Origin of the sequence: Flavobacterium sp. GSA192, assembly GCF_006386525.1 — a bacterium.
Classification (GTDB): domain Bacteria; phylum Bacteroidota; class Bacteroidia; order Flavobacteriales; family Flavobacteriaceae; genus Flavobacterium; species Flavobacterium commune.
The window spans coordinates 634,387-692,057 of the sequence record NZ_VAHC01000001.1 but is presented as its reverse complement, the minus strand read 5'-3'; the positions used below and the strand labels follow the sequence as shown (position 1 = coordinate 692,057).

General features: G+C 34.3%; 48 protein-coding genes (2 of these 48 only partly in view). 26 read left to right on the top strand and 22 right to left on the bottom strand.

What is annotated here, in order from left to right:
• The 4 genes from FDM27_RS02970 to argS form a co-directional block, all read right to left on the bottom strand.
• On the bottom strand, positions 1-25 hold the start of the coding sequence (locus FDM27_RS02970) for a magnesium transporter CorA family protein (RefSeq protein ID WP_140485119.1). Its footprint begins 902 nt before the window's first position; 25 of the gene's 927 nt are visible here — the first part of the coding sequence; the start codon lies at positions 23-25; its stop codon lies off the left edge, out of view.
• A gap of 233 nt (positions 26-258) precedes the next feature.
• Positions 259-1,140 (bottom strand): bifunctional 5,10-methylenetetrahydrofolate dehydrogenase/5,10-methenyltetrahydrofolate cyclohydrolase, encoded by an 882-nt coding sequence (locus FDM27_RS02965; RefSeq protein ID WP_140485118.1) that lies wholly within the window; start codon positions 1,138-1,140, stop codon positions 259-261.
• Positions 1,141-1,265: 125 nt separating this feature from the next.
• A complete protein-coding gene (gene ffh, locus FDM27_RS02960; protein ID WP_140485117.1) occupies positions 1,266-2,624 on the bottom strand; it encodes a signal recognition particle protein in 1,359 nt (452 codons plus the stop codon).
• 721 nt (positions 2,625-3,345) lie between these two features.
• The gene (argS, locus tag FDM27_RS02955) at positions 3,346-5,124 is read right to left on the bottom strand and encodes an arginine--tRNA ligase (protein WP_140485116.1); all 1,779 of its coding nucleotides are present in this window, start codon (positions 5,122-5,124) and stop codon (positions 3,346-3,348) included.
• A gap of 208 nt (positions 5,125-5,332) precedes the next feature.
• Between argS and FDM27_RS02950 the strand changes: the two genes are divergently transcribed.
• Complete coding sequence (locus FDM27_RS02950) at positions 5,333-5,671, top strand: hypothetical protein (RefSeq protein ID WP_140485115.1); 339 nt, start codon at positions 5,333-5,335, stop codon at positions 5,669-5,671.
• Positions 5,672-5,811: 140 nt separating this feature from the next.
• Positions 5,812-6,624 (top strand): HAEPLYID family protein, encoded by an 813-nt coding sequence (locus FDM27_RS02945; protein ID WP_140485299.1) that lies wholly within the window; start codon positions 5,812-5,814, stop codon positions 6,622-6,624.
• Between the two features lie 147 nt (positions 6,625-6,771).
• Here FDM27_RS02945 and FDM27_RS02940 read toward each other — a convergent pair whose 3' ends face one another.
• The 5 genes from FDM27_RS02940 to FDM27_RS02920 all read right to left on the bottom strand — a co-directional run bounded on the left by FDM27_RS02940 (position 6,772) and on the right by FDM27_RS02920 (position 10,765).
• On the bottom strand, positions 6,772-7,779 hold the full coding sequence (locus tag FDM27_RS02940; protein WP_140485114.1) for a 3-oxoacyl-ACP synthase III family protein: 1,008 nt from the start codon (positions 7,777-7,779) through the stop codon (positions 6,772-6,774).
• Between the two features lie 88 nt (positions 7,780-7,867).
• Complete coding sequence (locus tag FDM27_RS02935; RefSeq protein WP_140485113.1) at positions 7,868-8,200, bottom strand: YegP family protein; 333 nt, start codon at positions 8,198-8,200, stop codon at positions 7,868-7,870.
• A gap of 107 nt (positions 8,201-8,307) precedes the next feature.
• A complete protein-coding gene (locus FDM27_RS02930; protein WP_140485112.1) occupies positions 8,308-9,255 on the bottom strand; it encodes an ABC transporter ATP-binding protein in 948 nt (315 codons plus the stop codon).
• A 298-nt stretch (positions 9,256-9,553) separates the two neighbouring features.
• Positions 9,554-10,249: an OmpA family protein gene (locus FDM27_RS02925; RefSeq protein ID WP_071185252.1), complete on the bottom strand. Its 696-nt coding sequence runs from the start codon at positions 10,247-10,249 to the stop codon at positions 9,554-9,556.
• A gap of 39 nt (positions 10,250-10,288) precedes the next feature.
• The gene (locus FDM27_RS02920) at positions 10,289-10,765 is read right to left on the bottom strand and encodes a lipocalin family protein (protein ID WP_071185251.1); all 477 of its coding nucleotides are present in this window, start codon (positions 10,763-10,765) and stop codon (positions 10,289-10,291) included.
• A 182-nt stretch (positions 10,766-10,947) separates the two neighbouring features.
• On the opposite strand from FDM27_RS02920, the gene htpG reads away from it, so the two are divergent.
• The 6 genes from htpG (at position 10,948) to FDM27_RS02890 (ending at position 16,391) form a co-directional block, all read left to right on the top strand.
• Positions 10,948-12,831, top strand: a complete 1,884-nt coding sequence (htpG, locus tag FDM27_RS02915) for a molecular chaperone HtpG (protein ID WP_140485111.1) — start codon at positions 10,948-10,950, stop codon at positions 12,829-12,831.
• A gap of 176 nt (positions 12,832-13,007) precedes the next feature.
• On the top strand, positions 13,008-13,787 hold the full coding sequence (locus tag FDM27_RS02910) for a hypothetical protein (protein WP_140485110.1): 780 nt from the start codon (positions 13,008-13,010) through the stop codon (positions 13,785-13,787).
• 209 nt (positions 13,788-13,996) lie between these two features.
• Positions 13,997-14,302 (top strand): GIY-YIG nuclease family protein, encoded by a 306-nt coding sequence (locus FDM27_RS02905; protein ID WP_140485109.1) that lies wholly within the window; start codon positions 13,997-13,999, stop codon positions 14,300-14,302.
• A 94-nt stretch (positions 14,303-14,396) separates the two neighbouring features.
• Positions 14,397-14,987 (top strand): YdeI/OmpD-associated family protein, encoded by a 591-nt coding sequence (locus FDM27_RS02900; protein ID WP_317133607.1) that lies wholly within the window; start codon positions 14,397-14,399, stop codon positions 14,985-14,987.
• A 98-nt stretch (positions 14,988-15,085) separates the two neighbouring features.
• Entirely contained in the window at positions 15,086-15,643 is a 558-nt protein-coding gene (locus FDM27_RS02895) for a DUF4256 domain-containing protein (RefSeq protein WP_140485108.1), read from the top strand.
• A 37-nt stretch (positions 15,644-15,680) separates the two neighbouring features.
• A complete protein-coding gene (locus tag FDM27_RS02890) occupies positions 15,681-16,391 on the top strand; it encodes a DUF3784 domain-containing protein (protein ID WP_140485107.1) in 711 nt (236 codons plus the stop codon).
• A 55-nt stretch (positions 16,392-16,446) separates the two neighbouring features.
• On the opposite strand, the gene FDM27_RS02885 is transcribed toward FDM27_RS02890, so the two are convergent.
• The gene (locus tag FDM27_RS02885; protein WP_140485106.1) at positions 16,447-16,917 is read right to left on the bottom strand and encodes a hypothetical protein; all 471 of its coding nucleotides are present in this window, start codon (positions 16,915-16,917) and stop codon (positions 16,447-16,449) included.
• Positions 16,918-17,114: 197 nt separating this feature from the next.
• On the opposite strand from FDM27_RS02885, the gene FDM27_RS02880 reads away from it, so the two are divergent.
• The 10 genes from FDM27_RS02880 to FDM27_RS02835 all read left to right on the top strand — a co-directional run bounded on the left by FDM27_RS02880 (position 17,115) and on the right by FDM27_RS02835 (position 30,605).
• A complete protein-coding gene (locus FDM27_RS02880; RefSeq protein ID WP_140485105.1) occupies positions 17,115-18,515 on the top strand; it encodes a DUF1800 domain-containing protein in 1,401 nt (466 codons plus the stop codon).
• A 25-nt stretch (positions 18,516-18,540) separates the two neighbouring features.
• Positions 18,541-19,704, top strand: a complete 1,164-nt coding sequence (locus FDM27_RS02875; protein WP_071185242.1) for a DUF1501 domain-containing protein — start codon at positions 18,541-18,543, stop codon at positions 19,702-19,704.
• 73 nt (positions 19,705-19,777) lie between these two features.
• Positions 19,778-20,668 carry an EamA family transporter gene (locus FDM27_RS02870; protein WP_140485104.1) on the top strand — a complete coding sequence of 297 codons (891 nt, stop codon included), beginning with the start codon at positions 19,778-19,780 and terminating at the stop codon, positions 20,666-20,668.
• A 222-nt stretch (positions 20,669-20,890) separates the two neighbouring features.
• Positions 20,891-21,169 carry a DUF2805 domain-containing protein gene (locus FDM27_RS02865; RefSeq protein WP_071185240.1) on the top strand — a complete coding sequence of 93 codons (279 nt, stop codon included), beginning with the start codon at positions 20,891-20,893 and terminating at the stop codon, positions 21,167-21,169.
• Positions 21,170-21,273: 104 nt separating this feature from the next.
• Positions 21,274-23,130, top strand: coding sequence for a peptidase M61 (locus tag FDM27_RS02860; protein WP_140485103.1), 1,857 nt, complete (start codon positions 21,274-21,276; stop codon positions 23,128-23,130).
• A gap of 82 nt (positions 23,131-23,212) precedes the next feature.
• Positions 23,213-23,923, top strand: coding sequence for a DUF4369 domain-containing protein (locus tag FDM27_RS02855; RefSeq protein WP_071185238.1), 711 nt, complete (start codon positions 23,213-23,215; stop codon positions 23,921-23,923).
• Positions 23,924-24,084: 161 nt separating this feature from the next.
• The gene (locus FDM27_RS02850; RefSeq protein ID WP_140485102.1) at positions 24,085-28,155 is read left to right on the top strand and encodes a response regulator; all 4,071 of its coding nucleotides are present in this window, start codon (positions 24,085-24,087) and stop codon (positions 28,153-28,155) included.
• A complete protein-coding gene (locus FDM27_RS02845) occupies positions 28,152-28,964 on the top strand; it encodes a CheR family methyltransferase (protein ID WP_140485101.1) in 813 nt (270 codons plus the stop codon). Before FDM27_RS02850 ends, FDM27_RS02845 begins: the two co-directional genes overlap by 4 nt.
• Positions 28,961-29,524, top strand: coding sequence for a chemotaxis protein CheB (locus tag FDM27_RS02840; RefSeq protein ID WP_140485100.1), 564 nt, complete (start codon positions 28,961-28,963; stop codon positions 29,522-29,524). Before FDM27_RS02845 ends, FDM27_RS02840 begins: the two co-directional genes overlap by 4 nt.
• Positions 29,511-30,605 carry a hybrid sensor histidine kinase/response regulator gene (locus FDM27_RS02835; protein WP_140485099.1) on the top strand — a complete coding sequence of 365 codons (1,095 nt, stop codon included), beginning with the start codon at positions 29,511-29,513 and terminating at the stop codon, positions 30,603-30,605. Before FDM27_RS02840 ends, FDM27_RS02835 begins: the two co-directional genes overlap by 14 nt.
• A 43-nt stretch (positions 30,606-30,648) precedes the next feature.
• Here the strand turns inward: FDM27_RS02835 and FDM27_RS02830 are convergent, their stop codons facing one another.
• The 4 genes from FDM27_RS02830 to gyrB all read right to left on the bottom strand — a co-directional run bounded on the left by FDM27_RS02830 (position 30,649) and on the right by gyrB (position 39,128).
• A complete protein-coding gene (locus tag FDM27_RS02830; protein ID WP_140485098.1) occupies positions 30,649-32,781 on the bottom strand; it encodes a T9SS type B sorting domain-containing protein in 2,133 nt (710 codons plus the stop codon).
• 184 nt (positions 32,782-32,965) lie between these two features.
• Positions 32,966-35,935 carry a protein translocase subunit SecDF gene (gene secDF / locus FDM27_RS02825; protein WP_140485097.1) on the bottom strand — a complete coding sequence of 990 codons (2,970 nt, stop codon included), beginning with the start codon at positions 35,933-35,935 and terminating at the stop codon, positions 32,966-32,968.
• A gap of 224 nt (positions 35,936-36,159) precedes the next feature.
• Entirely contained in the window at positions 36,160-37,095 is a 936-nt protein-coding gene (mdh, locus tag FDM27_RS02820) for a malate dehydrogenase (protein ID WP_071185231.1), read from the bottom strand.
• Positions 37,096-37,187: 92 nt separating this feature from the next.
• A complete protein-coding gene (gene gyrB / locus FDM27_RS02815; RefSeq protein ID WP_071185230.1) occupies positions 37,188-39,128 on the bottom strand; it encodes a DNA topoisomerase (ATP-hydrolyzing) subunit B in 1,941 nt (646 codons plus the stop codon).
• A 191-nt stretch (positions 39,129-39,319) separates the two neighbouring features.
• Between gyrB and FDM27_RS02810 the strand changes: the two genes are divergently transcribed.
• Complete coding sequence (locus FDM27_RS02810; protein WP_140485096.1) at positions 39,320-39,778, top strand: RNA methyltransferase; 459 nt, start codon at positions 39,320-39,322, stop codon at positions 39,776-39,778.
• A gap of 142 nt (positions 39,779-39,920) precedes the next feature.
• On the opposite strand, the gene FDM27_RS02805 is transcribed toward FDM27_RS02810, so the two are convergent.
• The 6 genes from FDM27_RS02805 to FDM27_RS02780 form a co-directional block, all read right to left on the bottom strand.
• Complete coding sequence (locus FDM27_RS02805) at positions 39,921-40,289, bottom strand: type II toxin-antitoxin system HigA family antitoxin (protein ID WP_071186354.1); 369 nt, start codon at positions 40,287-40,289, stop codon at positions 39,921-39,923.
• A 10-nt stretch (positions 40,290-40,299) separates the two neighbouring features.
• Complete coding sequence (locus FDM27_RS02800) at positions 40,300-40,596, bottom strand: type II toxin-antitoxin system HigB family toxin (RefSeq protein WP_071186352.1); 297 nt, start codon at positions 40,594-40,596, stop codon at positions 40,300-40,302.
• Positions 40,597-40,797: 201 nt separating this feature from the next.
• Positions 40,798-44,127 (bottom strand): bifunctional amidotransferase subunit GatB/aspartate--tRNA ligase AspS, encoded by a 3,330-nt coding sequence (gatB/aspS, locus tag FDM27_RS02795; RefSeq protein ID WP_140485095.1) that lies wholly within the window; start codon positions 44,125-44,127, stop codon positions 40,798-40,800.
• Positions 44,127-45,524, bottom strand: coding sequence for an amidase family protein (locus tag FDM27_RS02790; RefSeq protein ID WP_140485094.1), 1,398 nt, complete (start codon positions 45,522-45,524; stop codon positions 44,127-44,129). The genes gatB/aspS and FDM27_RS02790 overlap by 1 nt, the downstream gene beginning before the upstream one ends.
• A 1-nt stretch (position 45,525) precedes the next feature.
• Positions 45,526-45,795 carry a hypothetical protein gene (locus FDM27_RS02785; protein ID WP_071185226.1) on the bottom strand — a complete coding sequence of 90 codons (270 nt, stop codon included), beginning with the start codon at positions 45,793-45,795 and terminating at the stop codon, positions 45,526-45,528.
• 264 nt (positions 45,796-46,059) lie between these two features.
• Positions 46,060-46,509 carry a hypothetical protein gene (locus FDM27_RS02780; protein WP_140485093.1) on the bottom strand — a complete coding sequence of 150 codons (450 nt, stop codon included), beginning with the start codon at positions 46,507-46,509 and terminating at the stop codon, positions 46,060-46,062.
• Between the two features lie 119 nt (positions 46,510-46,628).
• On the opposite strand from FDM27_RS02780, the gene FDM27_RS02775 reads away from it, so the two are divergent.
• Positions 46,629-47,174: a DUF2911 domain-containing protein gene (locus tag FDM27_RS02775; RefSeq protein WP_140485092.1), complete on the top strand. Its 546-nt coding sequence runs from the start codon at positions 46,629-46,631 to the stop codon at positions 47,172-47,174.
• 176 nt (positions 47,175-47,350) lie between these two features.
• Here FDM27_RS02775 and FDM27_RS02770 read toward each other — a convergent pair whose 3' ends face one another.
• On the bottom strand, positions 47,351-49,105 hold the full coding sequence (locus FDM27_RS02770; protein WP_140485091.1) for a TonB-dependent receptor: 1,755 nt from the start codon (positions 49,103-49,105) through the stop codon (positions 47,351-47,353).
• A gap of 68 nt (positions 49,106-49,173) precedes the next feature.
• The gene (locus FDM27_RS02765) at positions 49,174-52,188 is read right to left on the bottom strand and encodes a tetratricopeptide repeat protein (RefSeq protein ID WP_140485090.1); all 3,015 of its coding nucleotides are present in this window, start codon (positions 52,186-52,188) and stop codon (positions 49,174-49,176) included.
• Between the two features lie 166 nt (positions 52,189-52,354).
• Here FDM27_RS02765 and FDM27_RS02760 point away from each other — a divergent pair, with 166 nt between their 5' ends.
• From FDM27_RS02760 to FDM27_RS02735, 6 genes are all read left to right on the top strand, one after another.
• A complete protein-coding gene (locus tag FDM27_RS02760; RefSeq protein ID WP_071185221.1) occupies positions 52,355-53,038 on the top strand; it encodes a cell division ATP-binding protein FtsE in 684 nt (227 codons plus the stop codon).
• A gap of 28 nt (positions 53,039-53,066) precedes the next feature.
• On the top strand, positions 53,067-53,852 hold the full coding sequence (locus FDM27_RS02755) for a TrmH family RNA methyltransferase (protein ID WP_071185220.1): 786 nt from the start codon (positions 53,067-53,069) through the stop codon (positions 53,850-53,852).
• A 76-nt stretch (positions 53,853-53,928) separates the two neighbouring features.
• A complete protein-coding gene (locus tag FDM27_RS02750) occupies positions 53,929-54,459 on the top strand; it encodes a hypothetical protein (RefSeq protein ID WP_140485089.1) in 531 nt (176 codons plus the stop codon).
• Between the two features lie 89 nt (positions 54,460-54,548).
• Positions 54,549-56,768: a RelA/SpoT family protein gene (locus tag FDM27_RS02745; RefSeq protein ID WP_071185219.1), complete on the top strand. Its 2,220-nt coding sequence runs from the start codon at positions 54,549-54,551 to the stop codon at positions 56,766-56,768.
• Positions 56,769-56,936: 168 nt separating this feature from the next.
• Positions 56,937-57,434, top strand: a complete 498-nt coding sequence (locus FDM27_RS02740) for a Fur family transcriptional regulator (protein ID WP_140485088.1) — start codon at positions 56,937-56,939, stop codon at positions 57,432-57,434.
• A 61-nt stretch (positions 57,435-57,495) separates the two neighbouring features.
• Positions 57,496-57,671, top strand: partial view of an adenylosuccinate synthase gene (locus FDM27_RS02735; protein WP_140485087.1) — the beginning only. It continues 1,096 nt past the right edge of the window; 176 of the gene's 1,272 nt are visible here — the first part of the coding sequence; it begins with the start codon at positions 57,496-57,498; its stop codon lies beyond the right edge, outside the window.

Genomic DNA, 57,671 nt, shown 5'->3' with positions numbered 1-57,671 from the left:
CATTATTTTTATAAAATGCTCTCATTATAAAATGCTATAAAAGGGTGAATAGCATTTTGAATAATGTTTCAAATGCTATATTAAAATACTATTTCCGAATAATAATCGTCCATCGCTAAGGATTGTTTTTAAAAGTGCTGCAAAAGTATTCTTTAAATTCAGTTTCGATACGAATTCTAAAAAACTTTAAGCAATTTTTAAGACATAAAAAAAGCCCTAAACTTTCGTTCAAGGCTTTCATATAAAAACTAATTTTATTTATTTACGACTTCTGATTTTTCGGGCCAAAAGCGTATTTTTCAGTAACATTGCAATCGTCATTGGTCCTACACCACCCGGAACCGGAGTGATAAAAGATGATTTTTTACTTACACCATCAAAATCTACATCTCCTTTAATCACATATCCTTTTGAATTAGAAGCATCTTCCACACGGGTAATTCCCACATCAATAATAACTACACCGTCTTTTACCATATCAGCCTTTAAAAACTCAGGCACACCTAAAGCCGTGATAATGATATCAGCATTTTTAGTGTATTCTTCTAAATTTTTAGTTCTACTGTGCGTCAAAGTAACGGTTGAATCACCTGGATTTCCTTTACGGCTCATCAAAATACTCATTGGACGACCTACAATATGACTACGACCAATTACTACTGTATGTTTTCCTGAAGTTTCCACTTTGTAACGCTCTAACAATTCCATAATTCCAAATGGAGTAGCCGGCAAAAATGTTTCCATTTCTAAAGCCATACGCCCAAAATTTGTTGGATGAAAACCATCAACATCTTTTTGAGGGTCAATAGCTAAAAGGATTTTTTCCTCATCGATATGTTTTGGCAAAGGCAACTGAACGATATAACCATCTAAATTATCATCTTCGTTCAATTCTTTGATTTTTGCTAATAATTCTGCCTCAGTAGTTTCTTCAGGCAAAGCAACTAATGTAGAATCGAAACCTATTTGCTCGCAAGAGCGAACTTTACTCCCTACATAAGTTAAACTCGCTCCATTGCTTCCAACAATTACAGCAGCTAAGTGAGGTACTTTTTCCCCATTGGCTTTCATTTGTTGTACTTCGGCAGCGATTTCGTTTTTAATGTCTTCCGAAGTTTTTTTTCCGTCTAGTATTTGCATAAAACTGTTTATTGTTTTAGTTTATTGTTTTAGTTTATTGTTTTTAGTTTGCTTCGCCAGTTCGCTGACGCTCGTGTGTGGTTCGTAACGCTATCGCAAATCTGCCACCTGAAATCTAAAGTCTTTTATTTCATTCCAGGCATACCACCTGGCATTCCTTTCATTCCGCCCATCATTTTCATCAGGTTTTTTCCGCCTGGTCCCTGCATCATTTTCATCATTTTGCTCATTTGATCAAACTGTTTCATCAACTGATTTACCTGCTCCACTTTTGTTCCGGAACCTTTAGCAATTCTTGCTTTTCTTTTTACATCAATCAAAGCTGGTTTTTTTCTTTCTAATGGCGTCATTGAATAAATGATAGCTTCAATGTGTTTAAAAGCGTCGTCTTCAATTTCTACATCTTTCATCGCTTTTGAAGCACCTGGTATCATTCCTACCAAATCCTTCATATTACCCATTTTCTTTACTTGTTGAATTTGAGTCAGGAAATCATCAAAACCAAATTCATTCTTAGCAATTTTCTTTTGTAATTTTCTGGCTTCTTCCTCATTGAATTGCTCTTGCGCTCTTTCAACCAAAGAAACAACGTCTCCCATTCCAAGAATACGCTCCGCCATACGATCCGGATAGAAAACATCAATGGCTTCCATTTTTTCACCAGTTCCAACAAATTTAATTGGCTTATTTACTACTGATTTAATAGATAATGCAGCTCCACCACGGGTATCTCCATCTAATTTAGTCAGGATAACACCATCAAAATTTAAAATATCATTGAAAGCTTTGGCCGTATTTACCGCATCTTGTCCTGTCATCGAATCCACAACAAATAAAGTTTCCTGTGGTTTGATAGCATCGTGAACACGGGCAATTTCGTCCATCATTTCCTGATCTACAGCCAAACGTCCGGCAGTATCGACAATAACTACATTGAAACCATTAGCCTTAGCGTGTTTGATTGCATTTTGAGCAATTTCAACAGGATTTTTATTCTCCGATTCTGAATACACTTCAACACCAATCGAGTCTCCTACCACATGCAGCTGATTAATCGCCGCTGGACGGTAAATATCACAGGCTACTAAAAGTGGTTTTTTATTCTTTTTTGTTTGAAGATAATTAGCCAATTTTCCGGAAAAGGTAGTCTTTCCAGAACCTTGTAAACCGGACATCAAAATCACTGAAGGTGTTCCCTGCAAATTAACTCCGGCAACATCACCTCCCATTAATTCAGTCAACTCGTCTTTAACCAACTTCACCAACAATTGTCCTGGCTGTAAAGTAGTTAATACGTCCTGACCTATTGCTTTATCTTTTACACGAGCGGTAAAATCTTTGGCAATTTTAAAATTCACATCGGCATCAAGTAATGCTCTACGAACTTCTTTTAAGGTATCAGCAACGTTTACTTCGGTAATTTTACCGTGACCTTTTAGTATATGAAAAGCTTTATCTAATTTTTCGCTTAAATTATCGAACATAGTATTGATTTTTTTGAAGTTGCAAATATAAGATAAACGGTTAAAGTTAAAAAGTTTAAAGTTTAAAGTTTTGCTGACTAAGCTTATTTTTTTCGCTTTAGCATAAAACTAAAAAGAGGCTGGAAAAACCCAACCTCTTTCAACAAAAAAAAAATAAAAAAAACCAAGTAATTAAAGTTAATGAGTATCGGCCATTAATTTAATATATCGTATAAAATGTCAAATCAATCCCTTTTGCTATTACTAAAACCCAGCTATTAAATGACTTTATTTACAAAAATCAATTTTATTATCCGGACATCTGGATTTTTTTTACTGCTTCAGTGCAGAAAGTCCAGAATCGGAAAAAATCACTCGGACTGAAATTTTTAACAATTTCACCTTATGAGCTAAAACTACAATAAAGAACAACGATGCAAATATAAAATTATTTTTATTTATTCTAAATAAAAACATATATTTGTCGAAAATAAAAAAGAAAAAAATATTTTACATATATGCGATTAGTCGAAAGCAATTAATTATAAAACAAAAAGCCATCCGATTGGATAGCTTTTGAATAAAATTTGTGTGTTAGTTTGTTTGAAAAGAGTTGATAATCCTAGATTATCGGCTCTTTTCTTTTTATAAGTATCTTAAAAAAAGTACGCAGATAAAAATCAGACGGATCTGTAAAATCTGCGTGCTATAATTTTATTTAATCTGCCAAACAGATTATCAATTACATTCTCTCAGGAACATTAATACCTAATAAACTAAATGCAGCAGCAATAGTATCGGCTACTTTTTTAGACAATTGTACTCTGAATATTTTGGTATCCAAATCGGCTTCACCCAAAATTGGCACTGCCTGATAAAATGAATTGTATTCTTTTACCAAGTCATAAGTGTAATTCGCAACTAAAGCCGGACTGTGATTTTGTGCTGCATTCTGAATTACTTCGGGGAATAATTCCAATTGTTTTATCAATTCTTTTTCTTTTTCGTGCATTTCAACTACTGTCGATGTAACAGCAAAATCAAAATCAGCCTTTCTTATAATCGATTGGATTCGGGCATAAGTATATTGAATAAACGGCCCTGTATTTCCGGCAAAATCAACTGATTCTTCAGGGTTAAACAAAATACGTTTTTTAGGATCTACTTTTAAAATATAATATTTCAAAGCACCAAGACCAATAGTCTTGAACAATTTTGCTTTTTCTTCTTCTGAATAACCGTCTAATTTCCCTAATTCTTCAGAGATTTTTTGCGCTGTATCGGTCATTTCCTGCATCAAATCATCGGCATCCACTACAGTTCCTTCACGGGATTTCATTTTTCCCGAAGGTAAATCCACCATTCCGTATGACAAATGAAACAAATTAGCTGACCAGTCAAAACCTAATTTTTTCAAGATTAAGAACAACACTTTAAAGTGATAATCTTGCTCGTTTCCTACGGTATAAACCATTCCGCCCACATCTGGATAATCTTTTACACGCTGAATTGCCGTTCCAATATCCTGCGTCATATACACTGCTGTTCCGTCAGAACGCAAGACAATTTTTCTATCTAAACCTTCCCCCGTCAAGTCAATCCAAACCGAACCGTCAGGATCTTTTTCGAAAATCCCTTTTTCCAATCCCATTTGAACCACATCTTTTCCTAATAAATAGGTGTCACTTTCGTAATAATAAGCATCAAAATCAACACCTAATTTTTTATAAGTAGCAGCAAATCCATCATAAACCCATTGGTTCATGGTTTTCCAAAGAGCGATTACTTCTGAATCTCCGGCTTCCCATTTACGCAACATTTCCTGTGCTTCCAGTATAATAGGCGCTTGTTTTTTAGCTTCCTCTTCTGTTTTTCCTTCCGCTATTAATTGGTTAATTTCTTCTTTGTAAGCCTTATCAAAAGCCACATAGAAATTCCCAACCACCTTATCACCTTTCAATCCCGTTGACTCAGGTGTTTGATCCTGACCAAATTTTTGCCAGGCCAACATCGACTTACAAATATGAATTCCCCTATCGTTGATAATTTGGGTTTTATAAACTTTTTTACCCGATGCTTTGATAATTTCAGCAACAGCATAACCTAATAAGTTATTTCTAACGTGACCTAAATGCAAAGGTTTATTGGTATTTGGTGAAGAATATTCCACCATTACAGCCTTATCTTCAGGACTTGGAGTCACAAAACCATATTTGACATCATCTTTAATCGAATTGAAAAAATTCAAATAATGAGCATCCGAAATAACAATATTTAAAAATCCGGAAACTACATTAAATTGACGCACCTCAGCAACATTTTCAACTAAATAATTCCCTATTTTATTTCCTAATTCTACAGGATTACTCTTTATGATTTTCAACAATGGAAAAATCACCATGGTAATATCTCCTTCAAATTCCTTACGCGTGGCTTGAAATTCAATTTTTTCTACGCTTACTTCAAAAAGATTTTGAATCGCTTTGGTTATAGATGGTGTAAGAATCTGTTGTAATGACATGTAAACTTTATTTTTTAGGTTGGCAAAGATAATCCTAATTCATTAATTAGAAATAGTAAAACACACAATATATCGAATTCAATTCGATATTTTAGTCATTATCATAATAAAATGCTAAGAAAATCTCCTTTAGCTGAAAAGTTTTTACTTTTGCCTTATGTTAGCTACAATTAGAAAAAACAAAGCCCTTCGCTTATTTTGTGCTTTTATGGCACTCTATCTACTCAATTGTAGTGTTGACACCAGTGACATAACTCCCAATTACATTCCCGAAGATTTAGGTTTTAACGAGCAGGAAACGATTATCGAAATTGTTGTCGAAAAGGTTTTGGGCTTTGAAAATGCAATCCCTGAAAATGAAGATCCGGACAGCGAAAATCATAGAATTTTCAAAAAAACAATTTCGGTGGCTTTTTATATTTTACCTGATTTTGACAGCAAAATCAAAGAAATCAAATTCGATAAAAATCCCGTGAACAATCGATTTAATAAAACCGATGTACTGAAAACCTATTTCGAAATTCACTCTCCTCCTCCCGAAGTTTAGTCTGTTTTTTTTTAGTCTTTATTCGATTTTGTTTCTTTTCCAAGAAACAAAACGCATTTACACATCACAAAATCAAACAATTAAACATGAAGAATAATAGTTTAAAAACAGCTTTTTTCACAACAATTACAATGTTGTGGATGACTCAAAATACCAAAGCTCAAACAGAAAAAGAGCAAAGAAACAGTATTATTGACAGTCTTTACATTCAGGAAACAGAAAACAAACACCAGCGATCTAAGGTTTTACATGCCGAACCGCTTTACATTGATTTAATACGGGATCTTGGTGCCCGAAAAGGAGAAAGAGAATGGAATGTAGGTCTTGGACTTACCGATAAAAACAAATACGACGAATATATAGCTCTAGTAGAATATGAATGGGCTCCCATTGACCGTTTAGGGCTTGAAGTCGAATTGCCTTTTACTTTTTATCCTTCTGCCAACGCTACTACTCCGGGCAGTAAACTCAACGGACTGAAATTAGCTACTCAATATTCCTTTTTTGTATCCGAAAAACTAAAAACATCAATGGCTATTGGATATATTCACGAATTTGGGCTCACTTCCTTTAACAGCTATGGCAATGAAAAACTATTTACCGGAAACACCTATAATCCGTTTTTTATAGTGGCTAAACGCTGGGGAAACAATTTTCATACTCTTTTATATACCGGGCCATCCATAGAACATCATTTTGAAACTAATAGTACTCATACTACATGGCAAATCAACAGCAATTTCCATTATATGATTCCCGGAACTAGAAATTTTATTGGAATTGAATTCAACAAAGAAATACAACCCAAAGATTTTGACATTACTATAAGACCTCAGATGAGAGTAGAAATCACAGAGCATCTTTTAGTGGGCATCGTTACAGGAATTCCTGTTAACAGAGAAAACGAGCGATTTAGTTCGTTCTTGCGATTAATTTACGAACCCAAACATTAAGCAAAAAATCCCAACTTTGAAAAACTCAAAATTGGGATTTTCTTTTTAAAAACAAACTATTTTTCTGCCTTCCATCTCCCATCTTCCATCTCCCATCTTCTAACTTCCATCTTCTAACTTCCATCTTCTAACTTCTAACTTCACAACCTACCACTTAATAATAGCACTTGCCCAGGTAAATCCGCTACCAAAGGCCGCTAAAACTACAGTATCTCCTGATTTAATTTTCCCTTGTTCCCAGGCTTCGGTCAATGCAATAGGAATCGAAGCTGCAGTAGTATTACCGTATTTTTGCACATTATTATGAACCTGATTGTCATTCAAATTGAATTTCTTCTGAATATACTGAGAAATCCTCAAATTAGCCTGATGCGGAATTAGCATATCAATATCAGCAACCGATAAATTATTGGTTTCCAAAGCTTCGTTAATAACTTCTGTAAAACGGACTACAGCGTTTTTAAACACAAATTGTCCGTTCATATAAGGAAAATAACTCTCGTCATCAGCATTAGTATCGGCTAGAATATCCGTCACCCAACGTCCGCCCATTCCCGGAGCTTTTAAAACCAATTCTTCGGCATGAATTCCCTCTGAATGCAAATGAGTCGAAAGAATCCCTTTCGACAAATCTTCTTCTCTGCTTAACACCGCTGCACCAGCTCCGTCACCAAAAATTACCGAAACACCGCGTCCGCGGGTAGTCATGTCTAATCCTGCAGAATGTACTTCGGAACCTATGACCAAAACATTTTTATACATACCTGTTTTAATGTATTGATCGGCTACCGAAAGCGCATACACAAATCCCGAACACTGATTTCTGACATCTAAGGCACCTACGGTTTTCAATCCCAAATCTCTTTGTACTAAAACTCCCGGTCCCGGAAAATAGTAATCAGGGCTTAAGGTAGCAAAAACAATAAAATCAATATCCGCTTTGGCAATTCCGGAACGTTCAATAGCAATTTGAGCTGCTTTTACCCCCATTGAAGTAGTGGTATCTTTTCCTTTTTCGATATGTCGGCGCTCCTGAATTCCGGTTCTTTCCTGAATCCATTCGTCATTAGTATCCATAATTTTTGACAAATCGTCATTAGTAACCACATTGGAAGGTACATAAAAGCCCAAGCCCGAAATTTTTGAATGATACATATTTTAGTTTTTAATAACGTCTACTATAAATGTAATAAAAAAACCAGTCTAAAAACTGGTTTTCTCTATTCAATTCTGCTTATTTTAATTAAGCTGTCTGATCCTCTACAACTGCATCAGCTGCATTTTTCTTTACGGATTCAATACCGTTTTCCATGGATGCAAGCGATTCATACATTTCGCTATTACCAATAATCTGACCATTACTGGCTTTTAAATTAAAATAAAATTTGCCGTTTGAAGATTCTTTACGGTCAAATCGACCGTCTTCCTGAGCATTTTTCCTAACCGATTCAATTCCGTTTTCACAAGCGGCTTTGGTTGAATAACCTTCGCTTGCCAAAATGGTCTGACCATTACCCGCTTTCAGATTAAACTGAAATTCGCCATTAACTCTTTTTGTAATTACAAATTTTCCCATTCTTAATTATCTTTTTAATTAATAATCATCTAAAAATCAGAACCTCTACAAGAATTCATCTGATTAGTTAAGCTAAAAATAATAAAAAATTAAACGGAAAACTTTAATTAAATATTAAAATTCAAACAAACTACGGTATCAGTTGCTAATGCTGAGTTGTGTTCGAAAAAAATAACTTTTCTGTTAAAAACCGCTTTTATAAGATAATGACTTCCCTTAAAATAAGATTGCTTGACCAATACATTCATCACTCCGTTTTCGGTTACTTTTAACTGATGCGGATACAGCAAAACCAATTCGTCTTCACCTTCCACATTGATCAATTGGGACAATCTCAATTCATTTACTTCACCAAAAAGAGAAGCCACATACTTATTTATTGGATTGTTGTACAAATCATGTGAATTGGCTTTGGCTAACATTTTTCCGTTTTGCAACACAATAGTTTCATCGGCAAAAGAAAGCGCATCGGTACTATCATGTGTAGCAACAATAACCGTAATTCCCTGTGCTTTTAAGTAAGCAAACAAATTGCGACGCAGTGCATTTTTCCTGAAATTATCAATATGGCTAAAAGGTTCATCAAGCAATAAAACTTCGGGTTCTAAGGCTAAAACCCTGGCCAGCGCCACACGTTGCTGCTGCCCGCCACTCAGGTATTTTGCCTTTACATCGGCATATTCGGTCATTTCTACAATTTCCAATAATTCCTGAATGCGTGCTTTTTTCTTTTCAGGAAAAATATTCGACAAATATTTCCCCACATTTTCAGCTACCGTAATATAAGGCATCAGATCAAAATCCTGCGACAAGTATTTCATAAATGGCATTCCGGGAACCAGATTAAAACTCGTGCCTAAAACCTCGGTTTCATTCCAAAAAATCTTCCCTTCGTTTAAATCATACAACCCATAAATCAATTTCAACAAAGTACTTTTACCACAACCACTTTCGCCAATTACAGCAATATTTTGTCCTTTTTTTACAGAGAAATGAATGTTTTGAACCACTGGTTTTTCGGTATAACCAAAGGAGATATTTTGAACTTGAAGCATTTTTAAAAGAATGTTTTTTTGAGATTGCAAAGATAGATTTCTTTGGTATAAAAAAAGAGGAGAATTTAGAAATATCTATAAAAAAATCAGCCTCGGACAACATCCATTTAACGGATAAAAAACAGATTTTATTTTCATAATAAAAATTCCGTCAGGGCAGCGCTTAAGAAGGATTTTTTTAAATTACCACAGATTCGCAGATTGTTTTATAATAATCAGCGAATCTGCGGTAAAAAACAAAAAAAACCGCTTCGCTATAATAACGAAACGGCTCTTGATATTTTAAAAAAACTAAAAACTACTTTCCAGCTTCTTTTTCAGCGTCAGCTTTCATTTTAGCATTGGCAACAATCGCAAATTCTACACGACGGTTTTGAGCTCTTCCTTCAACAGTTCCATTATCTGCAATTGGATCAGCAATTCCCATCCCCTGAATAGTAAATCTGCTTGCTAAAATTCCTTTGCTTGCTAAATAATTTTTAACCGATGTAGCACGCTCACCTGAAAGTTTCAGGTTGTAATCAGCCGGTCCTGTACTGTCAGTATATCCAAAAATAGTAATATCAGTATCCGGATATTCATTGAAAACAGTTACTAACTTGTCTAAATTTGCTTTTGCAGCCGCTGTCAAAGTTGATTTATTCGTATCAAAACGAATCGCATTTTCATTTAAAACTAATTTGATTCCTTCACCTACACGCTCTACGTCAGCACCCGGAATAGCCTGATCAATTTGACGGGCTTGTTTGTCCATTTTATTACCAATAACACCACCGGCAACTCCACCTACAACACCACCAATAACTGCTCCCATAGCTCCTTTTCCACCTTTTCCAAGGTTGTTCCCAAGGATTCCTCCAAGGATAGCTCCACCGGCAGCTCCAATAGCAGCTCCTCTTTGCGTTTTATTTGTATTTTTTACGGCCTCACAGCTTGTGAAAAGCGAACCTAAAACCATCACAAAAGCTAATGCTAGTACTGATATATTTTTCATAATTATTTTTTTTTTTGTTATTTATTAAACTTCTTAGGATTAATTCACACGTTGAAACTGGTAAACTACAGCTGTTAATTTTCCGCCCACATCAATTCTATCTACTAATTGGAAAGAACTTTCTGTTTGATTAGCTACCTGCAAAACGTAACCATCTCTCACCTTTCTGGCTTTTTCACCAGCATCTAAAATTTTCAATACAAATTCTCCATTAGAATTCACAAACCAGGTAATAGGCGAACTAAAAACAGGACAATCGTACTTAGTCAAAGCCATTGTTCCCTTGTTGTTATTAGAAACAAACTTCCAGGTACTTCCTTCAAAACATTTTGAATCGGCTAATTGAAAAGAATTTACCTTAATGTACTCTGAACCCGGATAAGAAACAGAACTAATAACCCAATTTCCTTTAATCCCGGTTTGAATCCCCCTGTCTAATTTAGTGGCAGTAACTGAAGATGTTTTACAAGAAAACAACGCTAATGCAATTGCTGTAACAAAAAATATTTTTTTCATCGTTTATCATTTTTAATATTAAACTTAGGCAAAGATACAATCTAACTTACGGATTTTATTTCAAAATGATATTATTTTATTACAAAATTTACGAGTAAGACATTTTGTCACCCCGAATCGAATTGGTACTTTATTTGAATAGGCTGTAACCGATTGTAAAACACTATTAAAAAATTTTAAATATGACAACTGGAAAAATTAATGTTTCGGTGGAAAATATCTTTCCGCTAATTAAAAAGTTCTTATACAGCGATCACGAGATCTTTTTACGTGAGTTAATTTCAAATGGAACAGATGCAACATTAAAATTAAAACACCTGACTAACATCGGTGAGGCCAAAGTAGAATATGGCAATCCAATTCTTGAAGTAAAGATTGACAAAGAGGGTAAAAAACTGCACATTATTGACCAGGGTATCGGTATGACAGCCGACGAGGTGGAGAAATACATCAACCAACTGGCTTTTTCAGGTGCCGAAGAATTCCTTGAAAAATACAAAGACAGCGCTAAAGATTCAGGAATTATTGGTCATTTTGGTCTTGGTTTCTACTCGGCTTTTATGGTCGCTTCTAAGGTGGAAATTATCACTAAATCATACAAAGACGAACCGGCAGCTCACTGGATTTGTGACGGAAGTCCTGAATTCTCTCTGGAACCAGCTGACAAAACCGATCGTGGTACTGAAATCATCCTTCATATTGCCGAAGATTCATTAGAATTTTTAGAAGATTCAAAAATCAGTGGATTATTGAATAAATACAACAAGTTCATGCCTATTCCAATTAAATTTGGAACAAGAACTGAAACACTTCCTAAGCCGGAAGATGCTCCTGAAGATTACGTAAACGAAACGGTTGAAGTTGACAACATTATCAACAACCCAAATCCAGCCTGGACTAAACAACCAACTGATTTAACTGACGAGGATTACAAAACCTTCTACCACGAATTGTATCCAATGCAATTTGAAGAGCCATTGTTCAACATTCACTTAAATGTAGATTATCCGTTCAACCTTACCGGAATTTTGTATTTCCCTAAATTAGGTTCGGATATGCAAATTCAAAAGGACAAAATCCAATTGTACCAAAATCAGGTTTTTGTTACCGATAATGTTGAAGGAATTGTTCCTGAATTCCTAATGATGCTTCGCGGAGTGGTGGATTCTCCGGATATTCCGTTGAATGTTTCCCGTTCAGGATTGCAGGCAGATGGTGCAGTGAAGAAAATTTCGAACTACATCACCCGTAAAGTAGCCGATAAACTAAAATCATTATTCAACGAAAACCGTGAGGATTTTGAATCAAAATGGAACGACATCAAAATCGTTTTGGAATACGGAATGCTTTCGGAAGATAAATTCTACGAAAAAGCGGGCGCTTTTGTATTGTACCCAACGGTAAACGACAAATATTTTACCCTTGACGAATTAAAAGAAAACCTAAAAGACAAGCAAACCGACAAAGACGGAAAACTGGTTATTCTTTACGCCGGAAACAAAGAAGCACAACACGCTTACATTGAAACTGCCGAGGCTAAAGGATACGAAGTATTGCTTTTAGATTCGCCAATTATCTCGCACTTGATTCAAAAATTAGAAAACGACAATAAAGATTTAACTTTTGTTCGTGTGGATTCAGATCATATTGATAACCTAATCAAGAAAGACGAAACTACAATTTCTAAACTTTCTGATGAAGAAAAAGAAAGTCTGAAAACTTCTTTAGAGTCCTTTGTCCCAAAAACATATACTGTTCAACTAGAATCTTTAGACAGTCAGGCAGCACCATTTATCATCACGCAACCGGAATTCATGCGTAGAATGAAAGAAATGAGCCAAACCGGTGGTGGCGGAATGTTCGGAATGGGCAACATGCCGGAAATGTACAATTTAGTGGTAAATACTAATTCGCCTTTGGCATCCACTATTTTAAGCACCGAAGACAAAACAGCTCAGGAAAGCTTAGTAAAACAAGCTTTAGATTTGGCTAAACTATCGCAAAACCTATTAAAAGGAGAAGCCTTAACTGCTTTTGTAAAACGTAGTTTTGAGATGATTAAATAATTTTTTTGGTTGTTCGTTAATTCGTTTGACTAATGAAATACAAATCCTGCTGGTACAAACTGGCAGGATTTTTTTGTTTACAAACAAATCACAAAAATAATTTGTAAGAATATTTTAATATATTTAAAAATAGACAAGTTAGTAATATCTTGTAGAAACTAAATAAAACCTAAATAATGGAAAAAATAATTTCAATATTAATTTGCTTAATACTTATTTCTTGTGATTTTGAAAAAAAGAAAAGTAAAAGCAAGTTTGACAATATTTCAGAAAAAGATACTACTTGTTTAAATGGTATTAAAGAAGCAAAAAAGGATATTCAAAAAGGCAAATTAGTCTATTGTTATACAATGGGTGGTCTCTTGTATAAAGGTTTACGCTCGGAAAAAGAACTCACTGTACTCTTAAAGCAAAATAACATTGAATTTAAAGGTGTTGTAGTTTCTGATGTTCAATATGAAAACCAGACACATTGTTATTGCCCCTATATGGAAGGAAAGATTATCGAAAAATACGGAAAAAAGTTTACAGACTCATTACTAAACATTGCAGATGAAAAATACTTAATGAATCATATTAATGATACAATGTATTTTGGAGATTGTGATAAATGGCCAAATTATCCGAATGATAAAGAAGATAGTAATGATGAATATAGTATAGTCTTACAAAATGAATTAGCAAAAAAAATAACTTATCCAAAAGGCTACATAAAAATAAAAAATAAAACATATAAGGATACAGCCTTTGTAGACATTAGGTTTTATGTTAACAAAAAAGGTGAATCAAAAATATTAAGTTTTTGGTTCGTCTTTGATTTAAAAACCAATCACAATTTTAAAAGAGAATTAGAAGCTGAAATCAAAAAATATATAAAAACTGAAAATTGGACACCTGCTCAAATAAGAGGAGTTAATATGAATTCAGATATGAATCTTAGATTCCATTTAAAATGATAAAAATCAACAACTTGGATTTGCAATCTATGCCCACAAAGATGAGCAACTTTGCCGAGTTACTGGATGAGATTGCTTCGCTATCGCTCGCAATGACATACTAGAGGGTTTAAGTCATTGCGAGCGATAGCGAAGCAATCTCACTAAAAGAGTAAATCTAGTATGTAAAATACAATTACATCGCTAGCCGCTCAATAAAACTAAAAAAGATGAAACCAGGATTTGTCTATATCATTACCAATAAATACCAAACGGTAGTTTATGTTGGTGTAACATCAAATCTTCCACAAAGAATTTTAGAACATAAAAACAAGAAATACCCAACATCCTTTTCAGCCCGGTACGATGTAAGCATATTAGTTTATTATGAGCAATTTCAATGGATTGAAGATGCTATAGCTCGGGAAAAACAAATAAAAGCGGGTTCTAGAGATGCCAAAAACAAATTGATTCGATCTATCAATCCAACATGGAAAAATTTATTTGACGAAATTAAAGATATAATGACTGAATAATACTTATTTATAAATTTAAAACCATGTTCACAACAATAAACAACTTTGCCGAGTTACTCGATAAGATTGCTTCGTTCCTCGCAATGACAAAATTGTGGATCATTATATAAATAACACCATGCACGAAAAACCAACATTATATTTTAAAAATGCTTCCGAATGGAGAGCCTGGCTACATGAAAACCACAGTAGTTACAAGGCGGTCAATTTAATTTTTTATAGAGTAGCACACGAGGCAGAAAGTATGCGTTGGGAAGAAGCGGTAAAAGTCGCTATCTGTTATGGCTGGATTGATTCAACAGTTAGAAAACTGGATGAACACCGCAGACAACAGCTTTTTACTCCCAGAAAAGACAAAAGTATTTGGAGCAAAATAAACAAAGGGTATATCGAAGATTTAATTGCTGCCAATTTAATGCACGAAAGCGGTTTGAAAAAAATTGAAACGGCTAAGAAAAATGGTTCTTGGGAGAGTTTAGATGCAATCGAAAACCTAGAAATCCCGGAAGACTTACAACAGGCTTTTGCTGAAAACCCAGTTGCTTTTTCTAATTATGAAGCCTTCAGTAAATCCTATAAAAAAAATTATTTATATTGGGTAAGCCAAGCTAAACGTCAAGAAACAAGACAATCCAGAATCAGTCAAGTCATCGATTTGTGCGAACGAAATTGTAAAATGAGATAGAATTACTTAATTGTACATCTGCCAGTCTGAGCTTGTCGAAGACCTCGTTAAAACAACACTTCGACAAAGCTAGTATCACAACAAAAACAATCATCACTATGGAAAAGAAATTGTCATCATCAGAATCCGAAGCACTTTTAAAAACACTGAAAGAACGATTTGAAAAAAACCAAAATCGTCATGAAGGTTTGGAATGGGATAAAGTTCAAGTTAAATTGGAAGCAAATCCTGAAAAATTATGGTCACTGAACGAAATGGAAAGAACAGGCGGCGAACCCGATGTTGTCCATTATGATAAAACCACAGACGAATATACATTTTATGATTGCGCTGCCGAAAGTCCTAAAGAACGTAGAAGTCTTTGTTATGACCGTCAGGCATTGGATGCCAGAAAAGAAAACAAACCTAAAAACAGCGTTATTGATTTAGCTACCGCTATGGGAATTTCACTTTTATCAGAAGAACAATACCGTGAGTTACAAAAATTAGGAAAATTCGATACCAAAACATCAAGCTGGATTGAAACTCCTGCCGAAATCAGAAAATTAGGCGGAGCTATTTTTGCTGATTTCCGTTACGGAACCGTATTTGTATATCACAATGGTGCTGAATCCTATTATGCTGCCAGAGGATTTCGCGGAGCGTTAAAAGTTTAAATTATTCAAGTCTTACTAACAAATAAACCCAAGTAAAATGATGTTTACATTAATTGGAATGAGTTTGCTTTTTATCGCCATCGGATTTATTGTAAACGAGCATAATGCCAAATACCTGCTTTCAGGATACAATACGATGAGTGAAGAAGAGCAAAAGAAAGTAAACATTAAAGCTTACATTCAGTATTTTAGAAAATTTCATCTCTTTCTAGGCATTTCATTTTTCCCGATTGGAACCTTATTGACTTATTTTATTGATGAAAATGCTACTGGAGTTTTTATTGGAATCTACCCTATTTTAGCCTACACTTTTTTTATTGCCACTAGCTTTAAATATTTTAACTCCAAAAAAAACAAAATTGGAGTTTTTATTCTTTTGGGAGCTTTAATTCTGATTATTGGATTTCTTGGGCGAGACCTTCAGGAAAACAAAATGTTTATCAATTCTGAAACTATTGAATTTCAAGGCAGTTATGGTGAAATTGTACCTTTAAAAACCATAAAAAGTATCGAATTAGTTAGTGACAAACCAAAAATCACTCTAAGAACCAATGGTTTTTCTCTTGGAAGCGTTAAAAAAGGCTATTTCAAAACCGATAAAGGCGAAATTGTGAAACTGATTTTAAACGGGGATAACAAGCCCTATATTCTTCTCACAAAATTAGACGGAAAGAAAATTTATTACTCTGCAAAAGAAGAATCGAATGAGAAATTATTTGAGGAAATTAAATCTACACCTGCCAAATAAGTAAAATCCGTCTCGTTTTTTAAAACAAGACGGATTTTAGCGATCTTCAAAAATATTAAAGACCTAATCGCACGCTGGGGGTACGTACACCTATTTGAGTATTGATTCTGGCACCGCTGGCTGGAGTTCTCTGATAATAAGTCGGTTGATTGTATTGGTAATAATAAAATCGGGCGTGGGTATAAAAATAATCATCATGATGACAATGCCTGTCACAATGATAATAATGTTCGGAATAAACATCTTTCTTGCTGGCAATATAGGCGCGATAAGCTTTTCGATCTCTTTCCTTCAGCTCTTTTTCATAGGCTTTTTGTTCTTTCCAAAAAGCTTTTTCCTCAGCCTTGGTTTTAGCCTCAAAGCGCAATTCATATTGAGCGTCTTCTGCACCTCTTTTTTGATAATAGGAAAGTTTATCAGAGCTATTACTCACACTTACTCTACTTTCCACTCTGGCTTCCTGCGCGTATGTAATTGTCATTGTTCCTAAAAAAAGCAATGCAAATACTGTTTTTATCGTTTTCATAATTTTCAATTTTAATTATCGTTAGTATTACTACTTTCAATTATAAGACAACTATAAGCCGGTTTACCCTACCCTGATGAATAAAAAAATAATCCATTAAACCTTTTTTATTATTTAACATCTTAATTAACAACCATAAAAAAATAAACCAATCCCGATACCGAAGTCTCTCGGTACGGAACTAAAACCTACTCACTATGAATCCTAATACGCTTTGGTCTCTCCGTTTAGGCTTTTCAAACCAGCAAGCTGCTGCAATCGAAAAAATGGGAATTGCTAAATTTCTGGACGCTTCTTTTAAAAGCAATTTTGATAAAAGTATTCCCGATTTTTTAAAAGACAGCCCCAAAACATTGTCGGATTATCGGGAACTCCGAAAAAAATCAAAAGCACTTACCGATGATCAAAAAAAAGATTTTCAAAAACAGGAAGTACTCACCTCATTAGACATGAAAGCCTGGTGGCTGGACAAGATGATGCACAATGATTATCCTCTTCAGGAAAAAATGACCTTGTTTTTACACAATCATTTTGTATCAACCTACCAAAAAGTAAAAGTCAACTACTGGATTTTTGAACACAATCAATTGCTTCGAAAACATGCCTTTGGCAATTTCAAAGAATTGACTAAAGCCATTTTAAAATCCAATGCTATGTTGCGGTACTTAGACAATGTTGATAATCGAAAAGGTAAAATCAACGAAAACCTAAGTCGGGAATTACTGGAACTTTTTACACTAGGTATTGGCAACTACACCGAAGACGACATCAAAAATGGTGCGAAAGCATTGGCAGGATTAGGTGTTGGAGAAAACGGCGGTGTTTACAGGGACAAATTAGCCGACGATTCGGAGATTATTTATTTTGGAAAAAAAGGACATTTTAAAGCTGATGATATTGTTGATATTATTTTTAAGCAAAAAAACAGTCCGTACCTTTTTACCCGAAAGATATTGCAATGGTTCATTTATGATAATCCCGACGAGAAACTGGTGACTTACTATGGTGATTATTTCAGAAAGCAAAATTTTGAAATCAAACCGCTATTGGAAAAAATTTTCACCGAAGAATTTGATAAAAAAACCGCTGGTTCTAAGATTAAAAACCCATTGGAATACAGTGTACAACTACTGTCCGAATTACATATTAGCCCTAAAAACAATAGACCAATAGTAGTTTTTCTAAAAAATCAGGGTATGGATTTATTCAATCAGCCCAATGTAAAAGGCTGGGAAGGCGGAAAATCCTGGCTAACTTCTCAAATCTATTTGCAACGCAACAATCTGGCCGATTTGTACTGTAGCGGAAGAGAATATTTCAATCAGAGAACCATGACCAACATGATGGAAGAAAACCCAAACAACAATCGGGCTGCGCTTAGAAAAACAATCGTTCAACTGAATTGGAACAAAGGAACTAACAAAGAAATCATCAGTGAATTATCAGACCGATTATTATTTCAGGTAGATCATGATGCCCGAAAAGATTTCGAAAATATCTTAAAATACGATTTTGATTTTAATGCTCAAAATGCCAATCAGGCTGTTTTAAGACTCTTTAACGCTATGATCAAAGAACCTGAATTTCAACTAATTTAAACAGAACCTTCTAACAATACCTATTATGAACAGAAGAAATTTTCTATCGCTTACAGGAACATTGACAGGAGGAGCCCTGTTACTACCTGATTTTTTATTTTCTTATGGATCACAAAAAAACCTAATCATAGGTCAACAATGTCTTGTTTTTGTACAATTGAATGGTGGAAATGACGGTTTGAATACTTTTATTCCTTTTGAAGATCCTTTGTATTATGATTTACGTCCTAAAATTGCTATTTCAAAAAATGAGGTTATCTCTACAACCAAAGGCATGGGATTTCATCCTGCCTTAAAAGGGTTTGCCCAAATGCAACAAAATGGAGATTTATCAGTCATTCAAAATGTAGGTTATCCGGAACCCAATCGTTCGCATTTTAGAAGTCAGGAAATTTGGCAAACCGCTTCAGATTCCAACAAATACGTAAACGAAGGCTGGCTGGGACGTTACCTTGATTTACAATGCGTAAATCATACACCTACTGCGGGAATTAACATCGATTCTATCGATAATTTATCATTAAAAGGAGAAAGCCCTAATTCGATTACGGTAAAAGACCCGGATCGATTTAAAATAAAAAACATCAAAGAAACAGACGTTTTATCAGAGAATCCTTCATTGGATTTTGTTAGAAAAGTAGCCAATTCGGTCTTAGAAGGCTCGGAAGAAATTCAAAAAGCCCTAACCCAATCGACTACTCAAACCAGCTATCCTAAAAATGCACTGGGCAAAAATCTGGAATGGATTGCCCGATTAATCAAAGGAAATCTGAATTCGAAAGTATATTATACCTCGCAGGGAGGCTATGATACTCACGATAACCAATTGGTGATTCAAAAAAACAAATTCAATGAACTGGATAGTGCTATTTTTAGCTTTTATCAGGATTTAAAACAAGCCAATTTGCTTCAAAATGTAACCATAGTGGTGTTTTCTGAATTTGGACGAAGAGTTAAAGACAACGGTAATGGAACCGATCACGGAACTGCGGCTCCTATGTTTGTCATAGGAGGACAAAATCAGGGAAGAGTCATTGGTTCTAACCCTAATCTAGCCGATTTATCACAAGGGGATTTAAAACATCAAATTGATTTTAGATCGGTATATGCCAGTTTGCTAAAAGAAAAAATGGACTTTGATTACACAAAGATTGGTATAAAAAATCAGGCTTTACAAGGTTTATTTTAACAGTATAATAGGACTTTTTATTCTTGTTTCATTTTGCTATAGCGTACTTTTACCGCCATTAAAAAACACAGGAATGATTAAAAATAAAACCTTAAAAGGAGTACTATTTGTAGCATTAGGAGCCAGCAGTTACGGCATGCTGGCTAGTTTTGTAAAAATGGCCTATCTGGAAGGTTATACCACTGCCGAAGTGAGTGGAGCACAATTTTCTTTAGGTCTTTTTACGGTTTTGCTCCTAAATATTTTTCGAAAAATTAAAAAGAATACTGACGATGTAAAAATAGCCAAACATCAGATTCTCCAGCTCATTTTAGCAGGAACTTCCATGGGATTTACCAGTGTGTTTTACTATTTATCTGTTAAATACATCTCGGTTTCCATTGGTATTGTCTTATTGATGCAAACGGTTTGGATGGGGGTATTACTCGAAATGTTCTTAGACAAAAAAAGACCTTCAACACAAAAAATAATTTCAGTTGTTATTACTTTAATAGGTACAGTCCTGGCAACTAATTTACTTCATGACGAAATTAGTTTAGACTGGCGTGGTTTCTTTTGGGGGATATTAGCCGCTGCGGCATTTACAACTACCATGTTTGGAGCAAATAAAGTTGCGGTAGAAGTTCCTTCGATACAACGCAGCTTTTTTATGCTCATTGGCGGAACATTAATTGTAGTATTATTTGGTTTTATTACACAAATCACTCCTTTTAATTATTCGATTTTCCTGAAATGGGGTATTATACTGTCTTTATTTGGCACCATCATCCCTCCTTTTCTGCTCAATACCGGTTTTCCGCTTACAGGCATTGGACTGGGCAGCATCGTTTCGGCTTTAGAATTACCCGTTTCGGTAACAATGGCTTATTTTTTATTAGCTGAAGAAGTAAATTGGGTACAATGGCTGGGTATTTTGTTAATTCTTACAGCAATTATTCTAATGAATATTCGTTTAAATAAATAATTGGAATTGTTTTTTAATACGCTAAAAACAGCTGAAAAAAGAACGCAAAAACAGCTAAAAAAACAGCAGGAGTCGCAGCTAAAGAGAATTTCATAAAAAGTAAATAATCACACAAAAAAAACTGACTTTTGAATTGAAGTAATTATTTTTTTTATTAATATTGGAATCTATTACAATATCATTTTTTAATTTAAAAAACTATTTAGAATAAATTTTCACCTGATGAAAAAGAGTAACCGTAAAGAACTGACTTGGGAACAAACTGAAAAACTTGTTACATTGGCCTTAGAGGAAAAGAATCCTTTTGAAATAATAAAAAAAGAATTTGGATTGGCTGAAAAAGAAGTTCTGGAAATCATGAAGAAAAAAATGCCTCTGGAAAAATTTGAGATGTGGAAAAAGAAAGCTACGGCTACTAAACCGAAACCTAAGCCGCTTAAAATTGATGATTTTGACGACGATTTAGATGGAAAATATTATATCAAAAATAAATTAGATTAACCTATCGTAAAAGCACTCTCAACCCGAAGTGCTTTTTTTAATTTTCATAAGTTGTAAAATCATTACAGCATAAAAAACTATTGGACCCAAACATCCCATTAAACATGAAAAAAACTTTTTTTGTTCTGGCCATTGCCTCACTATTTTTAAATTATCAAACGCTCCAAGCACAAACTACTAAAGGGGCAATTATTCAGGTGGGTATCAATTTGAATGAGGTTATAAACGACCAGGTTTTAGTAACCGTAAATGCTCCAAAAAGCAATAGTGACGAAATAACCTATCGCATCCCTAAAACAGTTCCGGGAACTTACTCTGAAGACAATTATGGGAAATACATCGAAAATTTGAAAGCTTTTGATAAAAAAGGAAATTTGTTAACTGTTAAAAAAGCAGACGAAAATTCATGGACAATCAGTAAAGCGAAAACTTTGAGCAAAATTACGTATCTGGTTAACGATACTTTTGATAGTGAAAAAGGAACAGGTTTTGGACAAGACGATGTTTTTTCGCCAGCCGGATCTAATATTAATGCAGGCGAAAATTTTATGATTAACACCCATTGCTTTGTGGGCTATTTTGACAATTTTATGACTACTCCTTACGAAATTTCGGTAAGTCATCCTGCAAATTTATGGGGAAGCACATCCATGATTGATAAAGACAGCAGCACTACAAAAGATGTTTTTATTACCTCACGCTATGCCGAATTAGTAGAAAATCCTATCATGTATGCTAAACCGGATTACACCACATTTAATGTGGACGGTATGGACATTCAAATTTGTGTTTACTCGCCTACAGCAAAATATACAGCCGAAAGCATTACCGCTGAGATGAAAACCATGATGACGGCTCAAAAACATTTTTTAGGAAAAATTAATGCTACCAAAAAATATACCGTTCTTTTGTATCTATCGAGTTTAAAACCGGATGATGCCCGTGGTTTTGGTGCTCTTGAACATCCTACTGCAACAACGGTGGTATTGCCTGAAATGATGGAAAAAGAAGAATTAGTAAAATCGATGATGGATGTGGTTTCGCACGAATTTTTCCACATTGTAACGCCATTAACCATTCATTCGAAAGAAATCCATTTTTTTGATTACAATGCACCAAAAATGTCCCAACATTTATGGATGTATGAGGGAGTTACCGAATATTTTGCCAATTTGTTCCAAATCAATCAGGGCTTGATTTCAGAAGAAGATTTCTACAATAGAATTGCCGAAAAAATCGAAGAAGCCAAAGCTCTGAATGACACCATGCCTTTTACCGAAATGAGTACTAATGTATTGAAACAACCCTACAAAGACCAATACCTGAATGTGTATCAAAAAGGGGCTTTGATAGGAATGTGTATCGATATTATTATCAGAGAAAAAAGCAACGGACAAAGAGGAATTCTGGATTTAATGCAAAAATTATCTAATGAATACGGAGTAAGTAAACCATTTAATGATGCTGAACTTTTTGACAAAATTACGGCTTTGACTTATCCTGAGGTAGGCGATTTTTTAAAGACTTATGTTGCAGGACCAACACCTATTCCATATGAAGTTTATTTAGCCAAAGTAGGACTGGCAAAATCAATTGTACAGGAACCGGCAGCCGTTTTCCTTAAAGGTCAGACACCTTATGTAATGGTAAATCCTAATAATAATGAAATTAGTGTTGTACCCAATATGGATTTGAATGTATTTTTCACGCATCTGGGATTAAAAGGAGATGATGTTATTTTAGAAATCAACAACGTAGCTTATTCGTATGACAACATTTACGACATGATTAATCAAAGTGACAAATGGAAAGAAAACGAAGAAATCACTCTAAAAATCAGACGCAACGGCAAAGAAGAATTACTAAAAGGAACCGTAAAACTACCTCATGAAGACAAAGAAAAAATAAACGTTGCAGATGATTCTAAAAAACAATTAAAAGAAGCCTGGCTAAAAGCATAATCTAAAAATCAAAACGAAAATAAAGAATCGCTCATTAATTTGTTCAACAATTTTCTTTATTTTGCACAAAATCTATTCATCAATGAAAAAACCAATTCTCGCATTAATTGCCCTAATCCTTATTGTTTCTTGTAACAAAAAAGAACTTAAAGGAAATCTAAACATCACAGGAAATGTAAAAGGACTAAAAGAAGGAACTTTATACATACAAAAATTTGTTGACACCGCCTTAGTTGCCATCGACACCATTAAAATTGACGGAAACTCTCATTTTGAAAGTAATCTTGACTTGAAATCGCCTGAAATGTTGTATTTATTTTTAGATCGCGGAGTTAGCAATTCCTTAGACAACAATTTGATGTTTTTTGCTGAACCGGGAATTATCAACATCGAAACTAATTTAGATGCTTTCCTGTCTGGAGCTAAAATTACAGGTTCAAAAAATCAGGATTTGTACGAAGATTATAAAAAAACCACTTCTAGATATAAGGATGAAAACTTAGAGCTTATTGAAAAGAAATTCAAAGCCATTAAAAGAAAAGATCTTAAAGCTATTGACAGTCTGACTAAGTTGCAAGACTTAAATCTAAAACGCAAATACTTGTTTGCTGTTAATTTTGCAATGAACAATAAAGATTACGAAATAGCTCCTTACATTGCTCTGGCCGAAGTCTATGATATTAACGTTAAATATTTAGATACTATTAAAAACGCTATGTCGCCTAAGGTAGCCCAATCTTTATACGGTAAAAAACTAACCGAATATGTGGCTAATATTAAAAAAGCTAATTAAGAAAATCGGAGTAATTCCAATTCTAAAAAAGCATTTCAACTAATAACTGAAATGCTTTTTTGTTTTTTTAACAAATCGAATGCTAGCTGCTCATTTTAATCTCAAAAAATAAAATGTCACAAAAAAAATAAATATCTTAGCTATCTAACCTACTAATTGCTATGTGGAAAAATTTATCCTTCAAAACACAATTAATATTAATTCTCTTAATACCAGTTACCGGATTACTGTATTTTACAATTACCAATATTAATAATACCTACCAAAAGCATCTCAGAATTGAGAACAGCAGCGAACGAATTGAGAATATCGCTGCTTTTTCTGAAGGTATAATGCTAATTAATAACGAAAGAACATTAAGTGAATATTCAAAGTTTAATCCCAATAAAAAAGCGGAATTAAAACTCAATAGAACAAAAACACTGGAATGGTTTTCTAAAATAAATACTACCGATAGCGTTGTTCTAAAAAATATTGATGAAGCTCAAAAAATCATCAATCGCATTCATTTTGATGCTGAGGATAATGCTTCAACATTAACCAAATTTGAGGAATATTCAACTTTAAACAATATCTTAAACAACTTAATTGACCGGGAAATTGTCAATTCAAACAATGCCAATTTAACCAAACTGGCAAATAATTTTAAATCTTATATCGATTCTAAATCGGCTGCAAACTTAATCAGAGCGGTCGTTTTTATTAAATTGACTGACAAAACAATGCAGTCAAATTTATATGCTTATTTTGAAAACATAAAAAATCAAAATAAAAATGCCGATTTTAAATTAGAAAACTACAACGAACTTCATATCAATGATGCCATTATTCAATTTAAAAAATCAGCCGAATTTCAATCTTTTTTAACTACAGCCGAAGCGGTACTTAACAACAATTCTAAAATTACTCCCGAAATATGGTGGGAGCAATCAACTGCTGTAAACGACAAACTCAACACCTTAAAAATTAATAAACTCAATTACATTATTCAGGCTACTCAGCAGGAAAGAGATGCAACAGTTTTAAGCACTATTCTTGCATTAGTGTCATTTTCATTATTGCTGTTAGTAACAGGAATTTTAATCTTCAAATTAATTCGCAATACTTCAAATTCGCTCAACACAATTGCCAATGCCATCGAAAAAATTGCAATAGGCAGCACCCAACGCCATCATCAGCTATCAGGAAATACAGAACTCAATTCCATCCGAATTTCTCTGGAGAAACTAACTGATGCCGTGAGAGAACAAATTGATTTGGCTACAAAAATCAGTTCCGGAAATCTGGGTGATACAATTAAAGTGCGAAGCAAATCAGACACCTTAAATGAAGCTTTAAACACCATGTCTTTAGAATTAAAAAGACTTAAAGATCAGGCAGAAGCCAATAGTTTATTGGAAAAAAACATTAGCGAAATAAACAGTGCTATTATAACTTCTAAAAAAATAACCGATTTTGGAGCCAATATCAGTAAAATTCTAAGCCAGCAAACCAATGCGTGTCAGGCTACTTTTTACACCACCGATTACATTGACAACAAAGACAATCTAATAAAAATTGGCAGTTATGCTGACGATGATAATAGTCCAAAAACGATTGCTTTTGGAGAAGGATTAATTGGTGAAGCTGTCAAAAATAACGAACAAAAATGCCTGAACAATCTAAGTAAAGAATACTCCTTCCTTACTTCTTCATTAGGAAAAGCAGCCATTTACAATGTTTTAATCACTCCTATTGCTTATAAAAATACAATTATAGGTGTTATAGAAATTGGCTCTTTGAACAACTTTACCGATACAGATCAAAAACTATTAAACAGCTTAAAAAACTCCTTAGGCAATGCAACGGCTGTTTTTATCAGAAATGAAGAATTAAAAATTTCAATCGAAGAAATCAATCGCAAAAACAATATTTTACAAGTACAGGAAGAAGAACTAAGACAAAACAACGAAGAACTTAACAAACACAGTTTGCTACTGCAACAATCGGAAGAAGAACTAAAAAGTCAAGCCGCAGAATTAGAACAAACCAATGCCTATCTTGAAGAAAAAAGCCGCGAATTGGAAACTAAAAACTACGAAATTGAGAAGAAAAACAGCGACCTCATTATTGCTCAGGAAGAACTCAATATAAAATCAGAAGAAATTGCTCAGGCCAGCAAATACAAATCGGAGTTTTTAGCCAATATGTCACACGAATTAAGAACGCCTTTGAACAGTATTTTAATTCTTTCGGATATTTTAAAAGACAATACATCGGGCAATTTGACTAATGCCCAATTAGAAAACTTATCGGTAATCAACACCTCCGGAAAAGATTTATTAGACTTAATTAATGATATTTTAGATATTTCAAAAATTGAAGCCGGTAAAGTCGAAATCTATCCCGAAAACACCGTAACAGAGCGCATTTTCTCGGATATGGAAGGGCTATTCAAAACACAAATGCAGAAAAAGAACATTCGTTTTGAATCCAAAATCACCGAAAAATGTCCCCGAGAAATTTACAGCGATGTAGGCAAAATCGAACAGATTCTTAAAAACTTTCTGTCAAATGCTTTGAAATTCACTCCCGATGGAGGAACAGTTTCAATGACTTTTGACCGTCCGGCAGAAAATTGGAACTACAGCAATCCTCAATTGGCATCATTAGACAAAAACGAAGTGCTATTCATTGCAATCAAAGATAATGGTATTGGAATTTCTGAAGAAAACAAGAAAAAATTGTTCCAGAGTTTCCAGCAAGCCGATAGCTCAACCAGTAGAAAATATGGTGGAACAGGCTTAGGATTGTCCATCTCTAAACAATTAGCACAATTGCTTAACGGAGAGGTGTTTTTTGACAGCCAACTCAATAATGGAAGTACTTTTGGGGTTTTGATTCCAATAAAATATCAAGAAAACAGCAATATTGCTAAAACCGAACCAATTGTTACAGCAATTCCTGAAACTGTAGTTGTAAAGGAAGAACAAATAGAATCCGAATATCCAAAAGCAAATGAAGAATTTGTGGATCTTTCGGCAAACATAAATGATGATCGAAACCTAGCCGATTTTGATGATAAAACAGTTTTAATTATCGAAGATGATCCATCATTTGCCGAGGTATTACTTCAGGTAGCTCACAATAACGGATTTAAAGCCATTATTGCTCATCAGGGTGAAACCGGTTTTCAATATGCTAAAAAGTACAATCCTAAAGCCATTATTCTGGATATGAAATTACCCGGAATTGACGGATGGACGGTTTTAAAATGGCTCAAAGAAGATACCGAATTAAAACACATTCCGGTACACGTCATGTCAGGGATGAAACGAGAAAAATTAGCCAAAGAAATGGGTGCTTTTGATTTCTTAGTAAAACCTATTACGCCCGAAAAACTTAAAAATGCCTTTCTCTCTATCGATGAGGAAATCAACAAAGTGTTTAAAAAAGTACTGATTTTAGAAGATGACGAAAAATTAAACTATTCGATAAAACAATTGCTGCATGTCAATGACAAAAACACCATTTGCATTCAGGCTTATTCCCGATTAGAAGCAGAAAACATACTTACTAATGTTGACATCGATTGTGCCATTATCGATTTAGGCTTACCTGATTCTGACAATGTAAAAGCTATTTCTGAATTAAAAAGCATCTCTAAGAATAAGAATATCAAAATCATTATCAATACCGGAAAATCATTATCGGAAGTTGAACAACTAGAGCTTGAAAAAAGTGTGGACAGCATTGTAATCAAAACTAATAATGCCACCGAAAGACTAAAAGATGAAATTTTATTATTCCTGAACAAAATAGAAACTACCGAAAATACCGAGTACAAAACAGCTCCAAATTTAGCCGGAGGCGAAATTTTAAAAAACAAAAATATCCTGATTGTAGATGACGATATCCGAAATATTTATGCCCTATCAGCAGCTTTAACCGGCAAAGGAGCGGTAATAACCACTGCATTTAACGGAATTGAAGCCCTAAATGCCTTAGAAGAACATCAAAGCTTTGATATTGTTCTGATGGATATTATGATGCCTGAAATGGACGGATTTGAAGCCACTAAAAAAATCAGAGAAAATGCAAAATGGAAAAACCTGCCTATTATTGCCTTAACTGCCAAAGCAATGAAAGGCGATCGTGACGAAATTTTAAAAGCCGGCGCATCTGATTACCAGTCAAAACCTATTGATATTCAAAAACTTATTTCACTAATCAGCATTTGGATTTATAAATGATAACTTTAAACGAATTAGACGAATTGCTCTACACAATAAAAAGACAATTTGATTATGACTTTAGTGATTACTCTAAGGCATCGATGCTTAGGAGAATAAATCGTTTTATGGCTATCAACAACATGAAAAATACTGTTGACTTAAAATTTGAACTCATCAACAATCCCTCTATTTTTCAGGATTTCATTAACGAAATTGTGGTTAATGTGAGTGAATTTTTCAGGGATCCCAGCTTTTTTAAATCCTTACAGCAAAAAGTTTTTCCGTATTTAGAAAGTTATCCTAAAATCAATATTTGGAGTGCCGGCTGTTCTTTTGGAGAAGAAACTTATTCGTTAAATATTCTTTTGAAAGAGAATAATCTGTATGCTAAAAGCAGAATTTATGCTACAGACATCAGTACTAATGCCATAGAACGTTCCCGAAAAGGAATTTACGATAACAGCAATTTTAAAGATTATGTTAAAAATTATTACGAATGCGGAGGCAAAGAATCCTTAAAAAACTATTTTGTTTCTGACGAAAAACATTCGATGATACAATCGGAATTGAAACAAAATATTCTGTTTTCTAATCATAATTTAGTTGCCGATGGTGTTTTTAAAGAATGCCAGTTGATACTTTGTAGAAATGTATTGATTTATTTCAACAACAATCTACAAAACAAAGCGTTAGAGCTTTTTTACGAAAGTTTACCTGTTCATGGTTTTCTGGCTATTGGAAAAAAAGAATCCTTGCGTTTTAGTTCAGTATATGAAAACTTTAAGAAAATTGACCGCGAAGAAAAAATTTATCAAAAAATAAGATGAAACCGGAGTTAATTGTAATAGGTGGTTCGGCGGGAGCTTTTGATGCCATTTTGTCTATTTTAAATCATTTAGACAAAAGCATCAACGTACCTATTGTTATTGTTTTGCATCGGTTAAAAAATACAAATTCTTCATTTGAGGATATTTTGCAAAGAAATACGCACTATTCGGTCAAAGAAATTGAAGACAAGGAAAAAATAGAAAAAGGATTTATTTATACAGCACCAGCCGATTATCATTTACTCTTAGAAGAAGATCTTTGTTTTTCGCTGGATGTATCAGAAACAGTCAATTTTAGTCGCCCTTCAATTGATGTGACATTTGAGTCATTTTCGAACATATTAAAAGAAAAATGTTGCGGCATCTTATTATCAGGATCTAACCATGATGGTGCAAATGGCTTAAAAATAATTGCCCAAAACAACGGAACAACAATCATTCAGGATTGTGACGAAGCCGAATTTGCCATTATGCCAAAAGCAGCAAAAAACATTTGTAATCAACATCAGGAATTAAATACCACAAACATCATAAATACATTGAATAATGAATTCTGTTAAAAAGCATACCTTATTATTAATAGACGATAAACCTGCCAATCTAATTGCATTAAAAAGTATTCTGGAAAGTCCAGACAGAGAAATAATATGCTGTAATTCAGGAAACGAAGGACTACAAATACTTTTGAAAGAAAAGATTTCGCTTATTTTGGTCGATGTTCAAATGCCCGAGATGGACGGCTATGAATTTGTAGAAATAACAAAACAGCATCCTAATACGGCTAATATTCCAACCCTTTTTGTAACCGCCATAAGCAACGAAGAAAAATACATAAATAAAGCTTATGAATTAGGCGCAATTGATTTTCTATTCAAACCCTTAAACATTGAAATCACGAGGAATAAAGTAGAATCTTTCTTAAAAATATGGGATTACGATCAGGAATTAAAGAGATTGAACGAAAAATTAGTAGCTAAAAATGGTGAGTTAGAACAATTTGCCAATATCATTGCTCATGATTTAAAAACACCTTTAAACAACATTAAATCCCTGGTTGAATTCATCGAAGAAGAACATCTGTTGGACTTAAAAGAAGGAGCTACCGACTTATTTGAGATGGTAAAATCATCTGCTATGACTATGTCTAAACTAATTGATGACTTATTGTATTATTCCAAAAATGTTGAAAACAACGAAGGAAAAGAAAGCATTAATATCCTTAGCGAGGTCAACGCAGTCCTAAAATTAATTAATCCCGGCAATAACATCCAAATTACAAAAGAAAACCTGAATCACACTATTCGTTTTCAATCGGTAGCATTCAAGCAAATTATTCAAAATTTATTATCGAACGCCATAAAATACAATGATAAAGAAATGACCGAGATACGCATTTCGTACAATGATGCACTACAACAAATAGCAGTAACAGACAACGGCCCCGGAATTCCAAAAAGTCAGGCAGAAAAAATATTTCAAATGTTTTATACTCTGGGACAATCCTCAAGAGGAGATTCGGGAACAGGAATAGGATTGAATTTAGTTCGAAAACTAGCAGAAAGAAACGATGCGAAAGTCTCTATCAACAGCCAATTTAAAGGTGGTTCTGAATTTATCCTCTCAGCATTAGAATCAGCATAAAAAAAAGGAATTGTAGCATCGGTACAATTCCTTTTTTAGTTTTTTATCTCTTCAATGAAAAATGAGATTTGAACTCTTTTACAATATTATTTTCAAGATAATGAATTACAAACCAGTAATCATCGGCCGGCATGTAATAACCATTATAAGTTCCGTTCCATCCCGTTCCATTAGGACTTATTTGTTTTAAAAATTTACCATAACGGTCAAATATTCGAATGTAAGCATAAGGCTGCGAACTCAATTCGGATATGTTCCACGAATCATTATAACCATCATTGTTAGGGGTGAAATATTTTGGATAATTCACCACCATAACATCTGTTTTAGTAATAGGCGCACTGCATCCTGTTTGGTCAGCAACTGTTATCGAATGCGTACCCGAAGCTACATATTCAAAAACATTACTCGATTGAAAAGGACCATCATCCAATTGATAAAGATAATCGCCTCCCGGATTAATTGCAGTAACTGTCACTTTTTGATTCTCGGCAAAAGCTTCAGTAACTGTCCAGCTAAAATCCACTAAGACATTACTTGGCAAAACTGTTACATCAATTGTTTGTTGAGTGGCACATTGACCGATATCAGGAGTAAAAGTATAGGAATCACTATTAAATTCATCAACCGTAGGCGGATCCCAAGTTCCTGTAACACCACTAGGAGAAGTTGTATCTAATGTTGGCGGAGTACTTCCTGAACAGATAGAAAAATCGCTAAAACCAGGGCTAATTGGCTGGTTTACCGTTATGTTCATTGTTTGTGTTGTGGCACATTCATTAGTATTTGGAGTAAATAGATAAGAAGCACTCGCAAAATTATCTACATTAGCAGGAAACCAAGTTCCTGAAACCCCGTTAGGTGATGTCGTAGCTAATATTGGTGCTGGATCTCCTGCACAAAAAGGAGCAATCTGGGCAAAATTTGTTACTGTTTTAGGAATTATAGTCACACTTAAAAGTTGCGGATTGGCACATTGATTCGGATTTGGAGTAAATGTATAAGTTGTTGTACCTAAAGAATTAGTATTAATCACTAAAGGAGACCAGATTCCTGTTACTCCTGATGGAGAAGTAGTATTTAAAGTAGGTGGAGTACTTCCAATACATATTGGAGCGATGGGTGTAAAACCAGGACTTACAACATTTGGTATAATTGAAATTGTAGCTGTTGTAGGAGTAGCCACAACACATTGTCCGGGATTTGGCGTAAAAGTATAAGTAACAGTTCCTAAAACAGAAGTATCGACTGTACTAGGACTCCAGGTTCCAGAAACCGGAGTCGTATTATTTGAATTTGAAGGTAAAATAGGAGCTATCGCATTTTGACATACCGTTAAAGGAATGGAATTAAATGTTGGAGTCTGTCTTGGAAGCACAGTAATATTCATTGTTTGAGGATTCGCACAAGGAAAGCTATTAGAATTAGGAGTAAAACTATAAGTAACAGTTCCAGAAGTTGCAGTATTAATCACAGATGGAGACCAAGTTCCAGTTATACCGTTATTTGAAGTTGGAGGTAATGTTGGAGGTGTATCTCCTTGACAAATAGGTGGTATTTGGGTAAAATTAGGGGTCGTTATAGTTGCTGAACATCTAGTTGAACAACTTGCAGTCTCTTGAGTTACACAAGCCTTTGCCCCTACAGCAGTTAGTGTAAAGACTACTGTTTGACCTTCATTTAATCCAGAAACCGTAAAATTACTTGGAGCATTATGTGTACCTGTTATAGGTAATCCTCCATCAACAGTATAACTATAATTGTAACTACTTTGTCCTGTATTAGCAAAATCAAATCTAATAGAATTTGTAGTTCTTACATCACAAAACAAATTTAATTTTTGATCAACATATACTGTTATTGGAGTTCGCGGAGTACTCTCAACCCCTCCAATGACTTGAGTCACATAATAAATTAGCGGGGTACTTCCTGTTGCAGCAACATTGGTTGGTGGTGTTGGAGCAGTACTAGAAAAAGTCCCACCTGTTGCAACTGTGTACCATCTTAAAGTTCCTCCTCCAGAAGGAGTTGCGTTTAAAGGTACAGCTGCTTCGTTTAAACAATAATATAAAAAGGCTGGATTTGGTGTAGGTGGAGCAGTTTGTGCAAAAACACTAGTACTAAATAACATATTAGCCAGACAAACAAAGACAAATAAAAGTAGATTCTTTTTCATTGTTCTAATTTTTAAAATAGATTAAGATTTGGGGGAATCCTATTATTAGGTAAATATATTAAAAAACCAAGTTTTATTAAAAGCTTTTGAGAAATATAAAACAGATTTTAAAAAAAGTCGAATTAATTTCAAAAAAAAAGACCCAACTAAAAAGCCGGGTCTCAATTATATAATAGCAAGCAAATTAGGCTGCTTCGTGTTGCTTTTCAACAGTAGTTTTCTCTTCTCTGGAAATAGTATCCACTAGTACCGGAGTAGCAATGAACAATGAAGAATAAGTTCCTACAATAATACCTATTAGCATTGCAAAAATAAATCCTCTGATAGATTCACCACCAAAAAGAAACATTGTCAATAATACAATAATCATTGTCAATGAAGTATTTAAGGTTCTTGACAAAGTAGTATTAATAGAAGCATTTACAATATCTTCAAAACTTCCTTTACGTTTTCCTAGTATAAACTCTCTAATTCTATCAAATACAATTACTGTATCATTCATCGAATAACCAATAACAGTCAAAATAGCCGCTATGAAGTGCTGATCCATTTCCATGTGGAAAGGCATAAATTTATAACATAAAGAGTAAATTCCTAATACAAAGATTACGTCATGCGCTACAGCAGCAATAGCACCTAATGAATATTGCCATTTACGGAATGAAATCATTAAGTATAAGAAAATAACAGCTAATGCTCCTAATACCGCCCAGTAAGAATTTGTTTTAATATCTTCAGAGATTGAAGCTCCAACTTTAGACGCTTGTAAAACTCCTACTTTTTTACCATCAAAAGTATTGATAAATTTATCATAAGAAGTATTTGGATAATACTTAGCTAAAGCGGCATATAACTTCTCATTTACTTCCTTATCAACAGCAATACCATCTTCTTTGATTTTGTATTTAGTTGTAATTTTCAACTGATCTTCATCTCCTAAAACCTTAGCTTCTACCGGAGTTCCAAAAGCTGTAGATAATTCTTCTGAAATCACAACTGCATCTACTGGTTTTTCAAATTTAACCTGAAAAGTTCTTCCCCCTACAAAGTCAACCCCTTGATCCAATCCGTTACCGAAGAAAATGGAAACCAAACTCACAATTACTACAATTGAAGAGAAGATATAAGTGATTTTCTTAATCTTGATAAAATCGTAGTTAAAATTAGTAAACCAATTTTTAGTAATATTTGTACAGAAAGTTAAATTAGCCTTTCCAACAATATTTTTATCAATAAAAATTCGGGCAATAAAAATAGACGTAAACAAAGATGTTACAATACCAATAAGTAATGTTAAAGCAAAACCTTTGATTGGTCCTGTTCCAAAAATAAACAAAATCGCTCCAGTCAAAACGTGTGTAACATTAGCATCAATAATAGAACGCATTGCTCCGTGCCATCCGTAAGATGAAGTTACTGCTTCCAGTAAAGATTTACCATCACGCAATTCTTCTTTTGCTCTTTCATAGATAATAATGTTAGCATCAACAGCAGTACCCAATGTTAATACAATACCTGCAATTCCCGGTAATGTTAATACAAAACCAAAACTTGCCATAATTCCGAATAAGAACAATAAGTTCAATAATAAAGCAAGGTTTGCATACCAACCTGCTCTGCCATAATAGAACACCATCCATATACACACCAATAAGAATCCAACAATTGAAGACAGCATACCAGCATCAATAGAAGCCTGTCCTAAGGATGGTCCTACAACTGTTGACTGAATAATATCAGCAGAAGCAGGTAATTTACCAGCATTTAATACATTGGCTAAATCCTGAGTTTCAGTAATATCAAATGAACCTGTAATTTCAGATCTTCCACCTGAAATAGGACCACTGGAAACTCCCGGTGCAGAATATACAACGTTATCCAAAACAATGGCAATATTTGTTTTTTGAGTATAAGCTCTACCAGTTAATTCCTCCCAAGCTTTAGCTCCTTGCGGACTCATTTGCATAGAAACTGCCGGTTTACCGAATTGGTCAAAAGTATCTTTTGCATCAGTAACCACAGCACCAAGCATAGCTGGAGTATTGTCTCTGTTTCCTCTTAAAGCATACAGTTCAACTGCTTCTACTTCTTTTTCTTTAGCATCTTTTAATTTAGTAGCTTTTCCCCAAACAAATTTAGCATAACGTTGATCCGGAGACAACAAAACTTTAATGTCGGCTCTTTTTAAATAACCATTGATTACAGCAGTATCTTTTGGAGCATAGAAACCTAAACCTCCTCCACTTTGAGATAACATCTTATCAAATAGTGGATTATTTCCTTTTTTAGTCTCTGTTGAATCTTTAGTATCGGTCAATAAGGCGCTTAATGAATCCTTAACTACTGCTTTTTTCTCAACTTTAGCAATTTCAGTCTTTTTCAATGCCTCATTAGCAGCCATTAAGAAATTTCCAATTTCTTCAACTTTATAAGTTTCCCAAAACTCAAGTTGTGCTTTTCCACCTAATAATTTTTTAATCCTATCTACATCTTTAGCCCCCGGAAGTTCTACAAGAATTCTTCCCGTTTCTCCTAATTTTTGGATATTAGGTTGTGTAACACCAAATTTGTCGATACGCTCTCTTAGCACTTTAAAAGCACTTTCGATTGATTCATCAACTTTTCTTTTGATTACTTTTTGAACTTGAGCGTCTGTCATTTGAAAATCAACACCACCTTCTCCTTGCAAAGATCTGTTTGCAAAAATGTCTGGCGAAGCTAATTTTACGCTTCCTTTTGAATTAGCTTCAAAAGCTTCAAAAAACTTATTTAAATACGTTTTATTTCCTTCTAAATTTGCAGTTGCATCAGCTAATGACTTATTAAATACAGGATTTTTAGAATTATTAGATAATCCTTTTAAAACATCTTTAATAGAAATTTGAAGAATCACATTGATTCCTCCTTCTAAGTCAAGACCTTTATTAAGTTGCTTGTTTTTTACTTCATCATAAGTGAATTCAGTAAAACCAAGATTCAACACACTTTCTTTACTAATAGAATCTAAATACTTTAACTCTTTATCAGGATTATCTCCTGCAAAAGCCTTGGCTTCACTTTTGACATTATTGGCCACAAAAGTGAATGTGAGTTGGTAAATACTTACCAATGCAAATAGAATTGCGAAAAATTTAATAAGTCCTTTATTCTGCATTATTACTAAAAATTAATTATTTTAAATTTATTATTTTGTGTTAACCTCTTATAAACAATACTTTAGCTTTTATTTATTCTAATCTAAAAAACTTCAAAAGCCAACGGTCATTTTTTAAACCGAGCAAATATATAATTCTGGTTATGATTAACCAATTTATTTATGAATTAATCTCAAAAAAAAGACTGCAAAATTGCAGTCTTCACTTTATATGTGAAAAAAACTTAAGCTAAAATAGTCTTCAAAGCATCATTCATTGCTCTAACTGCATCAGCACTTTTTGCAAACAATGCTTTTTCCTTATCATTTAATTGAATATCCAAAATCTCTTCTACTCCATTTTTTCCAATGATACAAGGCACTCCGATACAAATATCACTCTGACCATACTCACCTTCAACATAAACAGAACAAGCAATCATTCTTTTTTGATCATTCAAAATACTATCAACCAAAAAAGCTACCGAAGCTCCAGGCGCATACCAGGCTGATGTTCCCAAAAGTCCTGTAAGCGTTGCCCCTCCTACCATGGTGTCAGCAGCTACTTTTTGCAACACCTCTTCTGACAGAAACTGTGAAACAGGAATTCCATTATAAGAAGCCAAACGCGTTAACGGAATCATCGTGGTATCACCATGACCTCCAATAACCATCCCCGATACATCATTTGCCGGCTTATCTAAAGCCAAAGATAAATAGGTTCTAAAACGAGAACTATCTAAAATTCCTCCCATTCCAATAATCCTGTTTTTTGGCAAACCAGTAGATTTCAACGCCAAATAAGTCATTGTATCCATTGGATTCGAAACCATAACAATTATAGTATCCGGAGAATATTTTAAAATATTTTCAACTACCGATTTTACTATTCCAGCATTAATTCCTATCAATTCCTCGCGAGTCATCCCCGGTTTTCTGGGAATCCCTGAAGTCACCACCACCACATCACTGTTGGCAGTTTTTGAATAATCATTGGTAACTCCTATCACTCGGGTATTAAATCCTGTATCTGTAGCACATTGCATAATATCCAAAGCTTTCCCTTCGGCAAAACCTTCTTTGATATCTAACAATACTACTTCACTGGCAATTCCTCTATAAGAAATAACATCTGCACAGGTTGCTCCTACGTTTCCTGCTCCTACAATAGTAACTTTCATATTTTAATGTTTATTCGGGTTAAGTAAAAAATTGGTTAACTCCCGCTAATCTACAATTTATTGCTTAAAATAACCACCGAATAAACTATTTTTTACGCATCAATATTAGCGTAAACTGCATTTTTCTCGATAAATTCTCTACGTGGCGGAACTTCATCACCCATTAACATAGAGAAAACACGATCAGCCTCGGCTAAACTCTCAATTGTTACCTGACGTAAAGTTCTGAAATTTGGATCCATAGTCGTTTCCCACAACTGCTCTGCGTTCATCTCTCCAAGACCTTTATAACGTTGAATAGCTGCACTTCCACCCATTCTTTCGTTAGCCTGATCACGTTGAACATCATTCCATGCGTACTCTTTTTTGTTTCCTTTTTTAACCAAATACAAAGGCGGAGCCGCAATATATACGTGACCTTCCTCGATTAATTCTTTCATAAAACGGAAGAAGAATGTCAAAATCAAAGTAGAAATATGACTTCCATCGACATCGGCATCACACATGATGATTACTTTATGGTAACGCAGTTTCGAAATATTCAAAGCCTTACTATCCTCTTCGGTACCAACAGTTACACCAAGAGCGGTAAAAATATTTCGAATCTCTTCGTTTTCAAAAACTTTGTGATGCATTGCTTTTTCCACATTCAAAATTTTACCACGCAATGGCAAAATAGCCTGAAAATTTCTATCACGACCTTGTTTAGCAGTTCCACCCGCCGAATCTCCCTCGACAAGATACACTTCACATTTTGCAGGATCCTGCTCCGAACAGTCGGATAATTTTCCTGGCAATCCACCACCACCCATCACGGTTTTGCGCTGTACCATTTCACGCGCTTTTTTAGCCGCATGACGAGCCTGAGCTGCAAGAATTACTTTTTGAACTATGATTTTAGCATCATTTGGATTTTCTTCCAAATAAGTTTCCACCATCTCACTCACCGCCTGACTTACTGGAGAAACCACTTCTCTGTTTCCAAGTTTGGTTTTTGTTTGCCCCTCAAATTGAGGTTCAGCTACTTTTACCGAAATAATAGCCGTCAATCCCTCACGGAAATCATCCCCGGAAATATCAAATTTTAATTTATCCAACATACCGGAAGCGTCAGCATATTTCTTAAGAGAACGGGTTAATCCCATTCTGAAACCTTGCAAATGCGTTCCTCCTTCGTGAGTATTAATATTATTTACATAAGAGAAGATATTCTCAGAGTAACTCGTATTATAAATCAATGCAACCTCAACCGGAATCTCTGCTTTTTGATTATCCATTGAAATCACATGACCAATAATTGGCTCACGATTTCCATCTAAATAACGAATATATTCTTTTAATCCTTCCTGAGAATGAAATACTTCACCCACAGGATTTCCATCTTTGTCTAATTCTCTTTTATCGCAAAAATTAATTGTAATTCCTTTATTCAGGTAGGCCAACTCACGCATACGAGCTGACAAAGTATCATAAGAAAACTCGATAGTTTGCTGAAAAATAGTCGGATCAGGATAAAAAGTAACAATCGTACCTCTTTTATCAGTATCACCAATTTGCTTTACCGGATAAAGTGCTTTTCCTCTTTCATACTCCTGCTGATAAACTTTTCCATCACTACTATGAACCGTGGCAATTAAGTGATTCGACAAAGCGTTCACACAAGAAACTCCAACACCGTGCAATCCTCCGGAAACCTTATACGAATCTTTATCAAATTTACCTCCGGCTCCAATTTTAGTCATTACAACCTCAAGCGCCGAAACTCCTTCTTTTTTATGAATTCCTACCGGAATACCACGTCCATTATCTTCAACTGTAATAGAACCATCTTCATTTATCGCTACACTTATGGCATCACAATGACCACCCATTGCTTCATCAATGGAGTTATCAACAACCTCATAAACCAAGTGATGAAGTCCACGAACCCCAACATCACCTATATACATGGAAGGACGCATTCTTACATGCTCCATTCCTTCTAATGCCTGAATACTATCCGCTGAATAATTGTTCTTAATTTCTTCGCTCATATGTTCTATTCTAAATGTATTTTTTTGTATAACACGCAAATATATAAAAACGCAATTTATATACCGTTAAAAATAGCCTTCAACAGCCTTAAGTTATCAACAAAATAAGAAGATTTCAACAACAAACAGCTATTTTTTTCAGCATAAATTAAAAACTTGGCAATACTACCAACTGTTCGTATTTTTGCGCCATGAGCGATAATTTTACAACCGAATTTTTCGGAATAGGAATACAGAATGGTAAAACCCCTGAAAACTTAGGCGTTTTATGGAGAACTGCCCAAAACCTGGGAGCAAGTTATATTTTCACAATAGGAAACAGATACGCCAAACAGGCTTGCGACACAGAAAATGCCGTAAAATCAATGCCTTATTTTCACTACGAAACCTTTGAAGATTTTTACCAAAACTTACCCAAAGGCGCACGCTTAGTAGGAGTCGAACTTGACGAACGAGCAGCCGATTTGGAAACATTTGAACACCCTAGGCGATGTGTTTACTTATTAGGCGCCGAAGACAATGGTTTATCTAAAAAAGCAATTGCAAAATGCCATCATCTAATTAAATTCAAATCTGAAAAAAGTTTGAATGTATCAGTAGCAGGAAGCATTGTCATGTACGACAGAGGGCTTAATAAACCGAGGTCCTGATTCAATTGCAATTAAAAAAAAGCCCTAAAAAACAAATTCCCAAAACAAACATTAAAAAATGCTGTTTTGGAAATTTATTATTTTCAATTTGCAATTAGCATTGCCATTGAAATTGATTTTTGATATTGTGATTAAAATCAAACTAGGGTTTTAATTGATAACTACCAACTAATACTGAAGCTGAAATATTTAAAACCCTTTCAAGCTCCCGAATCATATCAACAGTTAGTTTTTTTTTCTTGTTCAAAACCTCAGAAACACTACTTTTTCCACCAATTATCCCAACCAGATCTTTTTGCCTAATATTCATTTCTTCCATTCTGATTTTAATAGCTTCAATTGGATCAGGTGCATCAATAGAAAAGAATTGATTTTCATAATTATCTATCAACATCGACAAAATTTCAGCCTCATCGCCTTCAACTGAATTTGGCGCAGCATCAAAAATCACCTCCAATCTTTCAAGTGCTTCTAAGTAATCTTTTTCTGTTTTAATAGGTGTAATTTTCATAATTCTACTTTTAAATTGTGTCGGCATTTATTTTATCATACTCAGCATGAGTTCCCACAAATCGAATAAATGCCCATTGTCTTTCAAAATTAAATTTTACAATCAGTCGATAAGAATTTCCTTTTATATTAAAAACAATCCTCCCATCTTTTAAGACACTCGCATTAATAAAAGTTTGCTTAACATCATTAGGTGATTTCCAATTTGAATTTTTTGCTGTTTCATACCATGTTTTTAGATACTGCTCGGCATCTGCATGATTTTCCCAGAAATCTTTCAAAGTCTTTTTCGCAATTATTCTTTTCATATCTCTCAAAACTACACAAAGATACATAAAAAGTTCTTGATACACGAACCTTTGTGTTGATAAATAGAATTTACCCCAAACACCATTTTTCATAAAAAAACAAAATTTCCAAAACAAGCATTTAAAATGTCGTTTTGGAAATTTGAAAATTGAATCATTTCAATCAACTCAATTAATCATTGAAATTGATTTTTGATATTTTTATTTAATAATTCTCACATTCATTTCTTCTACCTTTTTATCTGATAAAAGCGATGGTGCCCCAAATAACAAATCTTCACTAGTTCCTGTTTTCGGGAAAGCCATAACTTCACGAATAGATGCTTTTTTCTCTAAAATCATCATTAAACGGTCAATTCCCCAGGCAATTCCTCCGTGTGGTGGCGCACCGTATTGGAAGGCTTTATACATCGTTCCTACACTCTTAATCATTTCTTCTTTGTTGTAACCCATATTTCTATAAGTCGCTTCCAGAATCTCCGATTTATGTGCACGAACAGAACCTCCACCAATTTCGTAACCGTTTAAGATTATATCGTATTGCTGCGCAATGATAGTTCCAATTTCTTCTTCCTTACCATTCATGTGTTTTTCCAAATCATAAATAGCCGGCATCGAGAACGGATTGTGCGTAAATGTCCATCTTCCTTCATCTGTTTTTTCAAACATTGGAAAATCAACTACCCAGGCTGGACGTAATTCCTTAGGATTAATCAAATGCAACATTCTACCCAATTCCTGACGAACAGCATCTAAAGCTTTATTAGCCGTAGCATAATCTGCTGCTGAGAAGAACACAATATCCCCAACCTGAGCATCCGTAGCTTTTATGATTCCTGCTGCAATTTCTTCACCTAAGAACTTAATAATTGGCGATTGCAACTCCTCTTCATTAACAATAATATATGCCAATCCACCTAAACCGTGTTGTTGAGCAATAGCAGTTAAAGCTTCGATTTGACCTTTAGACATACGCTTATTTCCTTGCTCCTGAGCCGAAACCTTGATACATTTTACAATTCCGCCTTCTTCAATCGGTTTACTGAATACTTGGAAAGTAGTATCTTTTACGATAGCCGTAATATCTTGCATTTTTAGGCCGTAACGCAAATCAGGTCTGTCACAGCCATAGAAATCCATCGCATCTTTATAGGTAATCACTTCAAACGGACGTAAAATCCATTTGTTACCGTATACTTTTTTAACTACTTCATTGAACAATTTCGTGTTCAAATCGATAATCTGCTGCATGCTGGCATAAGCCAACTCCATATCCAATTGCGTAAATTCTGGCTGACGATCTCCACGAGAATCCTCATCTCTAAAACAACGCGCTACCTGAAAATATTTCTCATAACCACTTACCATCAACATTTGCTTGAACTGCTGTGGCGCTTGTGGCAAGGTGTAAAACAAACCAGCTTGTTTACGTGTAGGAACAATAAATTCACGTGCTCCTTCATCGGTTCCTGCACTTAGAATTGGTGTTTCAATTTCTAAGAACTCTTCCTCATCTAAGATGTCACGAATTAACTTAATTACCTTATGACGATTTACAATCGCACGACGTACCTCATCATTTCTGTGATCCAGAAACTTATATTGAAAACGGGTTGCTTCGTTAGTTTTTGCAGCTCTCTTAATTTCGAAAGGCAATGTTTTAGATAAATTTAAAATTTCTAAAACCGAAGTTTCCAATTCAATTTTACCCGTACGCAATCCTGCATTATAATCATCTTCATTACGTCCTACTACAATACCTTTTACCGAAATTACCGATTCCGGTTTCAATTTCACTAACTCGTCGATATTAGGAAAAGTTTCTCTACTGATATTAACCTGGAAAATCTCATAACTTGAATCACGCAAATCAATAAACATCAATTCACCGTGGTCACGAACACTCGCTACCCAGCCTGACAACATCACCTCTTCGCCGATATTTGCCTCTGATAATTGTGAAATCTTATGAGTTCTGTAGGTATCTTTTACAACAATAGGAATTTCAGGAAGTGCTTCTTCTTGAACTTCTTTAGATTCAGCAATTGCTTCTTTAGAAACTTTTTCCTGCGCTTCTTTTTTCTCCAAAACAGCAGCAGCACCTAATTTGTCTAATATAATCTGACGAATTACTTTTCCATTCGCTCCTTTTCCAATAACACCTAAAACTTTACCAACTAAAATACCTGCTTTTCCTTGGTCACCCGCTTTTATATCATTGGCTACAGCTTCATTTTCTGAAATAACCGTTGCAATTACTTCCTGAATTTTATCTTCAGAAATGGTATTATCTGCAAAATATTTATTGTAATCGAAATTTTGATCTTTTAGATATCCTGCAATCGCATTTTGAACTAAAACAGCCGTAATTTTTTCAGCTTTAAACAAAACAAAAATGGTTATCAAATGTTCAATATTATGAATCTTATCATAATCTTCAGCCTTGATATTATTTGCTAAAGTTTTAGCAACAAACGATGGATCTTTAATTTCGTTATTTAAAGTCACAAATGTTCTGGAACGCAACGCATCTGCCGTGAAAAATTTAGCATCCTGAGGCAAAACACCTCCGTTAATCAAAATAGATTCAACAGCATAAGGCAATGCACTTGTATCTACTGTAATCGCTTCAATCTCTGCTTTAATGTTTACGAAAGGTAAATCCGGTTCCGAAATAAAACGGTAATCCGCTTCGAATTCTTTTTTACGCATGGTTTTGGTTTGCTTTAAATCAGCATCCCATAACACAGTCGTTTGATCAGGTCTAAATTCTTTATTTTCGATAAAATAATTAAACTGCTTCTCAACTTCTTCTTTCAAAGCTTCGACCATAAACTTAAACGAATTCAAGTTTTTGATTTCTGTTCTTGGGTTTAAAACATCCGAATTTATTTTGCGTAAAGAAACTGAAACATCTGATTTGAATTCTCCTTTCTCCAAATTCGCTTCAGAAATTCCTAAATTTTGAACAATACGCTGAATGTATTGCGCATAAGTCGAAGCGTCTTCAATATTACGAACACAAGGCTCCGTAACAATTTCAATCAACGGAACTCCCGCTTTATTAAAATCGACCAACGAAATTTTCTTTTCGTGCATCAATTTTGCCGCATCTTCTTCAATATGAACCTGCGTCAAATTTACTGTAAATTGAGAACCGTCGTTTCTATAACAAGAAACCTGTCCGTCAGGAATTATTGGATTATGAAATTGCGTTATCTGAATATTTTTCGGGTTATCCGGATATTCGTAATGCTTTCTATCCCAGGAAATCACTTCATTACTAAATGTCGAATTGACCGCTTTACCAAAATAAATGGCTTTAGTAATCGCTTCTTTATTTATGGCTGGCAAAACGCCCATTTGTCCGGTACAAACCGAACATATATTTTGATTAGGTGTTTCTATTTCTTGATTTGGACAAGAACAAAACAACTTGGTTTTGGTATTCAATCGAACATGAGTTTCCAGTCCGATTACCAATTCTAAATCGTGGGCTTTTAAAGCCGCCGTTAATTGTTCCAATTCCATTATATTGTATCTTTTAAGAAGTTTGCAAACTTCAACACTAATTCATCATTATTTTTTGCTGCAGTAATTTGCAATCCAGTACTTGTCCCTTGTGGCACAGTTAAAGTTGGCAATTGCCCTAAACTAAAACCAACCGTATAGGCATCCGACAAATACATAGCCAAAGGATCTTTTAAACTGTCTCCAATTTTAGGAGGTGTACTTGGTGTAACCGGCGATAAAATAATATCCACCTCTTCAAAATCCTTACTGAAATTTTCAGAAATCTGATCTCTTACAGCCAATCCTTTTAAATATATTTCATCTGAAAAACCTTGTGATAACACCTGATTTCCACCTACAATTCTTCGTTTTGTTTCTTCTGAAAAGTTTTCAGAACGCGTTACAGCATAGGTGTCAATCAAATTATCCCCTTCAATACGGTTTCCATAATTGGTTCCGTCTAAACGAGATAAATTCGAAGCCGTTTCCGCCATTGCCAAAGTATAATACGTCGAAACTAAAATATCCGATTTGAAGAAATCCAATTCTTTCACTTCAATTCCTTTAGCTTTTATCTTTTCGATGTTAGCTAAAAAATCAGCTTTTATAGTAGCATCAATAGCTTCACTTTCTATAAAGTTTTTGAAATAACCAACAGTTTTCACAGACGAAGTTGCAATTGCTTCTTCACTAATTTCTGATGAAGTGATTGAAGTTTGATCTTTTGGATCTTTTCCACTCATTACATTCAACACAATTCGAATATCTTCAATTGACTTTGCCAATGGACCAACACAATCTGTAGAAGATGCATAAGCCATCAATCCGTATCTTGAAATTCTTCCGTAAGTGGGTTTAAAACCATAAATATGATTGTATCCGGCAGGCTGACGAATCGAACCTCCAGTATCTCCACCAATAGAAAACACAGTATAATCCTTGGCAACATTCACCGCAGAACCACCACTTGAACCTCCGGCAACCAATTCTGGATTAATTGCGTTTTTTACCGCTCCAAAAATCGTGTTTTCACTAGAAGAACCGTGACCAAAACTGTCGCAGTTTTCTTTCACCAATGGAATCGCACCCGCATCCAATAATTTTTGAATAGCAGTAGCCGTGTAAGGCGATTTATAATTTTTCAACAACTCAGAACTTGCCGTAGTGTAAGTTCCTTGTACCATATACACATCTTTAATCCCGAAAGGAATACCTTCCAGCAAACCGATAGTTTCCCCGTTTGCAATTTTAGCATCCACCTTAGCCGCTAAATCTAAGGCCAAAGTATCCAATAAAGAATTTACAGAGTTGTATGTATTTTGTTTAAGTAAGTCTAATTTTTCCTGTACTAAAGACGTACAAGTTATTTGTTTTGACACCAATTGTTGGTGTATTTTTTTTATCTGAGAATCCATTTTATCCTTCTATAACTTTAGCAACAACTAAAAAACCATTTTTTTTGTTCGGGAAATTTTCTAAAATAAGTTGTTTTTCCATAGCCGAACTCTCTATCACAACATCTTCTCTTAAATCACTTACAGACACACAATTATGATTGACATTATTCAAGGAATTATTATTTGATGGATGTGCATTCTTGATTACATCAAATAATTTGTTCACACTCTCTGAAGGCTGTGCTCCTTTAATACTCGACAAGATGTCGACTGTCATTATTTTACTCATAATTTTAATTCGTTTTAAAGTCAAACTTTTAAGCTGGCGAATTTACGAAAGTTTTTTTTAGGGAATCCCATTTTTTTAAATGATTTCAATTGTATAAAAACCATTGGATGTACATCAGTTCGAGTATTTTTTATGCAGTAAAACGGAACAAAAAATATATCGAGAACCGTTTTTAATGAAATTTTTCTTGTTCACGATACGATTTTCTATCGAAAATCACTCGAACTGACGAAAAATTATCATCAAAACTAATTAGATTAGAATCTATTCAACACTCTCAATCAAATAGTTCGTTCCATTAATTTCAAAAGTAAAACCCACCGAATTCCCCATTAACTTACTTCCCAACGGCGATTGTGGAGACAAAGCAATCACATTTATTCCGTCAATAGTTATTTTTGGCAAAGCCAAAGACAGATACAGATAAATTCCATTGGCTTTCACCAAACTCCCTAAGACTATTGTTTTTGCAATTACCGAAGCATCAATTTTGTCCAAAACGGCTTTTTGCTCTAAAACCTCTCTTAGTTTCGTATTGAATTTTTCCTGTTCCAAATGCATCATCGACAGAGCAGTTTCGTGTTTATCACCAGCGGAACCTTTGGCATCATTTTTAGAATCCTCGGTCAAAGCTGCAATCATATCCCGGAAAGCATCGATTCTATCTTCTACTAATCGGCAATAATAATCATATATTTTTTGTTTGAAAGTCATTTTATTGAAGTACTACAATTCTTAAACTACAAAGATGTTCTTTTTTTTAAAGTGTAAAAAACATTTTTTCTGTAACTTCGTAAAGAATCTTATTAATCTTATTCTTTTTAAAATCTACTATGAAAAAATTAAAATTCATTTCCGCAATTGCTTTTGGCTCACTATTAATGCTAGCTACCAACGTACAAGCTCAAAAATTCCCTGGCTTAGACAAAAGCCCATTAGACCAAGCTTTATTTCCTGCCGACAATAAAATCCCAGTTAAATCAGCTAAAATTGTTTACAGCCGTCCACAACTTAAAGGACGTACGTTAAGCGAATTGGCTCCTGCTGGAAAAGTATGGAGAACCGGCGCTAACGAAGCAACTGAGATCACTTTTTACAAAGATGTTATGCTTGGTAAAACCAAAATCAAATCAGGAACTTATTCATTATACACTATTCCTGAACAAGAAAACTACACCATTATCATTAATAAAAGTGTTAATGTTTGGGGAGCTTACAACTATAAAGCCGAAAATGATATTGCCCGATTAGTTGTTCCTGTAACCCAGGCGGAAGAATCTCTGGAAGCTCTTTCAATGGTTTTTACTCCAGCTGAGAAAGGTATGATTCTCAACATTGGATGGGACAAAATGCGTATTGCGATTCCTTTTACAGAATAACATTTTTTTACCACAAAGGACACAAAGTTTTCACAGAGACCACAATTTTTTTTTAAACAATCTGTAAAAAGTCTTTAACAAAAAAAGAGCACTAAGATTTCGAAAGTAAAAACAAAGGATTAAAACTTTGTGGACTTAGCGAAAATCTTAGTGCTCTTTGTGGTTAACTAAAAAACTTAAAAATCAAATTTATAATTCGCCCCCAGCATCACCTGAAAACCTTGTACAGGATAATTCATCCATTTTTGATAGGACTTATTGGTCATATTATTCAACTTCAAAAATGCGGTTAGCTGAGAATTGTATTTGTAACCAACATGCGAATTCAAATCTATATAGCTTCCTAATTTCACAGGAGTACCCACAGGATTTAAATCAATATTCGTTTGCATATCTTTTCTTTCTCCAACATAAAACAGTTTAGCTCCCGCATACCATTTTGGTGTAATATTAAAATCAATAGCCGAATTCAACTCTATTTCAGGCAAATTCCACGCTTCTTGCTGAACGCTATTTTTATAACTGCTAAAAGTTCCTCCAATTCCAAAACTTACATTTTCAGAAAAATCAGCTTTCAAATCTCCTGAAAAACGAAAAGTTCTTACATCATCATAAACCACCTGAAATGAGTTCCCAAAAGCATAATCTTCATTCGAACTATTCTCAGTATAATCATTACTTCTAAACAAAGCCTTATTTCTTTCGTTAATATAAGAACCACGAATGTTATAACTCACACTGGAAGCTAATTTCCCCTTCAAACCGGCAAAAACATCATACTGTTTATCCATAGGTGCAATGGCTAATGTTGGAGATAAAAACGGGTTTTCTTTTACAAAATCCATATACGAGTTTTGCTCTAAACTTCCTTCTGCCCCTGCATAAAAAATCATCAAATTGTCCACAACAGGATAAGAAACGCTCACATTTGGGTATATTAAAAATTTATTATCGGCTCCTGTTTTATCTATACTATAAAATAATGAAGCTCCTAATTTTACGTCCCAACCGTTTTCCTGAATGTTCAGACTAGGCGAAAGTCCTAAATTAGTAAAACCATATTTTATTGCTTCCAAATTGTCATTCGCATAATTTTTATCGAAAGTTCCTCCTACATAATCCACAATAATATCGGTTTTTACCAATTGATCAGCAACATCAAATTGCAACTTTGGTTTAATATAAAATCGGTTTTCGGCCGAACCAAAACTATCCGTAAAATGACTGAATTTCATTACCATTTCTTTAAAAGCTCCTTCGGAAAAATCCAGTTTTCCGCCTAAAAAAATTCCATTGTATGCATGCTTAGAATCGATACTTCCTATTAAATTATTTCTATCAGAAGCACTTAATGTACTCCCAAAATCCATTGGCAAACCATACCAGTTATACACTTGATTTTGATACCCTAAATCAATATTCCAGGACATTTTATCATAATTAGCTCCGTAAGTTATATCCAAAGCGGTATCATAATACCAATCGTCTAATTTTACATTATTAATACCTCCCTGAGAAGAAAAATGACGAAACATCCCTCCTACATAATCATTCTTTGCTAATTCCTGATTAACAAACAACTCAGCATTCAACGCTCCGTAATTCCCAATTGCCAGAGTAGCATAATTATTAAAAAACTTTTCTTTGGCTTCTTTATCCACTGCTTCAGCCTTTCCTTTGGCCGGAGTAAAAGTCGAAGCTACCGGAAACGAAAAAATAGTATATTTAATCGTTTCTTTTTTAGTGTTTGACTCGTCATCAAGAGCCGGAGATTCCTGAATTTTTGACGCATCTGATATTGTTGGCGTATAGGATTTTACAATATTTACCTCTTCTGAACCTATGCTTTCATTTTTCTTTTGGGCAAAAGAAAATTGGAAAACCATCACAAACAGACCTAATATTATTTTATTTTGGAAAATGAATTTCATACTTTATTTTTTTTTACGTGAAGCACTTCGACGCCCGAAACTTTGGGACAGTGTGACAATATTTTAAATTAATTAGCTATCGAAGAATTTGTTTTAGACTCTTCTGATTTAATTCGGGCTAGCTCCGTTTGTGCTTCAGTAACCACATCCGGGAAGTCAGAAAAATTCTGAATTACGCTATCTAAAATGTAGGTTGCCTGAAAACTATCTTTTAAACCATAAAAGTTTTTAGCCATAAGAATCAAACCTTTGGCTCCGTAAAAACGATAAGCAGCATAACTTTTGGCTAATTTTTGAACCACAGTATTCGAAGCTTCAAACTTAGCTTCTTTGTTTTTAAAATAAGCATCATAATACAACGCCTCTGCTGCCAATTCTCCTTTAGCAATCAGCAATACTTTGGCGTAAGCTGCTTTCGCTTTCGATTCATCTCCAGTTTGCATGGCCGAACGTGCAATGATAATTTGCCCATCACTTTTTACATTATCATCGATTTTTGGATTATTCAACACTTTTTCGGCATAAACAACCGCATTAGCATAATCCTTATTTTCATAATAACATTTCATCAAATTAGACTGTGCAAAAACTTTGTTTTGAGACAAATCAGCTTCATTTTCTAAACGCGCCAATACCGGAATAGCTCTTTCTTTTGCACCGCTATCTAATAAAATTTGTGCTAATCTTGATAGAGATTGCTCTGTAAATTCGCTTCTTGGCTCATTAACAACATATTCGTAGTTAGGAATCGCTTTATCTTTTTGACCTTCGGCATAATAGGCCTGCGCCAAATAAAAATTCGCTTTCAAAGCATGAATACCGTTTGGAAAACTCGAGATATAAGCTCTAAAACCTGAAATTGCCTGAGCATTATTATTTTGCTCAAATTGTTTCACAGCCGATTCAAAAGTATCGTTATCCAAATCAGCATCAGTAACAGCAACAAAATCCAATGTACGCACCCAGGCAGCATACTCAGCTACTTTTCCACTATCTACATAAATTAATCTTGCTGTAGCAACTGCCTCTAATGCTTCAGAAGTTTTAGGATACTCGGCAGCTACTTTTTTGAATTTCATCAAAGCCTCAGAATTGCGATCGGAATTGTAATAAACTAATCCCTGACGCAAAATAGCTCTGGATGTAAACGCACTGTTTTTGTATTCGCTTATTAATTTATCATAGGTTTTCAAAGCTGAATCCTGCTTGCTCGTCGCCACATAGGTATTAGCTAATTCGAACATCGCATCATCACGATAGCTTGATTTAGGATAAGCCAGTAAAAACGAATTTAACTCTTCAATTTTTTTGTCATTTTTAGCCACAAAACCATAACTAATTGCTTTTTGATAATAAGCATAATCAGCATCTACACTTTTAAGTTCGATTACTTTATTGTAGGCATCCATAGCCGGCCAGTATTTAGTAGTCACAAAACGACAATCAGCTAAACGCAAATAAGCATCGGTTATTCTGGTTTTATCATCTTTTACCTTATCAATAAATCTTTGAAAAGCATCTCCGGCTGCATCGTATTCTTTTAATTTAAAATAGGCATACGCAATATTGTAACTGCTGTTTTTATACTCAGGAGTTGTTGCCGCTGATGACATTGCTGCAAATTGTTTGAAGCTCAACAAGGATTTATTGTAATCTTCTAAAACATACTCTGTTTCAGCTTTCCAGAAAGTAGCTCTGGCAGTAAATTGAGCATCAATAGTATTAGCTAAAGATTTTTGAAACATTTGCGAAGCTGCTGCATAATTTCTATCGGTATATAATTCCAGACCTCTGTAAAAAGTTACTTTTTGGTAAGCCAATTTATTTTCCGGGATTTTGTTTTTTTCCAGTAAAACCAAAGCTTCTTTGTAATTTTTAGAAGAGATATACGAATCAATCAATAATTTCTCCACCACCGGACGACTGGAATTATTGGGGTATTTATTGATAAAACCAAGCAAAACAGCAGGTACACTTTGATAGGAATTCCCTAACTCATAACTCAATTTAGCATAATTCAAATGGGCATCTTCCTGAATGGCTGCATCAAAAGCCATTTCGGAAGCATTTTTGAAAGCATTCAAAGCCTGTGGTTTTTTATCTAATTTCAGGTAACTTTCCCCTAAATGGTAATAGGCATTCTGAGCCACTCCATCTTTTCCGCCAATAATTTTATTGAACTGGGCAATGGCATTTTCAAAGTCGTTTTTCTTGTAATAAGCATAACCCAATTGGTAATAATCGGTGTTATTCCACTTTCCTCTTTTACCTTTGTAAGCCACTAAATACGGAATAGCTTCGTTGTATTTTTTTAAATTAAAATAGCTTTCACCAATAATTTTATTCAATTCCGATTGCTCTGCTTCATTCGATTTAGCCATCGCTTTTTGCCCTAAAGCAATTGCTTTTTCAAAATTTCCCGACTTGAAACTCATATCCGCCTGATAATAGGAAAGTTTTTCAGCAAATTTTTCATCAGTTGCTACCTGGTCAAAATACTTATTGGCCTCCTGATAATTATTGCCTTCATAAGCCATAAAACCTAAATAATATTTAGCCTGAGAACCATAAACTTCTGATTTCAAAACCTTATTAAAGTAAGTAGTTGCTTCTTTTTTGTTATTAGAACTAAATAAACTATACCCTTTTTGAAAATTAAATCGGTCTTTGTCCTTAGCACTCAACTGACTTTCATCTACTTGTTCAAACTTTTTTAGTGCTTCTGAATATTTTTTTTGATTAAAATAAAAATGAGCTACTTCTACATAAGCCTGATTTGTTTTAGAACTTGTTGGATATTTTTCTAAAAACGATTCCATCAGGACATCAGCATTAGCATGTCCTAACCGAACAGCACAACTGGCATCATAATAAGTACAATCTGATTTGATTTCATCGTTTTTTACTTCTGATTTTACTCTCTCAAAAAGAAACTGAGCCGAAGCGTACTGATTGTCTTTATACAAAGCAACCGCTTTATTATAATCCTTAAAATCACTAGTATATACAGCAGTTTTTTGTGCTAAAAGCGAAGTAGTTTTAACAAAAACCAACAAAAAAAAGAGCCTGGAAAATTTACGCATTTTTATCTTATTTTAATATCCAAATATATCATATTCTACATTTGATAACGAGTACCTAATTAGTTTTATTATGAACAAATATTTTAACAGAGCGCAAAAAACCAGTATTTTGATATTGCTATTTCATAATTGATAATTACTTTTACACCATAAACAAATTCTAATTATGTCTCAAGCCGTACTATCCTTAAAAAATGCAACTATCTATCAAGAAGATAAAGTAATCTTATCGAATGTTAACCTTGAAGTAAACCGAGGAGAATTCATTTATATTATTGGAAAAACCGGTTCAGGAAAAAGTAGTTTAATGAAAACGCTTTATGCTGACTTACCATTAATTGAAGGCAACGGACACATTGTTGACTTTGATTTAGAGACAATGAAAGAAAACGACATTCCTTTTTTAAGACGTAAAATCGGAATTGTTTTTCAGGATTTCAAATTATTACCGGATCGTTCTATTCAGGACAATATGCTTTTTGTTCTTAAAGCAACAGGCTGGTCAGACCAGAACGAAATGAACCGAAAAATAGAAGAAGTTCTGGATAAAGTAGGTATGAAAAACTACGCTCAAAAAATGCCGCATCAAATTTCGGGCGGAGAACAACAGCGTGTAGCCATTGCAAGAGCTTTATTGAACGACCCTGAATTAATCCTTGCCGACGAACCTACCGGAAACTTAGATCCGCAAACCAGCGTGGAAGTTCTGGATGTTTTGAAAAAAATTAATGCCAATGGAAAAACCATTCTTATGGCGACTCACGACTACGCTCTGTTGATGAAATTCCCTTCAAAAACCTTAAAATGTGAGGATGCTAAAATTTTTGAAGTCGTACAAAGAACTGTTTAATTTTTATAATACTAAAATTTAGAATCTCTTGAAACAAATTACATCTATTCAAAATCCATTCATAAAATCTTTAGTATTATTACAGGAAAAAGCCAAAAACAGAAGACAAACCGGAACTTTTTTAATTGAAGGTGTACGCGAAATTTCGTTAGCCGTAAAAGGAAATTATGAAATTGAAACCGTATTGTTTTATCCTGAAATTTGCAGCGAAATTGAAGCAAAAAAATTAGCCAAATCAGCTGAATTAATCGAAATCAACAAAGAAGTATTTCAAAAACTAAGTTATCGCGAAACCACCGAAGGTGTATTGGCTGTAGCCAAATCAAAATCCTTACAACTTTCTGATTTAAAACTTTCAGCAACACCCTTAATTTTAGTTGCCGAAGCTCCTGAAAAGCCCGGAAACATAGGCGCACTTTTAAGAACCGCCGATGCCGCTAATCTTGATGCTGTAATTATTGCCAATCCCAAAAGCGATTTATACAACCCAAATATTGTTCGTTCCAGTGTAGGCTGCCTGTTTACCAACCAAATTGCAACAGCAAGCACCGCTGAAATCATTTCTTTTTTAAAAGAAAAAAACATCAATTTCTACTGTGCCACCTTGCAAAACTCGACAAGCTATCACACTCAGGACTACACAAAACCAACCGCGCTAGTAGTTGGAACTGAAGCCACCGGACTTACCCAGGAATGGCGTGATGCCGCTACGCAAAACATCATTATTCCTATGCAAGGTGAAATCGACAGCATGAACGTTTCTGTTGCTGCCGCCATATTAATATTCGAAGCCAAAAGACAAAGAGGGTTTTAGATTATAGAATTCAGACTGCAGATTTTAGATTTCAGAAAATTAGCCACAACTTCAGCCAAGACAACAAGAATAATAAATGAAACAGAAATTATACATCCTATCTGTAATTGGCTGGACATTAACAACCTCAATTGTATTATTATCTTTATTCAAAATAAATTTGGTAGAAAAATTCCCTTATTTATTTATTCTTTTTGGTGGAATTTTTATTGTACTTATCCCTGCTATATTTTATGCCAAAAACAATGAAAAAATCATGGAATATGAATATGACAACAATATTATATTTAATTCAGGAAGTATACCTTTAGCACCATTCTTTAAAAATGCATCAAATTGGATTTTAACAATATTAGGTTTAAGTTTTTTCACTGCAATAATTTGCTTCTCTAAATCCCTACACAGCGAAGGAAGTACAGAAATTATAAACAGTAAATACTTTTTAATAAATCGCGGAAATATAATTAGAGAAATAACTGAAAATGAATATGAAAAAATTAATTTACTAATCATTAGAGGCTTTTTCGGAATGGCTATGTTATTTTATTCAATTCCAATTTTAGTCTATAAAAAATTAATTGAGTGGGATAATAATGATACAGAATAAAATCTAAATTCTGAATTCTAAAATCTAAACTCCCAACTCTTGCATATATGCGAACTTATCGTTATTTTTAGAAAATGAACCCTGCACTTATGACAGAAATAGATATTGAAAAAGAGAATAAAGCAATTGCTCAAGAATACAAAGAATTACTTCGCATTAGTTACCAAACATTAACTACCGAAGATAAAAAACTGATACGCAAGGCTTTTGACGTTGCTGTGGAAGCTCATAAAGACCAAAGAAGAAAATCGGGAGAAGCTTATATTTTTCATCCCATTGCTGTGGCCAAAATTGTTGCCTCCGAAATAGGTCTTGGAGCTACTTCAATTGCAGCGGCCTTATTACATGATGTTGTAGAAGACACCCCTACTACCGTTAAAGATATTGAGCGAATGTTCAATCCTAAGGTAGCACAACTTGTGGAAGGTTTGACTAAAATATCCATCGTACAAAAAGACATGAATGTCTCTATGCAAGCCGAAAACTTCAGGAAGATGTTATTGACCTTGTATGATGATGTGCGTGTAATCCTGATAAAAATAGCCGACAGATTGCACAATATGCAAACTATGGAGTCTATGGATGACCACAAACAAGTTAAAATTGCATCAGAAACCTTATACATTTATGCGCCATTGGCTCATAGACTAGGCTTATACAACATCAAAACAAAACTGGAAGATCTAGGTTTAAAATATACTGAACCTGCCATATACAATGATATTGTCAGCAAAATAAAAGAGACCAAAGAACAACAGGATGCTTACATCAAAGACATCTCAGACGTACTTAAAGCTTCTTTAGATGCCGAAGGAATTGATTACATCATAAAAGGCCGCCCAAAATCTATCTATTCTATCCGTAGAAAGATGAAAGCCCAAAATGTAACTTTTGACGAAGTTTATGACAAATTTGCACTTCGAATTGTGTATAAATCAGACGCACACGATGAAAAGTTTATTGCCTGGAAAATTTATTCTATCGTTACCGATCATTACAGACCCAGCCCAAGCCGACTAAGAGACTGGATTTCGTCACCTAAATCAACAGGTTATGAAGCCTTGCATATTACGGTAATGGGACCTAAAGGACGTTGGGTTGAAGTACAGGTACGCAGTGAACGTATGGACGAAATTGCAGAAAAAGGTTATGCTGCACATTACAAATACAAAAACGGAGCTACCGAAGAAGGCGGATTGGATGTTTGGTTGAACTTACTTCGAGAAGCTTTAGAAAATCCTGAAACCAACGCAATTGACTTTGTGGAAGATTTCAAAATGAACTTGTACTCGAAAGAAATCTATATTTTTACCCCTAAAGGCGATATTAAATCGCTGCCTAAAGGAGCTACATCACTAGATTTTGCATTTAGTATCCACTCCGAAATTGGAATCAAAACCCGCGGAACCAGAGTCAATGGAAAATTAGTTCCTTTAAATTATGAATTAAAGAGTGGGGATCAGGTAGAAATTATCACCTCTCCAAATCAAAAACCTACTGCCAACTGGTTAGATTATGTAACTACTTCGAGAGCAAAAAATAAAATTAGAAATGTTCTTAACGAAAACACTAAGAAAATTGCCGAAGAAGGAAAAGAAGTTCTTACCCGTAAACTAAAACACCTTAAAGTTACTTTGAATGAAGGAGTAACTAACGAATTAGTTAACTTTTTCCACCTTAAAACCAGTTTGGATTTATTTTACCGAGTTGGAATTGGCACTATTGACAACCAGCAATTAAAGGACTTTGCTGCTCAAAAAAGTAATACCTTAATTAATTTCTTTAAAAGCAAAATCAAACGTAGCGGAAACACAGCCGATACTGATATCCACAGACCTGTACTCAACAACAATTACGACATGTTGGTTTTTGGTAAAGAACAGGATAAATTAGATTACAAACTTTCTACTTGTTGTAACCCAATTCCGGGAGATCAGGTTTTTGGTTTCGTTACCATCAATGAGGGAATAAAAGTGCATAAAAAAGATTGCCCTAACGCGATCTCTTTACAGTCCAACTACGCTTATCGAATTATGCCTGCCAAATGGATTGACTCTTCTCAACAAGAATTCAAAGCCATTTTGAACATCACAGGAATGGACACCATTGGTTTAACTAACGAGTTGACAAAGGTGATTTCGAATAATATGAATGTGAATATTCAAAGTATTTCATTGAGTGGAGACGCAGGACTTTTCAAAGGACAGCTAACGGTAATTGTACAAAACATCACTATTTTGAAAAAACTAATTGACAATATCAAAAAAATTGACGGAATTGACCGTGTAACCCGGGTTTACAAAAATTAGTTTCCCTAATAATATATTTTTTCCCAAATACTTTAGATAACTAAAAAGATTTTGTTTTCAAAAAACACCCCTAAATCAGCGGTTAATTTTATTAAAAAAAACAAAATTATTATCTTATAAGTATTTAAACTTGAAAACTATTAAAATAAAAATTTATCTTTGCCGAATATGACACTCATTTCCACAAATAACGACAAAAATCAAGAAATTGTAAAAAACGTTTTTACAATGTATCTTGAAAAAAACGGGCATAGAAAAACGCCTGAACGTTACTCTATACTTCAGGAAATCTATGAAAGCGAAGAGCATTTTGATATAGAAAACCTCTATATCAAAATGAAAAACAAAAACTACCGTGTCAGCAGAGCCACGCTGTACAACACTATAGAATTACTTTTAGACTGTGCATTGGTGCGCAAACATCAGTTTGGACAAAATCAGGCACACTATGAAAAATCCTATTTTGACAAACAACACGACCATCTTATCATGACTGATACCGGTGATGTAGTCGAGTTTTGCGACCCAAGAATACAAACCATCAAAAAAACCATCGAGGAAATTTTTGATGTAGATATCACCAATCATTCCTTGTATTTTTATGGTACAAAGAGAGTTGCAAAAACAGAAGAAAACAAAGAAGAAACCAATAACGATAACATTTAGTTTAAAAAAGGCGGTGATTCTTTACTGCCGAAACGAATTAACGATTAAATAAAAAATTAAAATGACCGTAGATTTATTACTAGGATTACAATGGGGAGATGAAGGAAAAGGAAAAATTGTTGACGTTCTTACCTCAAATTACGATATTATTGCTCGTTTTCAAGGTGGACCAAATGCAGGACATACTTTAGAATTTGACGGAATTAAACACGTACTTAGAACCATTCCTTCCGGAAT

What these genes read in the sequence shown, in the direction of transcription:
- FDM27_RS02965 (WP_140485118.1), bottom strand. Translation starts at nt 1,140, where the DNA reads ATGCAAATACTAGACGGAAAAAAAACTTCGGAAGACATTAAAAACGAA.
- ffh (WP_140485117.1), bottom strand. Translation starts at nt 2,624, where the DNA reads ATGTTCGATAATTTAAGCGAAAAATTAGATAAAGCTTTTCATATACTA.
- argS (WP_140485116.1), bottom strand. Translation starts at nt 5,124, where the DNA reads ATGTCATTACAACAGATTCTTACACCATCTATAACCAAAGCGATTCAA.
- FDM27_RS02950 (WP_140485115.1), top strand. Translation starts at nt 5,333, where the DNA reads ATGGCACTCTATCTACTCAATTGTAGTGTTGACACCAGTGACATAACT.
- FDM27_RS02945 (WP_140485299.1), top strand. Translation starts at nt 5,812, where the DNA reads ATGACTCAAAATACCAAAGCTCAAACAGAAAAAGAGCAAAGAAACAGT.
- FDM27_RS02940 (WP_140485114.1), bottom strand. Translation starts at nt 7,779, where the DNA reads ATGTATCATTCAAAAATTTCGGGCTTGGGCTTTTATGTACCTTCCAAT.
- FDM27_RS02935 (WP_140485113.1), bottom strand. Translation starts at nt 8,200, where the DNA reads ATGGGAAAATTTGTAATTACAAAAAGAGTTAATGGCGAATTTCAGTTT.
- FDM27_RS02930 (WP_140485112.1), bottom strand. Translation starts at nt 9,255, where the DNA reads ATGCTTCAAGTTCAAAATATCTCCTTTGGTTATACCGAAAAACCAGTG.
- FDM27_RS02925 (WP_071185252.1), bottom strand. Translation starts at nt 10,249, where the DNA reads ATGAAAAATATATCAGTACTAGCATTAGCTTTTGTGATGGTTTTAGGT.
- FDM27_RS02920 (WP_071185251.1), bottom strand. Translation starts at nt 10,765, where the DNA reads ATGAAAAAAATATTTTTTGTTACAGCAATTGCATTAGCGTTGTTTTCT.
- htpG (WP_140485111.1), top strand. Translation starts at nt 10,948, where the DNA reads ATGACAACTGGAAAAATTAATGTTTCGGTGGAAAATATCTTTCCGCTA.
- FDM27_RS02910 (WP_140485110.1), top strand. Translation starts at nt 13,008, where the DNA reads ATGGAAAAAATAATTTCAATATTAATTTGCTTAATACTTATTTCTTGT.
- FDM27_RS02905 (WP_140485109.1), top strand. Translation starts at nt 13,997, where the DNA reads ATGAAACCAGGATTTGTCTATATCATTACCAATAAATACCAAACGGTA.
- FDM27_RS02895 (WP_140485108.1), top strand. Translation starts at nt 15,086, where the DNA reads ATGGAAAAGAAATTGTCATCATCAGAATCCGAAGCACTTTTAAAAACA.
- FDM27_RS02890 (WP_140485107.1), top strand. Translation starts at nt 15,681, where the DNA reads ATGATGTTTACATTAATTGGAATGAGTTTGCTTTTTATCGCCATCGGA.
- FDM27_RS02885 (WP_140485106.1), bottom strand. Translation starts at nt 16,917, where the DNA reads ATGAAAACGATAAAAACAGTATTTGCATTGCTTTTTTTAGGAACAATG.
- FDM27_RS02880 (WP_140485105.1), top strand. Translation starts at nt 17,115, where the DNA reads ATGAATCCTAATACGCTTTGGTCTCTCCGTTTAGGCTTTTCAAACCAG.
- FDM27_RS02875 (WP_071185242.1), top strand. Translation starts at nt 18,541, where the DNA reads ATGAACAGAAGAAATTTTCTATCGCTTACAGGAACATTGACAGGAGGA.
- FDM27_RS02870 (WP_140485104.1), top strand. Translation starts at nt 19,778, where the DNA reads ATGATTAAAAATAAAACCTTAAAAGGAGTACTATTTGTAGCATTAGGA.
- FDM27_RS02865 (WP_071185240.1), top strand. Translation starts at nt 20,891, where the DNA reads ATGAAAAAGAGTAACCGTAAAGAACTGACTTGGGAACAAACTGAAAAA.
- FDM27_RS02860 (WP_140485103.1), top strand. Translation starts at nt 21,274, where the DNA reads ATGAAAAAAACTTTTTTTGTTCTGGCCATTGCCTCACTATTTTTAAAT.
- FDM27_RS02855 (WP_071185238.1), top strand. Translation starts at nt 23,213, where the DNA reads ATGAAAAAACCAATTCTCGCATTAATTGCCCTAATCCTTATTGTTTCT.
- FDM27_RS02850 (WP_140485102.1), top strand. Translation starts at nt 24,085, where the DNA reads ATGTGGAAAAATTTATCCTTCAAAACACAATTAATATTAATTCTCTTA.
- FDM27_RS02845 (WP_140485101.1), top strand. Translation starts at nt 28,152, where the DNA reads ATGATAACTTTAAACGAATTAGACGAATTGCTCTACACAATAAAAAGA.
- FDM27_RS02840 (WP_140485100.1), top strand. Translation starts at nt 28,961, where the DNA reads ATGAAACCGGAGTTAATTGTAATAGGTGGTTCGGCGGGAGCTTTTGAT.
- FDM27_RS02835 (WP_140485099.1), top strand. Translation starts at nt 29,511, where the DNA reads ATGAATTCTGTTAAAAAGCATACCTTATTATTAATAGACGATAAACCT.
- FDM27_RS02830 (WP_140485098.1), bottom strand. Translation starts at nt 32,781, where the DNA reads ATGAAAAAGAATCTACTTTTATTTGTCTTTGTTTGTCTGGCTAATATG.
- secDF (WP_140485097.1), bottom strand. Translation starts at nt 35,935, where the DNA reads ATGCAGAATAAAGGACTTATTAAATTTTTCGCAATTCTATTTGCATTG.
- mdh (WP_071185231.1), bottom strand. Translation starts at nt 37,095, where the DNA reads ATGAAAGTTACTATTGTAGGAGCAGGAAACGTAGGAGCAACCTGTGCA.
- gyrB (WP_071185230.1), bottom strand. Translation starts at nt 39,128, where the DNA reads ATGAGCGAAGAAATTAAGAACAATTATTCAGCGGATAGTATTCAGGCA.
- FDM27_RS02810 (WP_140485096.1), top strand. Translation starts at nt 39,320, where the DNA reads ATGAGCGATAATTTTACAACCGAATTTTTCGGAATAGGAATACAGAAT.
- FDM27_RS02805 (WP_071186354.1), bottom strand. Translation starts at nt 40,289, where the DNA reads ATGAAAATTACACCTATTAAAACAGAAAAAGATTACTTAGAAGCACTT.
- FDM27_RS02800 (WP_071186352.1), bottom strand. Translation starts at nt 40,596, where the DNA reads ATGAAAAGAATAATTGCGAAAAAGACTTTGAAAGATTTCTGGGAAAAT.
- gatB/aspS (WP_140485095.1), bottom strand. Translation starts at nt 44,127, where the DNA reads ATGGAATTGGAACAATTAACGGCGGCTTTAAAAGCCCACGATTTAGAA.
- FDM27_RS02790 (WP_140485094.1), bottom strand. Translation starts at nt 45,524, where the DNA reads ATGGATTCTCAGATAAAAAAAATACACCAACAATTGGTGTCAAAACAA.
- FDM27_RS02785 (WP_071185226.1), bottom strand. Translation starts at nt 45,795, where the DNA reads ATGAGTAAAATAATGACAGTCGACATCTTGTCGAGTATTAAAGGAGCA.
- FDM27_RS02780 (WP_140485093.1), bottom strand. Translation starts at nt 46,509, where the DNA reads ATGACTTTCAAACAAAAAATATATGATTATTATTGCCGATTAGTAGAA.
- FDM27_RS02775 (WP_140485092.1), top strand. Translation starts at nt 46,629, where the DNA reads ATGAAAAAATTAAAATTCATTTCCGCAATTGCTTTTGGCTCACTATTA.
- FDM27_RS02770 (WP_140485091.1), bottom strand. Translation starts at nt 49,105, where the DNA reads ATGAAATTCATTTTCCAAAATAAAATAATATTAGGTCTGTTTGTGATG.
- FDM27_RS02765 (WP_140485090.1), bottom strand. Translation starts at nt 52,188, where the DNA reads ATGCGTAAATTTTCCAGGCTCTTTTTTTTGTTGGTTTTTGTTAAAACT.
- FDM27_RS02760 (WP_071185221.1), top strand. Translation starts at nt 52,355, where the DNA reads ATGTCTCAAGCCGTACTATCCTTAAAAAATGCAACTATCTATCAAGAA.
- FDM27_RS02750 (WP_140485089.1), top strand. Translation starts at nt 53,929, where the DNA reads ATGAAACAGAAATTATACATCCTATCTGTAATTGGCTGGACATTAACA.
- FDM27_RS02745 (WP_071185219.1), top strand. Translation starts at nt 54,549, where the DNA reads ATGACAGAAATAGATATTGAAAAAGAGAATAAAGCAATTGCTCAAGAA.
- FDM27_RS02740 (WP_140485088.1), top strand. Translation starts at nt 56,937, where the DNA reads ATGACACTCATTTCCACAAATAACGACAAAAATCAAGAAATTGTAAAA.